The 56294-nt window shown below is 71.0% G+C and carries 50 protein-coding genes (2 of these 50 running past the window's edge); 21 read left to right on the top strand and 29 right to left on the bottom strand.

Annotation, left to right across the window (positions count from 1 at the left end; genetic code table 11):
• The 6 genes from mmsB to ACIQMX_RS34560 all read right to left on the bottom strand — a co-directional run.
• Positions 1 to 343: the beginning of a multiple monosaccharide ABC transporter permease gene (gene mmsB, locus ACIQMX_RS34535; protein ID WP_363070081.1), read on the bottom strand. Its footprint begins 893 nt before the window's first position; only the first 343 of its 1236 coding nucleotides appear in the window; the start codon lies at positions 341 to 343; its stop codon lies off the left edge, out of view.
• 5 nt (positions 344 to 348) lie between these two features.
• A complete protein-coding gene (gene mmsA, locus ACIQMX_RS34540; protein WP_363070083.1) occupies positions 349 to 1920 on the bottom strand; it encodes a multiple monosaccharide ABC transporter ATP-binding protein in 1572 nt (523 codons plus the stop codon).
• Positions 1917 to 3050: a multiple monosaccharide ABC transporter substrate-binding protein gene (chvE, locus tag ACIQMX_RS34545; RefSeq protein WP_363070085.1), complete on the bottom strand. Its 1134-nt coding sequence runs from the start codon at positions 3048 to 3050 to the stop codon at positions 1917 to 1919. Before chvE ends, mmsA begins: the two co-directional genes overlap by 4 nt.
• A gap of 380 nt (positions 3051 to 3430) precedes the next feature.
• Positions 3431 to 3700: a hypothetical protein gene (locus tag ACIQMX_RS34550; RefSeq protein WP_219568734.1), complete on the bottom strand. Its 270-nt coding sequence runs from the start codon at positions 3698 to 3700 to the stop codon at positions 3431 to 3433.
• A gap of 190 nt (positions 3701 to 3890) precedes the next feature.
• Complete coding sequence (locus ACIQMX_RS34555) at positions 3891 to 4289, bottom strand: MarR family transcriptional regulator (protein ID WP_363070261.1); 399 nt, start codon at positions 4287 to 4289, stop codon at positions 3891 to 3893.
• Between the two features lie 167 nt (positions 4290 to 4456).
• Positions 4457 to 5008 (bottom strand): GH25 family lysozyme, encoded by a 552-nt coding sequence (locus tag ACIQMX_RS34560; RefSeq protein WP_363070263.1) that lies wholly within the window; start codon positions 5006 to 5008, stop codon positions 4457 to 4459.
• 107 nt (positions 5009 to 5115) lie between these two features.
• On the opposite strand from ACIQMX_RS34560, the gene ACIQMX_RS34565 reads away from it, so the two are divergent.
• Positions 5116 to 5874, top strand: coding sequence for an NAD(P)-binding domain-containing protein (locus ACIQMX_RS34565; RefSeq protein ID WP_363070087.1), 759 nt, complete (start codon positions 5116 to 5118; stop codon positions 5872 to 5874).
• Between the two features lie 202 nt (positions 5875 to 6076).
• Here ACIQMX_RS34565 and ACIQMX_RS34570 read toward each other — a convergent pair whose 3' ends face one another.
• Positions 6077 to 6949 carry an oxidoreductase gene (locus ACIQMX_RS34570; RefSeq protein WP_363070089.1) on the bottom strand — a complete coding sequence of 291 codons (873 nt, stop codon included), beginning with the start codon at positions 6947 to 6949 and terminating at the stop codon, positions 6077 to 6079.
• 115 nt (positions 6950 to 7064) lie between these two features.
• Here ACIQMX_RS34570 and ACIQMX_RS34575 point away from each other — a divergent pair, with 115 nt between their 5' ends.
• A complete protein-coding gene (locus ACIQMX_RS34575) occupies positions 7065 to 7952 on the top strand; it encodes a LysR family transcriptional regulator (RefSeq protein ID WP_363070091.1) in 888 nt (295 codons plus the stop codon).
• A gap of 112 nt (positions 7953 to 8064) precedes the next feature.
• On the opposite strand, the gene ACIQMX_RS34580 is transcribed toward ACIQMX_RS34575, so the two are convergent.
• A complete protein-coding gene (locus ACIQMX_RS34580) occupies positions 8065 to 9435 on the bottom strand; it encodes a radical SAM protein (RefSeq protein WP_363070093.1) in 1371 nt (456 codons plus the stop codon).
• Positions 9436 to 9659: 224 nt separating this feature from the next.
• Here ACIQMX_RS34580 and ACIQMX_RS34585 point away from each other — a divergent pair, with 224 nt between their 5' ends.
• Positions 9660 to 10196, top strand: a complete 537-nt coding sequence (locus ACIQMX_RS34585) for an SRPBCC family protein (protein ID WP_402484070.1) — start codon at positions 9660 to 9662, stop codon at positions 10194 to 10196.
• Positions 10197 to 10211: 15 nt separating this feature from the next.
• On the opposite strand, the gene ACIQMX_RS34590 is transcribed toward ACIQMX_RS34585, so the two are convergent.
• Positions 10212 to 11057: a pentapeptide repeat-containing protein gene (locus ACIQMX_RS34590; protein WP_402484072.1), complete on the bottom strand. Its 846-nt coding sequence runs from the start codon at positions 11055 to 11057 to the stop codon at positions 10212 to 10214.
• A 173-nt stretch (positions 11058 to 11230) separates the two neighbouring features.
• Here ACIQMX_RS34590 and ACIQMX_RS34595 point away from each other — a divergent pair, with 173 nt between their 5' ends.
• The 6 genes from ACIQMX_RS34595 (at position 11231) to ACIQMX_RS34620 (ending at position 18619) form a co-directional block, all read left to right on the top strand.
• Positions 11231 to 12601 (top strand): FAD-linked oxidase C-terminal domain-containing protein, encoded by a 1371-nt coding sequence (locus ACIQMX_RS34595; RefSeq protein ID WP_363070265.1) that lies wholly within the window; start codon positions 11231 to 11233, stop codon positions 12599 to 12601.
• Positions 12602 to 12713: 112 nt separating this feature from the next.
• Entirely contained in the window at positions 12714 to 13211 is a 498-nt protein-coding gene (locus ACIQMX_RS34600; RefSeq protein ID WP_402484074.1) for a hypothetical protein, read from the top strand.
• A 97-nt stretch (positions 13212 to 13308) separates the two neighbouring features.
• Positions 13309 to 13536, top strand: a complete 228-nt coding sequence (locus tag ACIQMX_RS34605; protein WP_363070101.1) for a hypothetical protein — start codon at positions 13309 to 13311, stop codon at positions 13534 to 13536.
• Between the two features lie 261 nt (positions 13537 to 13797).
• Entirely contained in the window at positions 13798 to 14964 is a 1167-nt protein-coding gene (rhaI, locus tag ACIQMX_RS34610) for an L-rhamnose isomerase (protein ID WP_402484076.1), read from the top strand.
• 63 nt (positions 14965 to 15027) lie between these two features.
• Entirely contained in the window at positions 15028 to 17073 is a 2046-nt protein-coding gene (locus ACIQMX_RS34615) for a bifunctional aldolase/short-chain dehydrogenase (protein ID WP_363070105.1), read from the top strand.
• Positions 17074 to 17089: 16 nt separating this feature from the next.
• On the top strand, positions 17090 to 18619 hold the full coding sequence (locus ACIQMX_RS34620) for a rhamnulokinase family protein (protein ID WP_402484079.1): 1530 nt from the start codon (positions 17090 to 17092) through the stop codon (positions 18617 to 18619).
• A gap of 558 nt (positions 18620 to 19177) precedes the next feature.
• Here ACIQMX_RS34620 and ACIQMX_RS34625 read toward each other — a convergent pair.
• Positions 19178 to 20251, bottom strand: a complete 1074-nt coding sequence (locus ACIQMX_RS34625) for an enoyl-CoA hydratase/isomerase family protein (RefSeq protein WP_402484081.1) — start codon at positions 20249 to 20251, stop codon at positions 19178 to 19180.
• Between the two features lie 228 nt (positions 20252 to 20479).
• Here ACIQMX_RS34625 and ACIQMX_RS34630 point away from each other — a divergent pair, with 228 nt between their 5' ends.
• Positions 20480 to 22672: a SpoIIE family protein phosphatase gene (locus tag ACIQMX_RS34630; RefSeq protein WP_402484083.1), complete on the top strand. Its 2193-nt coding sequence runs from the start codon at positions 20480 to 20482 to the stop codon at positions 22670 to 22672.
• A 126-nt stretch (positions 22673 to 22798) separates the two neighbouring features.
• On the opposite strand, the gene ACIQMX_RS34635 is transcribed toward ACIQMX_RS34630, so the two are convergent.
• The 6 genes from ACIQMX_RS34635 to ACIQMX_RS34660 form a co-directional block, all read right to left on the bottom strand.
• Complete coding sequence (locus tag ACIQMX_RS34635; RefSeq protein ID WP_363070113.1) at positions 22799 to 23428, bottom strand: LAETG motif-containing sortase-dependent surface protein; 630 nt, start codon at positions 23426 to 23428, stop codon at positions 22799 to 22801.
• A gap of 246 nt (positions 23429 to 23674) precedes the next feature.
• Positions 23675 to 24163, bottom strand: a complete 489-nt coding sequence (locus ACIQMX_RS34640) for a GNAT family N-acetyltransferase (protein ID WP_402484085.1) — start codon at positions 24161 to 24163, stop codon at positions 23675 to 23677.
• Positions 24138 to 25406: a DUF6397 family protein gene (locus ACIQMX_RS34645; protein ID WP_402484087.1), complete on the bottom strand. Its 1269-nt coding sequence runs from the start codon at positions 25404 to 25406 to the stop codon at positions 24138 to 24140. The genes ACIQMX_RS34640 and ACIQMX_RS34645 overlap by 26 nt, the downstream gene beginning before the upstream one ends.
• 115 nt (positions 25407 to 25521) lie before the next feature.
• Positions 25522 to 25935, bottom strand: a complete 414-nt coding sequence (locus ACIQMX_RS34650; RefSeq protein WP_402484089.1) for a roadblock/LC7 domain-containing protein — start codon at positions 25933 to 25935, stop codon at positions 25522 to 25524.
• A gap of 119 nt (positions 25936 to 26054) precedes the next feature.
• Positions 26055 to 26678, bottom strand: coding sequence for a GTP-binding protein (locus tag ACIQMX_RS34655; protein WP_402484091.1), 624 nt, complete (start codon positions 26676 to 26678; stop codon positions 26055 to 26057).
• Between the two features lie 413 nt (positions 26679 to 27091).
• The gene (locus ACIQMX_RS34660) at positions 27092 to 28573 is read right to left on the bottom strand and encodes an LCP family protein (RefSeq protein ID WP_402484093.1); all 1482 of its coding nucleotides are present in this window, start codon (positions 28571 to 28573) and stop codon (positions 27092 to 27094) included.
• A gap of 397 nt (positions 28574 to 28970) precedes the next feature.
• Between ACIQMX_RS34660 and ACIQMX_RS34665 the strand changes: the two genes are divergently transcribed.
• The gene (locus ACIQMX_RS34665; protein ID WP_363070122.1) at positions 28971 to 29546 is read left to right on the top strand and encodes a TerD family protein; all 576 of its coding nucleotides are present in this window, start codon (positions 28971 to 28973) and stop codon (positions 29544 to 29546) included.
• A gap of 72 nt (positions 29547 to 29618) precedes the next feature.
• Here the strand turns inward: ACIQMX_RS34665 and ACIQMX_RS34670 are convergent, their stop codons facing one another.
• Positions 29619 to 31733, bottom strand: coding sequence for an MMPL family transporter (locus ACIQMX_RS34670; RefSeq protein WP_402484094.1), 2115 nt, complete (start codon positions 31731 to 31733; stop codon positions 29619 to 29621).
• A 79-nt stretch (positions 31734 to 31812) separates the two neighbouring features.
• Here ACIQMX_RS34670 and ACIQMX_RS34675 point away from each other — a divergent pair, with 79 nt between their 5' ends.
• Positions 31813 to 32322: a MarR family winged helix-turn-helix transcriptional regulator gene (locus ACIQMX_RS34675; protein WP_402484096.1), complete on the top strand. Its 510-nt coding sequence runs from the start codon at positions 31813 to 31815 to the stop codon at positions 32320 to 32322.
• 19 nt (positions 32323 to 32341) lie between these two features.
• Here the strand turns inward: ACIQMX_RS34675 and ACIQMX_RS34680 are convergent, their stop codons facing one another.
• The 4 genes from ACIQMX_RS34680 to ACIQMX_RS34695 are packed head-to-tail and all read right to left on the bottom strand — an operon-like array spanning position 32342 to position 36717.
• Complete coding sequence (locus ACIQMX_RS34680) at positions 32342 to 32764, bottom strand: DUF742 domain-containing protein (protein ID WP_363070128.1); 423 nt, start codon at positions 32762 to 32764, stop codon at positions 32342 to 32344.
• Positions 32765 to 32786: 22 nt separating this feature from the next.
• Positions 32787 to 33224 (bottom strand): roadblock/LC7 domain-containing protein, encoded by a 438-nt coding sequence (locus ACIQMX_RS34685; RefSeq protein WP_363070130.1) that lies wholly within the window; start codon positions 33222 to 33224, stop codon positions 32787 to 32789.
• On the bottom strand, positions 33221 to 35797 hold the full coding sequence (locus tag ACIQMX_RS34690; protein ID WP_402484098.1) for a nitrate- and nitrite sensing domain-containing protein: 2577 nt from the start codon (positions 35795 to 35797) through the stop codon (positions 33221 to 33223). Before ACIQMX_RS34690 ends, ACIQMX_RS34685 begins: the two co-directional genes overlap by 4 nt.
• A 59-nt stretch (positions 35798 to 35856) precedes the next feature.
• Positions 35857 to 36717 (bottom strand): MHYT domain-containing protein, encoded by an 861-nt coding sequence (locus tag ACIQMX_RS34695; protein ID WP_363070134.1) that lies wholly within the window; start codon positions 36715 to 36717, stop codon positions 35857 to 35859.
• Between the two features lie 159 nt (positions 36718 to 36876).
• On the opposite strand from ACIQMX_RS34695, the gene ACIQMX_RS34700 reads away from it, so the two are divergent.
• Complete coding sequence (locus ACIQMX_RS34700) at positions 36877 to 37476, top strand: methyltransferase domain-containing protein (RefSeq protein WP_363070136.1); 600 nt, start codon at positions 36877 to 36879, stop codon at positions 37474 to 37476.
• Between the two features lie 36 nt (positions 37477 to 37512).
• Here the strand turns inward: ACIQMX_RS34700 and ACIQMX_RS34705 are convergent, their stop codons facing one another.
• Positions 37513 to 38415 carry an oxygenase MpaB family protein gene (locus ACIQMX_RS34705; protein WP_363070138.1) on the bottom strand — a complete coding sequence of 301 codons (903 nt, stop codon included), beginning with the start codon at positions 38413 to 38415 and terminating at the stop codon, positions 37513 to 37515.
• A 90-nt stretch (positions 38416 to 38505) separates the two neighbouring features.
• Here ACIQMX_RS34705 and ACIQMX_RS34710 point away from each other — a divergent pair, with 90 nt between their 5' ends.
• A complete protein-coding gene (locus ACIQMX_RS34710) occupies positions 38506 to 38814 on the top strand; it encodes a hypothetical protein (protein WP_402484101.1) in 309 nt (102 codons plus the stop codon).
• 117 nt (positions 38815 to 38931) lie between these two features.
• Positions 38932 to 39921 carry a hypothetical protein gene (locus ACIQMX_RS34715; protein ID WP_363070267.1) on the top strand — a complete coding sequence of 330 codons (990 nt, stop codon included), beginning with the start codon at positions 38932 to 38934 and terminating at the stop codon, positions 39919 to 39921.
• Between the two features lie 77 nt (positions 39922 to 39998).
• Here the strand turns inward: ACIQMX_RS34715 and ACIQMX_RS34720 are convergent, their stop codons facing one another.
• The 3 genes from ACIQMX_RS34720 to ACIQMX_RS34730 all read right to left on the bottom strand — a co-directional run bounded on the left by ACIQMX_RS34720 (position 39999) and on the right by ACIQMX_RS34730 (position 41888).
• Positions 39999 to 40541 carry an MOSC domain-containing protein gene (locus ACIQMX_RS34720; RefSeq protein WP_363070142.1) on the bottom strand — a complete coding sequence of 181 codons (543 nt, stop codon included), beginning with the start codon at positions 40539 to 40541 and terminating at the stop codon, positions 39999 to 40001.
• 15 nt (positions 40542 to 40556) lie between these two features.
• Entirely contained in the window at positions 40557 to 40739 is a 183-nt protein-coding gene (locus ACIQMX_RS34725; protein ID WP_136325839.1) for a hypothetical protein, read from the bottom strand.
• A 96-nt stretch (positions 40740 to 40835) separates the two neighbouring features.
• Entirely contained in the window at positions 40836 to 41888 is a 1053-nt protein-coding gene (locus tag ACIQMX_RS34730) for a fatty acid desaturase family protein (RefSeq protein WP_402484104.1), read from the bottom strand.
• Between the two features lie 255 nt (positions 41889 to 42143).
• Here ACIQMX_RS34730 and ACIQMX_RS34735 point away from each other — a divergent pair, with 255 nt between their 5' ends.
• From ACIQMX_RS34735 to ACIQMX_RS34750, 4 genes are all read left to right on the top strand, one after another.
• Positions 42144 to 45050 carry an SNF2-related protein gene (locus ACIQMX_RS34735; RefSeq protein WP_402484106.1) on the top strand — a complete coding sequence of 969 codons (2907 nt, stop codon included), beginning with the start codon at positions 42144 to 42146 and terminating at the stop codon, positions 45048 to 45050.
• Positions 45047 to 46399, top strand: coding sequence for an SWF or SNF family helicase (locus ACIQMX_RS34740; RefSeq protein ID WP_402484108.1), 1353 nt, complete (start codon positions 45047 to 45049; stop codon positions 46397 to 46399). The genes ACIQMX_RS34735 and ACIQMX_RS34740 overlap by 4 nt, the downstream gene beginning before the upstream one ends.
• A 153-nt stretch (positions 46400 to 46552) precedes the next feature.
• Entirely contained in the window at positions 46553 to 47902 is a 1350-nt protein-coding gene (locus ACIQMX_RS34745) for an esterase-like activity of phytase family protein (protein ID WP_402484110.1), read from the top strand.
• A 287-nt stretch (positions 47903 to 48189) separates the two neighbouring features.
• Positions 48190 to 48780 (top strand): peptidoglycan recognition family protein, encoded by a 591-nt coding sequence (locus ACIQMX_RS34750; RefSeq protein ID WP_363070152.1) that lies wholly within the window; start codon positions 48190 to 48192, stop codon positions 48778 to 48780.
• Here ACIQMX_RS34750 and ACIQMX_RS34755 read toward each other — a convergent pair.
• On the bottom strand, positions 48758 to 49342 hold the full coding sequence (locus ACIQMX_RS34755; protein WP_402484113.1) for a helix-turn-helix domain-containing protein: 585 nt from the start codon (positions 49340 to 49342) through the stop codon (positions 48758 to 48760). The two genes, ACIQMX_RS34750 and ACIQMX_RS34755, sit on opposite strands and share 23 nt — an antisense overlap.
• A 112-nt stretch (positions 49343 to 49454) precedes the next feature.
• Here ACIQMX_RS34755 and ACIQMX_RS34760 point away from each other — a divergent pair, with 112 nt between their 5' ends.
• The gene (locus ACIQMX_RS34760; protein ID WP_402484115.1) at positions 49455 to 50684 is read left to right on the top strand and encodes a benzoate/H(+) symporter BenE family transporter; all 1230 of its coding nucleotides are present in this window, start codon (positions 49455 to 49457) and stop codon (positions 50682 to 50684) included.
• Between the two features lie 85 nt (positions 50685 to 50769).
• Positions 50770 to 52563, top strand: a complete 1794-nt coding sequence (locus ACIQMX_RS34765) for an ABC transporter ATP-binding protein (RefSeq protein WP_363070158.1) — start codon at positions 50770 to 50772, stop codon at positions 52561 to 52563.
• A gap of 30 nt (positions 52564 to 52593) precedes the next feature.
• Here the strand turns inward: ACIQMX_RS34765 and manD are convergent, their stop codons facing one another.
• The 3 genes from manD to ACIQMX_RS34780 form a co-directional block, all read right to left on the bottom strand.
• Positions 52594 to 53808, bottom strand: a complete 1215-nt coding sequence (manD, locus tag ACIQMX_RS34770; RefSeq protein WP_363070160.1) for a D-mannonate dehydratase ManD — start codon at positions 53806 to 53808, stop codon at positions 52594 to 52596.
• Entirely contained in the window at positions 53805 to 54548 is a 744-nt protein-coding gene (locus ACIQMX_RS34775) for a DUF2625 family protein (protein ID WP_402484117.1), read from the bottom strand. The genes manD and ACIQMX_RS34775 overlap by 4 nt, the downstream gene beginning before the upstream one ends.
• 344 nt (positions 54549 to 54892) lie before the next feature.
• Positions 54893 to 56294, bottom strand: partial view of a glycoside hydrolase family 9 protein gene (locus tag ACIQMX_RS34780; RefSeq protein WP_402484119.1) — the 3' portion only. The gene runs 1025 nt beyond the window's last position; only the last 1402 of its 2427 coding nucleotides appear in the window; its start codon lies off the right edge, out of view — the gene reads right to left on this strand; its stop codon occupies positions 54893 to 54895.

Consider the following 56294-nt stretch of genomic DNA (forward strand, 5'->3'; position numbering starts at 1 on the left):
CGTCGTGCTCGACCATCATGACCGCGGCGGCCGCGGAGACGAACGCGGCCAGCGAGCCGACGGAGAGGTCGATGTGCCCGGCGATGATGACGATCATCATGCCGATGGCCAGAACCAGGATGTAGCTGTTCTGGAGGACCAGGTTGGTGACGTTGTTCGGCTTGAGCAGGACTCCGTCGGTCCATATCTCGAAGAGGACGACGATCAGCCCGAGGGCGATGAGCATCCCGTACTGGCGCATGTTGCGACGGGCCGCGTCCAGGAGGAGGCTGCCGGTCGCCGGGGGCGCGGCCGGGGCTTCCTTGCCTGTGCGCGGCGGGGTGTCGGTGGGGGCCTGGGGCATTCCTGCTACCTCTTGTCGCTGGTCATGTGGCGCATGAGGACCTCCTGGGTGGCCTGCGCGCGCGGGACTTCGCCGGTGAGCCGGCCGGCGGCCATCGTGTAGATGCGGTCGCACATGCCGAGCAGCTCGGGCAGTTCGGAGGAGATGAGCACCACGGCCTTGCCCTGGGCGGCCAGCCGGTCGATGACGGAGTAGATCTCGTACTTCGCGCCGACGTCGATCCCGCGGGTGGGCTCGTCGAGGATGAGGACGTCGGGGCCGGCGAAGATCCATTTGCCGAGGACGACCTTCTGCTGGTTTCCGCCGGACAGGCGGCCCACCTGTTCGAAGACCGTGGGGGTCTTGATGTTCATGGAGGTGCGGTACGACTCGGCGACGCGGGTCTCCTCGTGCTCGTCGACGATCCCGCGCCGCGACACCTTGTCCAGGGCGCCGAGGCTGATGTTGCGGCCGATGGTGTCGATGAGGTTGAGGCCGTACTGCTTGCGGTCCTCGGTGACGTAGGCGATCTTGTGGCGGACCGCTTCGGAGACGGTGCGGGTGCGGATCTCCTTGCCGTCCTTGAGGACCGTGCCGCTGATGTTGCGGCCGTAGCTGCGGCCGAAGACGCTCATGGCGAGTTCGGTGCGGCCCGCGCCCATCAACCCGGCGATGCCGACGATCTCGCCGCGACGGGCCAGGACGGAGACGCGGTCGACGACTTTGCGGTGCTGGTCGATCGGGTGGTGGACCGTCCAGTCGCGGACCTCCAGAGCGGGATGCGCACCCGGATCGCCTTCGTAGGGGGTGCGTTCGGGGAAGCGGTGGTCGAGGTCGCGCCCGACCATGCCGCGGATGATGCGGTCCTCGGTGGTCGATCCGGAGAGCACGTCGAGTGTTTCCACCGTCCGGCCGTCGCGCAGGACGGTGACGGAGTCGGCTACCTCGGTGATCTCGCCGAGCTTGTGCGAGATGATGATCGACGAAATGCCCTGGCCCTTCAGCTCCTTGATGAGCGTGAGGAGTTTGGCGCTGTCCTCGTCGTTGAGGGCGGCGGTCGGCTCGTCGAGGATCAGCAGCTCGACCTTCTTGGAGAGCGCCTTGGCGATCTCGACGAGCTGCTGCTTGCCGACGCCGATGTCCGCGACCCTGGTCTGCGGGTGCTCCCGCAGACCGACCCGGTCCAGCAGGACGGCCGCGTGGCGCAGGGTCTCGTTCCAGCTGATGAAGCCGCGCGTGGCGTGTTCGTTGCCGAGGAAGATGTTCTCGGCGATGGAGAGGTACGGCACCAGGGCGAGCTCCTGGTGGATGATCACGATGCCGCGTGCCTCGCTGGCCCGGATGTCCTTGAAGGCGCAGCTCTCTCCCCGGAACCGGATCTCGCCCTCGTAACTGCCGTGCGGGTGGACTCCGCTGAGGACCTTCATCAGGGTCGACTTTCCGGCGCCGTTCTCCCCGCAGATGGCGTGGACCTCACCCTGGGCCACGGTCAGGGAGACGTCGGAGAGCGCTTTGACACCGGGGAACGTCTTGACGATGGACCGCATCTCAAGAACGGGTACGGCGGCGGCCGACGGGCCGGCCGTCGGGTTCTTCATCGGAGGTCGCTCTCCTTGATGTAGCCGGAATCGACCAGCTCGGCACGGTAGTTGGTCTTGTCGACGCTCACCGGGTCGAGCAGGAACGAGGGGACGACCTTCTTCTCGTTGTCGTACGTCGTGGTGTCGTTGACCTCGGGCTTCTTGTCGTTCAGTACGGCGTCGGCCATCTGGACGGCCTGCTTGGCGAGGGCCCTGGTGTCCTTGTAGACGGTCTGCGTCTGCTGCCCGGCGATGATCGACTTCACCGAGGCCACCTCGGCGTCCTGGCCGGTGACGACGGGGTAGGGCTTGGATCCGGTGCCGTACCCGTCCGATTTCAGGGCCGAGATGATGCCGATCGAGATGCCGTCGTACGGGGACAGCACCGCGTCGACCCGGTCCGAGGAGTAGGCACTGGTCAGAAGGTCGTCCATGCGCTTCTGGGCGGTGCCGCCGTCCCAGCGGAGCGTGGTGATCTGGTCCAGTTTCGTCTGCTTGCTGCGGACGACGAGCTGCTTCTTGTCGATGTACGGCTTGAGCGCCTTCCAGGCGCCCTGGAAGAAGTAGCGCGTGTTGTTGTCGTCGGGGGATCCGGCGAACAGCTCGATGTTGAACGGCCCCTTCTCGGTGCCGGACTTGAGCCCGAGCTTGTCGAGGACGTAGCCGGCCTGGAGCTCGCCGACCTTCTCGTTGTCGAAGGAGGCGTAGTAGTCGACGTCGGGGCTGCCGAGGATGAGCCGGTCGTACGAGATGACCCTGATGCCCTGCTCCCCCGCCTGATGCAGCACATCGCTGAGGGCACGGCCGTCGATGGCGGCGATCACGAGGACGTCCACGCCTTTGGTGATCATGTTCTCGACCTGGGAGACCTGCTGGTCGACGTCGTCCTCGCCGTACTGCAGATCGGTCTTGTAGCCGAGCTTCTTGAACTCGGCGGCCATGTTCCTGCCGTCGGCTATCCAGCGTTCCGACGACTTGGTCGGCATCGCGATCCCGATCGTCGAGCCCTTGCCGCCGGTCTTCTTGTCCTTGCTTCCGCCTTCGCTGCTCTGTCCGCAGGCGGCGAGGGTCACGGAGAGGGCCAGGGCGGTGAGGACCGTTGCGGTCCGGGCGACGCGCGGGGCGGACGCGGTACGTGAGGTGCGCATGGTCGGTCCTCCGGGGGTGCGAGGGGGCGGCTGGGCGGGCCGCGCCAACCTCATCGACGGTTCGATATTTCGGACATGGTTCGGCGTGCGCGACGGCCGGAGGCACTCGAAGACCCGCCATCCGGGGCACACCCCGTGCAGGGCAGGGCAGGGCAGTTGAGCTGACCGTCGTTCGAAATCTCGTCATGCGTTCGAAATGTGGGCGTGACGGTAGTGAGGGAGCGGGGAAACTGTCAATGGGTCACACACGCACCGTCGCGGCAACCGGCGCCGGTAGCAGGCAGTTTCGGCCGCGAGCGCCGCGAGAGCCGCGACCGCCGCGTTCCGCGGAGACGGGGCTCCCCGGCACGACCCGGTCGACCCGTCGCGCGCAGCTCCTCTCAGCCGGCCTGACCGATGGCACTGCGGAGCATCGCCACGGTGGTCGCCGCCGCGGCGCGCTCCGCCTCGTCGCCCGTGGCCCGCACCCGCTCCTCCAGCAGTACGACGGCGGCCTGGAGTACACCCACCCGTACCGGAACGCTCTGCATGGCCGTGAGCACGGCCGCCGCCTGCTCGGCAGGTGTCGCGGTCGCGGCCTGCGGAATGAGAGTGGAGATTCCGCGCCCGAGTGCACGGTCACGAGGCGGCTGAGCCGCGGCAGTGGTCACCGAGGAAGTCTGCCGTACCCGGGGCGCGGAATGGGTCAGCGACGTGAGCGCTGTGTCCCGGCGCCATCCCGGAGGCGCCCATGAGCAAGGGTCGGGCGCCACCCCGAAGATGACCGTGCGCCCGTGAGCACGTGAGCACGCGTCAGGCGTTCAGGCGTTCAGGCGTTCAGGCGTTCAGGCGTTCAGGCGTTCAGGCGCCACCCTGGAGATGTCCGTGGACGCGCGTCAACAGGGCCGTCAGCCGGGCGCGTTCACGCGCGTTCAACGGTGCCAGGACGTCGTCCTGCACAGCCGTCGCGTCAGCCTGCAGGCGGTCGTACAGCGCACGGCCCGCCGGGCTGACGGTGACGGTCACGCGCCGCCGGTCGGTCATGTCGCGCGACCGGTCCAGCAGCCCCGCCCCGCCCAGCTCGTCGATGATCTTCACCATGTCGCCGCGGTCGATCGCCAGCCGCACCGCCAGTTCCCGTTGCACATGAGGGCCGAAATCAACCAGCGCGGCGAGGACCGCCATGTGCCGGAGCCGCAGACCTCGGTCGGCCAGCCGCTCGGCGAGGCGGTTCCGCGCGGTCTTGCCCGTCCTGGACATGAGGTAGGTCGTGAGTCCCAGGAGACTGGGCGGGGTCTCGTTCTCGTTCACCCGCATATCGTAGGTGCATACCCATAGCGGGTATGCACCTACGACGGCGTCCGGGCAGCACCGCTCCGACGAGCGCACCTCGGCGCCTCCCGCTCCCCCGCCCCACGGTCCGGTCGCTACCCCCGGGCCCAGCTGCGCATGGCCGCCTTGGAGGAGAAGTCGGCCACGTCCTTGTCGAGCGGCTCATCGGTGTACTGGTGGATGCGCCAGGACGCCTTGATGCGTGGCTTGCCGGCGGTCACGTAGTCGGCGACCCAGAGACCGTCCCCGGCGTACGACGTCGTGTCGTGATTCAGCCAGAAGTAGCGGTTGCAATAGAGCAGGACCCTGTGATCCGGACGCCTCCGTTTGACCTCGCGGATGAAGCGGTCCTTCTCGGCGTTGCTCGCGTGGGTGCCCTCGCCGTTCTGCTCCCAGTCGACGGCCAGGAGCTCGCCCGCCTTTTCCGGTGCCTTGCTCAGGAAATATTCCGCCTGAGCCGTGATATTCCCCGGCCACAGGAAGTGGTAGAACCCGACCACGCATTCCGCGTCCCGGGCTCGCTTGGCCTGTGCCGCCAGACGCGGATTTATGTACGAACGACCCTCGGTGGCCTTGATGAAGACAAAGTCCAGCCCGTCCGTTTCGAACGACGGCTGATAGGCACTGACGTCGACACCGTGCAGCATGGGTACCGCCTCACACATGGTCCGGTCATTCCGTTTCCCTCTCTGATACGTGCCCGCAGCAGACGGCTCCCATCCGTCCGAAGGGCCGGAAGAATCAGTGCGCCGGCGTGTGGAATAGCTCCGGACCGACCGGGGTTGGTGAACCGGCGAGAGCTGTTTCACGTCACGCACGCACCCACGCACACACCAGCGGAAGGTCGGATCCCATGAAGATCGGCATTATTGGCGCAGGGAATATCGGCGGCAACCTCACCCGGCGCCTCACCGCGCTCGGCCATGACGTGTCCGTCGCCAACTCACGCGGCCCGCAGACACTGGCCGCCCTGGCCGAGGAGACCGGTGCGACCGCCGTCACCGCCGCCGAGGCGGCGAAGGACGCCCAGGTCGTGGTCGTCACCGTTCCGCTCAAGGCCGTCCCGGCCCTGCCCGCGGGTTTCCTCGACGGCGCTGCGGAGGGCGTCGTGGTCATCGACACGGGTAATTACTACCCGCGCGAGCGCGACGGCCGGATCGCGGCGATCGAGGACGGCCTGCCGGAGAGCCGGTGGACGCAGGAACGGATCGGCCACCCCGTCGTCAAGGCCTTCAACGGGACCTACGCGCAGGACATCCTCTCGAACGGCCGCCCCGGCGGCAGCGCCGGCCGTCAGGCGCTGCCCGTGGCCGGGGACGACGCCGCGGCGAAGCGGACCGTCCGCGACCTGATCGACGAGCTGGGTTTCGACACGGTGGACGCGGGCGGCATCGACGAGTCATGGCGCCAGCAGCCGGGCACGCCGGTGTACGGCCACCGGGGTGATGTCGCCGCGATCGAGAGGGCCCTGGCTTCGGCAACCGCCGAGCGGACCGCCGAGTGGCGGGCCTGAGGTCCCGTCCGGCCGGGACGGCCGGGGGTGCGTGCCCGGGGTCCCGGACTCGCACTCGCACCCCTCGCACAGCAACGGTCCGTACGGGGCGCGCATCCTCCCGGCAGCAGTCCGTACAGGGCGCGCATCCCCCCGGCAGCAGTCCGTGCGGGGCGCGCACGTGCCGGCAGCAGTCCGTACGGGGCGCGCATGTGCCGGGGCCTCAGTCGTCGTAGCCGGTACTGCGGCTGACCTTCTCCCAGGCCAGCACTTCGGTACGGGAGGCGTCGAGGCTCGCGAGCACCGCGTCGGTCGCGTCGTTGCCGAGCGGCAGCCTGAGCGGGGTGTCTGGGGACGCCAGCGCCGTCAGGATGGCGTCCGCGGCCTTGTCCGGGTCGCCCTCCTGCTTGCCGTCGGAATCAGGGAGGTCGTTGCGGACCGGGCCCACCGTCTCCTCGTACGCGGCGAGCGCAGCGGACTGGCGCAGCGCGCCGCCCCCGGCGAAGCCCGTGCGGAACGATCCGGGCTCGACGATCAGCACCTTGATGCCGTGCGGTGCCACCTCCGCAGCCAGCGCCTCGGACAGGCCTTCCAGTGCGAACTTGGTCGCCGAGTAGGCGCCGACGCCGGGGAAGGTGAACCGGCCGCCCATACTGCTCATCTGGACGACGGCGCCGGATCCATGGCGCCGCATGTGCGGGAGCACGGCACGCACCAGCGCGGCCGGTCCGAAGAAGTGCAGGTCCATGAGATCGCGCAGTTCGCGGTCGCTCGTCTCCTCCACGGCGCCGACGAGCCCCATGCCCGCATTGTTGACCACCACATCGATCCGGCCGTACCAGAGCACCGTGTCCGCAACCACGGCCGCGATGCGCGCCGTGTCGGTGACGTCCAGTTGCACCGCCACCGCCCGGTCGGGGTGGGCGGCCACCAGATCTTCGAGAGCCTCCGGCCTGCGGGCCGTGGCGACGACGGTGTCCCCGGCGGCGAGGGCGGCCGTGGCGATGGCGCGGCCGAAACCGGACGAGGCCCCGGTGATGAGCCAGACCCTGCCGGGGGCGTTGCTGCGGGCCGTTGCTGAGTGTTCGGCGTTCATGTCCAACTCCGTTTTTCCCTAGTGGTGTTGCGTTGATTCAGTTATGCCAGCTCGCTTCCCGGGCGGTCCAGGACAAAGATCCACCGGACCGATAAACGGGCCTTATGATCGCTGGATGGAGCTCCGTCAGCTGCACTACCTCACCGTGATCGCCGAGGAGGAGAACCTCGGGCGGGCGGCCAGGCGGCTGTTCGTCAGCCAGCCGGCCCTCTCGTACGCGCTCAAGGGCCTCGAGTCAGAACTCGGGGTGCGACTCTTCGACCGTCACTCCGGTGGCGTCTCGGCAACCGCCGCGGGGCGTGACGTGATCGCCGAGGCCCTGCTCACGGTGCGCCAGTCGGAACGGGTGACGGCGGCGGCGCAGCGGCACGCGCGGGGCGAGACGGGGGTGCTGCGCGTGGGCTTCGAGGCGAGCGGCGCCGGCGAACTGACCACGCGGGCACGGGCGGAGTTCTCCCGGCGGCACCCGGGCGTGCGGGTGGCGCCGAAGCGCTACGACTGGGGGCAGGAGGCCGACGCGCTGCGGGACGGCCTGACGGATGTGGCCTTCGTCTGGCTGCCCAACGATCTCACCGGGCTGCACAGCGAGTTGGTGCACACGGAGCCGCGCGTGGTGGGACTGCCCTCGGGACACGCGCTGGCGTCCCGGTCCGGTGTGTCGGTCCTGGAGGTCGGGGAGGAGCCGCTGCTGTGGACGGAGCGGGCGCCGCGGGAGTGGGTGGACTGGTGGGCCGTCAACCCGCGCCCGGACGGATCGAGTCCACGCTGGGGGCCGACGAACGACAACGTCGAGGAGATGCTGGAGCAGGTGGCGGAGGGCGCCGCCATCTGTTTCGCTCCACTGAGCATGGCGCGTTACTACGCGCGGCCGGACCTCGTCTGGGTCCCGTTGACGGATGTGGAGCCGCTGCGCGTCGTGCTGGCCTGGGCGAAGGAGACCGACAACGCGCTGGTCCGGGGGTTCGCCGGCGTGGTGCGGGAGCTCTCCGCGTCGCAGCCGTAGCACCGTACGAGGAGCGACCGGCGTGCCGTGCCCCGGACGGACATCCTGCCGAGAGCAGGATGTCCGTCGCTACTGACTTCCGGTCAGTGCGGCAGCGACGGGAGCGGGGCCGCTACGAGGCGGCATCCGCGCCGCTACGGTCCCCCTCCTCGCGGGCCGGCAGGCTGTCCATGAAGGAACTGACGGAGAACACCGCGCGCCCGGGGCCGGGCGGCCCGTAGCCGGGAGGCGAGCTGAGTCCGTACTCCTCCATCGTCGCCCGGTAGGCCTCCAGCAACCGGATGTGGTACTCCAGCGGCGCGCCGTCCGGGTTCGTCCTGCCGAGCGGTGTCGTCGGTTCGGGGCACCAGGTGGTGAAGCGCGGGGTGATGCCGTGCGACATGAAGAACCGCAGTCCCTCGGTGGTGGAGTCGATCGCCTCCTTCACCGTGGTGAATCCGAACGGCTCGGCCATCTCCACGCCTGCGACGAAGTTGGGGATGACATTGCGGGCACCGAAGACGTCGGCGGAGTCCAGGATGCGGCGGTGCCACTCGTCGCGGCCGACGTAGCGCTCCTTGCCTGGGCAGTGGAGCTCGAACAGCCTGCGGTCCCACACCTCGTAGTTGGGGTGGTAGATCTGCACGCCGTAGTCGCGGAAGCGCTGGACGTCGGCCTTGGGCAGGGCCTGGGCGACGACCTTGCCGATCCAGCGGCCGGGGAACCGTTCCTCGATGGCCTTGGCGTACTGGCCGTAGAAGTCGGCCTCGTCCCGTCCGCCGATGTGGGTGGTGATGGCGCCGCCGGTGAGGGTGTAGGCGGTGGAGGTCTTCGCCGTGTCGTACCGGTCGATGATGGCCAACGCCTCCAGGACCTCCTCGACGGGCTTCACTCCGGTGTAGGGGCGGCCCGCGGCCTTGTGCTGGCGCCAGTTGTGGTTGATGTCGCAGTACTGGCACTCCTCCTTCGCGCCGAAGTACTGGCAGACGCGGAAGACCGTGAGGTAGACCAGGTAGCCCCACTGGATGGTGGGCGCGACCTCCATGACCGACTTTCCGTTGCCGAGGGCGTGTCGGTAGTAGTCCGGCATGGGAGGCAGACCCACGTCGGAGATCCGCCGGCCGTCGAGGTACAGCCCGAGCACTCCGTCGGCGTCGGAGGCCACCCGGTACGGGGACGCGGGATTGACGCGCACGGAGACGACCGTACGCCGCAGCTCGTACGGACCGCCGGTGAGCACGATCTCCTCGGGCGGGCGGCGCAGCGCGGCGGCGCCGAGTTCGGGAAGGGTGCCGTGATCGAACGAGAAGATGAAGTACGACTTCGGCTTGATGTCACCGCCCTCGTTGTCACTGAGCGCGGACTCGTCGAAGGCCACACCGCCGCGCAGCAGATCCTCCTTGATGACGGCCTCCCGCGGCACGTGCGGGAACTGCTCCATCAGCCGCTCGATCAGGCGGGTGCGGCTCGTGTCGGTACTGCCGGGGTCGGTTCGGCTGGGCATGTGCGGGCTCCTGGGTCCGGTCGTGGAGGGTGTTCCGGTTACGCCGTCCTGTCCAACGAACCAGGGACGCGAAGCGTTCGCGCTCCCGGCCGCCGGAACGGCCCGAACCCGGCACCCGCCCCTATGTGACCGGTGAGTAGGGTGTGGTGCCCGGGAGCCCGTCGGCCGTGCGGCCGTTCCGACGCCCCGGGGTTGCCGCAGTCGGCCGCGGATCGGAAGTGCTCATGCCCCGCACCATGTCCGTGTCGGACAGCATCGTGGTTCTCGCCGAACCCTCGCTCGTGTACGCGCATGTGAGCGACCCCACGGAGATGGGGCGCTGGAGTCCGGAGAACCGGGGCGCGAGGGTGCTCGGACAGCCTCGGGGCGCGTACGTCGGAATGGTCTTCGAGGGTCGCAACAAGCGCGGGGCCATGCGCTGGACGACCAGGTGCACGGTGACGGCGGCCGACCCGGGTGAACGGTTCGCCTTCCGTGTCCACGCCCTCGGGGCGAAGCGGCCCCGGCTGCCGGCGGCGATCGCCACCTGGGAGTACCGCTTCGAGGCCGTGGACGGCGGCACCAGGGTCACCGAGACCTGGACGGACGACCGGCGCTCCTGGCCGGACTTCGTGGCCAACGCCTTCGACCGGGCGGCCACCCGGGGGCACGCGTTCGCCGAGTTCCAGCGCGGAAACATCCGGACCACGCTCCAGCGCCTCAAGGCGGTGCTCGAGTCGTCACCGGAGTCCTCACCGGCCGACGAGGCCCCACAGGTATGACGAGGTGGCGTGCCGTCACCTGTCCCAGTGAGCCGGGCGGCTGAGCGAGAGGGGCAGCCGGGTGGCGCCGTTGCCCTTGGCCGCGTTGAGCTGGGACTGCGTGAGGAAGAGCGCCCCGGTCAGGTCGGCGCCGGACAGGTCCGCGTCCCGGAAGTCCGCGCCGATCAGATCGGCCAGCCGCAGGTCGGCGCCGGTGAGGTCCGCCGCGATGAGGTAGGCACCGCGGAGGTCGGCGCCCCGCAGATCCGCCCCCCGGAGGCGGGCCGCGATCAGGTCCGCACCCCGGTGGCTGCGCTTCTTCTTCCGGGGGGCGGTGGCGCGCACGAGTTCGCTGGTGCGGCCGAGCAGGGCGGCGACACCGTCGCGGTGCGCGGCCACGTCCAGGTCCGTGAGGGCATCCGCGTCGAGGCGGGTGAGGCGCTCGGTCCTCTCCAGGCTGCGCCGGATCTCGCCGTGCAGTGAGCGGGCCGGCGCGAGGGCAGCAGCCTCCGTGAGGTACCAGAGGAGCTCGTGGAGCTGCCGTACGACCGGGAAGACCTGGAACATCTGCTGGGCGCTCTCCGGGGCCGTGCGCCAGTCCCGCCCGCCGAAGGTCTCTCCCGACACCTTCTGGCCCGCGCCGAAGCAGTCGTACACCGTGCAGCCGGCGAAGCCCTCGGTCCGCAGCCGGGTGTGGATGCCGCAGCGGAAGTCTTCCTGGAGGTTGCGGCAGGGCTTGCCCGCGTCCTTGTTGACGGCGAAGTCCGCGGACCGGGTGAGGGTCAGCGCGACGCAGCACAGTCCGAAGCAGTTCGCGCAGTCGGCGCGAAGAGCGGCGCGGTCACCGCCGTCGTTGGCGACGGCTCGGTCGTTGTCGGGCACGGTACGTGGGCCCTTCTGGTGTACGTGGTCATGGCCGTCCGAGCCTACCGAGCTTCGCCGTCGTGCCTTGTGACAAGGTGCCCGGGCGGACGGCGGCCCGGGGCCGCCCGTGGTCCTTCGTCACCGGTGACCATAATGATGGGTCATACATCTTTTGGGAGGTGGCCACCATCGTGGCGAACGCACCGGTCGACAGCATTCCGGCCAAGCGGGTCCTGACCGATCCCGCGGGTCTGACCCGGTACCAGCACGACGAGGCCGAATGGGCCCCGTACGGGACGCCCGTGGCCGTGGTACGCCCGCAGAGCACCGAGGAGGTGCGGGACGTGGTGCGCCATTGCGTCACCCACCGCATCCCGTTGGTTGCGCGCGGCGCGGGTACCGGCCTGTCCGGAGGCGCGAACGCCGTCGACGGGGCGATCGTCCTGTCCTTCGAGGACATGAACCGCATCGTCGACATCGACCGTGCCGAGCGGCTGGCCGTCGTCCAGCCCGGTGTGGTCAACGACGATCTGCGCGCGGCGAGCGCGGAGCACGGGCTGTGGTACCCGCCGGATCCGGCCAGTTCGCCCTGGTCGACCATCGGCGGGAACGTCGCGACCAACGCCGGGGGCATGTGCTGCGTCAAGTACGGCGTGACGCGCGACTACGTGCTGGGGTTGGAGGTCGTCAACGGACTCGGCGAAGTCGTCTCGCTCGGCCGCCGGACCGCCAAGGGTGTGGCGGGGTACGACCTGGCCGGGCTGATGGTGGGTTCCGAGGGCACGCTCGGCGTGATCACGGAGATCACGGTGCGCCTGCGGCCCGCGAGGCTCCAGGAACGGACGGTGGCCGGATACTTCTCGTCCGTCGTCGCCGCCGGTGAGGCCGTGAGTGCCGTGACCGCGTCCGGCGTCATTCCCTCCGCGCTCGAACTCGTCGACCGCCACTGCCTGGCCGCGGTCGACGCCTGGAAGAAGATGGGCCTCTCCGCGGACGCCGACGTGGTGCTGCTCGGCCGCGTCGACACCCCCGGCGCCGAGGGTGACGCCGAGGCCGAACTGGTCCGTGACTGCTTCGAGCGCGCCGGGGCGACCTGGGCCGCGGTCTCCACGGACCAGCAGGAGGCGGACGCGCTCTTCCAGGCCAGGCGACTGGCCTATCCGGCATTGGAGCGGCTGGGTCCGGTGCTGACCGAGGACGTCTGCGTACCCCGGACCGCCGTGCCGGAGATGCTGGCCCGGATCGAACGGACGGCCGCCCGGCACGACGTCCTCATCGCCAACATCGCGCACGCGGGCGACGGCAACCTCCATCCGCTGATCATCACGCCGCCCGGGGACGAAGCCGCGCGGGCCCGCGCCCAGAAGGCCTTCGAGGACATCCTGGACGATGCGATCGCGCTCGGCGGCACGGTGACCGGCGAGCACGGGGTGGGGCTGCTGAAGATGCGCGGCATGAACAAGGAACTGGGCCCGGCGGTGCTCGGCATGCACCACGCGGTCAAGGCGGCACTCGATCCGCACGGCATCCTCAACCCGGGCAAGGTGCTCGGGAGCGTCTGACCCGAGCGCGGTCCTCCGGAGCGTCCCGGGCAAGACGCACGGGAGCATCCGACCCGGTTGTCAGTGGGCCGGCGCACACTGGCACCAGTGCAGCACGGCGAAGGGAAACCGGATGAGCGCCGGGGACGAAGAGACCGGTTTCGAACCGGCCACCGGGGAGGGCCCCTTGCCTCCGGGCCCGGCCGGACGACGGGCCGCTTCGGTGCGGACCGCGTTCGCCGGGATGCTGCAGATCCGGCGCCTGACGAACACCGGCTCCGCCGCCCCGGAGACGGTTCCGGCCGCATGGGAACTGCACCGGACGGTACGGGCCGTTGCGCTGGCCCTGGAGGCATCGGCGCTGGCCGCGTCCGCGGTTGACGCCTCGGGCCGGCGCACGGCGACGGGGTACCGAGTGGCCGCGGGCACCTTGCCCGGCACCGCACGGGTGGAGTGGCTGGGCCCTCCGGGCAGCGGCGCGGCGCACGAGGAGGAGCGCGAGCTGACCCGTTGCGCCACGGCGCTGCGGGAGTTGGGCTGGACAGCCCTGCTCTACCGCGGACCGCGCAACCGCCGGTTCCTGGAGGTCGAACCGCCGACGGGTGCGGCTCGGCCGGACAGCCGGCGGTAACCGCCGGCCGCATGCGCCTCAGCTCTCGCAGAGAGTCGTTGTCAGACCCATGAGAGATGCTTGTGGGTCCGACACCTCTGACCCTGGAGATGCTGAGATGCGCAAGGACGAACTCGCCGCGGCGCAGGCGTATGTCCGTTTACTGGCAGCGACACGGGCGGCGCTCGAAGATCCGGACGACGCCCCGCTGTACATGCCGTCGCTCGCCGCACCGATCGCCGAGGCGGACGGCGCGCTGCGCCGCGCCGGGCTCTCGGGCAACGAGTCGCGGTTCTTCGACCTCGTCCGCTCGCTCCGGCCCAGCACGGCGGGCAGCGGGCACTGACCCTCGGCCCTCACCGCACGGCCCGCACACCACGCACGCCGGCCGGCCAGGCCCGCCCCGGAGATCCGGGGCGGGCCTGGCCCGTCTTCGGCGGGGTCGCCCCGATCCGTGGTGAATTGATTCAATCCCGTTCTACGTTCAAACGAAGACCGCCGGGTCGCTTGACTAGTGACCGGCGCCCTACCTAGCGTACGTTCGGATGAAACGATTCACACGTTCCGGCGATCATGCTCGCCGGGTGACTCTGCTTACGAGGTGTTCATGTCCGATGTGTCGGCCGTCAAGGCAGCCCTGAAGTCCCAGGTGATCGAGACCCCGTCGTGGGGCTACGGCAACTCCGGGACCCGGTTCAAGGTCTTCGCGCAGCCGGGGGTGCCACGGGATCCGTTCGAGAAGATGGAGGACGCGGCGCAGGTCCACGCGTTCACGGGCGTCGCACCGAAGGTGTCGCTGCACATCCCGTGGGACAAGGTGGCCGACTACGCCGCGCTGACCCGCCACGCCGAGGGCCTCGGGCTGCGGATCGGAGCGATCAACTCCAACGTCTTCCAGGACGACGACTTCAAGCTGGGTTCGGTCACCCACCCCGACGCGGCAGTGCGCCGCAAGGCGACCGCACATCTGCTGGAGTGCGTCGACGTCATGGACGAGACCGGCTCCCCCGATCTCAAGCTGTGGTTCTCCGACGGTACGAACTACCCGGGGCAGGATGACATCGTTGCCCGTCAGGACCGGCTGGCCGAGGCACTGACCGCGGTCTACGAGCGGCTCGGCGACGACCAGCGGATGCTGCTCGAGTACAAGCTCTTCGAGCCCGCGTTCTACACGACGGACGTACCCGACTGGGGCACGGCGTACGCGCACTGCCTCAAGCTCGGCCCGAAGGCACAGGTGGTCGTGGACACCGGGCACCACGCCCCGGGCACGAACATCGAGTTCATCGTGGCTCTGCTCCTGCGGGAAGGACGGCTCGGCGCCTTCGACTTCAACTCCCGCTTCTACGCGGACGACGACCTGATGGTCGGGGCGGCCGACCCCTTCCAGCTCTTCCGGATCATGCACGAGGTCGTGAAGAACGGCGGTCTGCGCTCCGAGACCAACGTCAACTTCATGCTCGACCAGTGCCACAACATCGAGGCGAAGATCCCCGCGGTCATCCGGTCGGTCGCCAATGTGCAGGAGGCGACGGCCAAGGCGCTGCTGGTCGACCTGGACGCGCTCGTCGCCGCCCAGACGTCGGGCGACGTACTCGCCTCGAACGCCGTCCTGATGGACGCCTACAACACCGACGTGCGACCGCTGCTGGCCGAGGTCCGGGAGGAACAGGGCCTGGCCGGGGACCCGTTCGCCGCGTACCTCGCCTCCGGCAACCAGGAGCGCATCGCCGCCGCCCGGGTGGGCGGCACCCAGGCCGGCTGGGGCGCCTGACCCCGGCTGCACCGCTGCCCGCTGCCCATCGCCCCTGCTCCGTCCCGTCCCGAAGGAATGCCCATGACGTCCCCGACCCACGCCGAAGTCGCCGCGCTCCTGGAGCGCGCGCACCGGATCGGATCCGACCCACGCAACACCAACTACGCAGGCGGCAACACCTCCGTCAAGGCGGCCGGCGCCGACCCGGTCACCGGAGGTGAGACCGAACTCCTCTGGGTCAAGGGCTCCGGAGGTGACCTCGGCACCCTGAAGGAGGATGGGCTCGCCGTGCTCCGTCTGGACCGGGTCCGCGCCCTCAAGGAGGTGTACCCGGGTGTGGAACGCGAGGACGAGATGGTGGCGGCGTTCGACTACTGCCTGCACGGCAAGGGGGGTGCGGCGCCGTCGATCGACACCGCCATGCACGCCCTGGTCGAGGCCGCGCACGTCGACCATCTGCACCCGGACTCGGGGATCGCCCTGGCGTGCGCGGCCGACGGGGAGAAGCTGACCGCCGAGTGCTTCGGCGACAAGGTCGCCTGGGTGGGCTGGCGGCGGCCGGGCTTCCAGCTCGGGCTGGACATCGCCGCCGTGAAGGAGGCCCATCCGCAGGCGGTCGGAGTCGTCCTGGGCGGTCACGGAATCACCGCCTGGGGCGAGACGTCGGACGCGTGCGAGCAGAACGCCCTGTGGATGATCCGTACGGCGGAGACCTTCCTGGCTGAGCGCGGCCGGCCGGAACCGTTCGGGCCCGTTCTCCCCGGCCGCGAAGCCCTGTCCGCGGACGAGCGCCGGGAGCGGGCGGCAGCACTCGCTCCGGTGATCCGCGGTCTGGCGTCCACCGACCGGCCCCAAGTCGGTCACTTCACGGACGCCGAGCCGGTACTGGACTTCCTGTCCCGCAGCGAGCACCCGCGGCTCGCCGCCCTCGGCACCTCGTGCCCGGACCACTTCCTCCGTACGAAGATCAGCCCTCTGGTGCTCGACCTTCCGGCCGACGCGCCGGTCTCCGAGGCGGTGGAAAGGCTGAAGACGCTGCACGGCGAGTACCGCGAGACGTACCGGGCGTACTACGCGCGGCATGCCGTTCCCGGCTCTCCGGCCATGCGCGGCGCAGATCCCGCGATCGTTCTGGTGCCCGGCGTCGGGATGTTCTCGTTCGGCAAGGACAAGCAGACCGCCCGCGTCGCCGGGGAGTTCTACCTCAACGCCATCAACGTGATGCGTGGCGCGGAGGCGGTCTCCACGTACGCGCCGATCAAGGAGTCCGAGAAGTTCCGGATCGAGTACTGGGAGCTGGAGGAGGCCAAGCTGCGGCGGATGCCGAAGGCGAAGCCGCTGGCCACCCGGGTCGCCCTGGTGACCGGGGCCGGTTCGGGGATCGGGCGCGCCATCGCGCACCGGCTGGTGGCCGAGGGCGCCTGTGTGGTCGTGGCGGACCTGAACGCCGAGAACGCGGCCGCGGTCGCGCAGGACCTGGGCGGCCCTGACCGGGCCGTGGCCGTCACGGTCGATGTCACGAGCGAGGATCAGATCGCGGAGGCGTTCAAGGCCGCGGTGCTCGCGTTCGGCGGTGTGGACCTCGTCGTGAACAACGCGGGGATCTCGATCTCGAAGCCGCTGCTGGAGACGACGGCGCGCGACTGGGACCTGCAGCACGACATCATGGCGCGCGGCTCGTTCCTCGTCGCGCGCGAGGCCGCCCGGGTCATGCAGGCGCAGGGTCTCGGCGGCGACGTCATCTACATCGCTTCCAAGAACGCCGTCTTCGCCGGCCCGAACAACATCGCGTACTCGGCGACCAAGGCCGACCAGGCACATCAGGTACGGCTGCTGGCGGCGGAGCTCGGAGAGCACGGGATCCGCGTCAACGGCATCAACCCGGACGGGGTGGTGCGGGGGTCGGGCATCTTCGCCGCGGGCTGGGGTGCCCAGCGCGCGGCGACGTACGGCATCGAGGAGGAGAAGCTCGGCGAGTTCTACGCACAGCGGACCCTGCTCAAGCGCGAGGTGCTGCCCGAGCACGTCGCCAACGCCGTGTTCGCGCTGACCGGCGGCGACCTCACGCACACCACCGGGCTGCACATTCCGGTGGATGCCGGTGTGGCTGCCGCCTTCCTGCGATGACCTGGACACGATCTCCATGGCTGTGAATTCCATCGACTCCTCGGCGGGTGACGCCGTCTTCGCCGCCGTGGACCTCGGCGCGACCAGTGGCCGGGTGATCACCGGCAGGGTCGGGCCCGGGAGGCTCGAACTGGCCGAGGCGCACCGGTTCGCCAATACGCCGGTACGCCTGCCGGACGGTCTGCGCTGGGACGTACTGGCCCTGTACCAGGGGATGCTGGACGGGCTGCGGGCAGCCGGGCGCTCGGGTCCCGTCGCCTCCATCGGTGTCGATACGTGGGCGGTGGACTACGGGCTGCTGGATGGCGACGGGGCTCTGCTGGGGTTGCCGTTCCACTACCGGGACACACGCAACATCGGCGCTGCGAAGCGGCTGCCGGAGGGCTGCGGTGTGCGGGAGCTGTACGCGGTCGGCGGACTGCAGCACCTGCCGTTCAACACGGTCTTCCAGCTGCTCGCCCACCGGGCGACCGCCCAGTGGGGGGCCGCGCGGACGATGCTGCTGATGCCCGATCTGCTGGTGCACTGGCTGACCGGGTCGGTGGGCGCGGAGATCACGAACGCGTCGACGACCGGGCTGTTCGACGCACGGAGCGGTGGCTGGTCCGACGCGCTGATCGGGCGGCTGGGGCTGGAGCGTGCGCTGTTCCCGCCGCTGCGCGAGCCGGGCGCTCCGGCGGGGACGCTGTTGCCGCACGTCGCCGAGTGCACCGGCCTGCCGGGCGGGACCCCGGTGACAACCGTCGCCTCGCACGACACGGCGTCGGCGGTCGTGGCGGTTCCGGCCGTGGAGGCGGACTTCGCGTACATCTCGTGCGGCACCTGGTCACTGGCCGGACTGGAACTGGACGCCCCGGTGCTGTCCGAGGAATCCCGGGCGGCCAACTTCACCAATGAGCGCGGGGTGGACGGCACGGTCCGCTATCTCCGCAACATCATGGGCATGTGGCTGCTTGAGGAGTGCCGCAGGATGTGGGACCGCGCGGGCGTTCCGCTCGGCCTGGCCGGTCTGCTCGCCGACGCCTCGGCGTCGGAACCGTTCGCCGCGGTGATCGACCCGGACGACGCCTCGTTCCTCATGCCGGGGGACATGCCTGCCCGCATCGACGCGTACCTGCTGCGGACGGGGCAGGAGCCGCCGCGGTCGCCCGGCGGTTACGTGCGCTGTGTGCTGGAGAGTCTGGCGCTGGCGCATCGCCGGACGTTGCGCGCGGCCGCCGAGCTCGCCGTGCGTGCGCCGGCACGGATCCACCTGGTCGGGGGCGGCTCGCGCAACGAGCTGCTGTGCCAGTGGACGGCCGACGCGAGCGGACTGCCCGTCACGGCGGGCCCCGCGGAGGCGACGGCGCTCGGCAACATCCTGATCCAGGCCCGTGCCCACGGCCTGGTGGATGACCTCACGGGTGTGCGGCGGCTGGTCGCCCGCACTCAGGAACTCCGGCACTACGAGCCGCGGGGGAACGGTCGTGACTGGGACCGGGCAGAGGCCCGGCTCGGCCTTCGGCACAATCACGTGGCCGCCGGGACGGAGGGCCGAGGGGCCTGAACCGCCGGCGTGGCGTCGGCCCGGTGCTCGCTCGCGTGGCCACGGGAACGGAGGACGGAAGAGCCCGACCCACTGCTGTGGCGACGGCCCGATGCACGATCGCGTGGCCACCGGAACGGCGGGCGGCGGCAGTTCGTGGGGGGCGCACGATTCCCGGCCTGCCGGACGAGTCCCCGGCGCCCGTCCTGCGCGTGGGCCCAGGAGTGCCTGGGCGTGGGCCAAGAAAAGCCCGCAAGGCCGGCACCGGCGCCGGCCTTGCGGGCACGTGCGCGGTCGGTCCTGCGACGCTGCACCGCCGCTTCCGGGCGCGACCGGCAGCCAAACCGTTGGCCTGGCTCGCCGGGGCACGGCTCGCCCCGGCGCGCCGGCTGATCGAACGGGGTGAGTCCCGCTTCGGGGTGGCCGCGCGGCGCAGCGGCCTGGGCACCGCCGCACGCCCGGCGATGCGACGGGCGAGCGGGCTCAGCTCGTCCGAGTACCGGGGCGGTTCGGAGGGGGGTGAGGGTGAGCGGGACAGGACGGGGGTGAGGGTGAGCGGACAGGCCGGGGGTGTTCGCCTCAGCCGGTCGCTTCTGCCGCGGGACCGAGGCCGAGCTCGCCCTCGCCCAGCGGTGCGAAGTGGCGGGCCACGTCCTCGTCGGTGACTTCGGCGAGCTCCGCCGGGCTCCACCGGGGGTTGCGGTCCTTGTCGACGATCTGGGCACGTACGCCCTCGACCAGATCGGGCCCGGAGAAGGCGATGGACGAGACGCGGTATTCCTGGTCGAGGGCCGCTTCCAGGCTTTTCAGACGACGGGCCCGCCGGACGGCCGCGAGCGTCACCTTCAGCGCTGTGGGGGACTTGGCCATGATGGTCGTCGCTGCCTGCTTCGCTGCGGGCACCCCGCAGTCGTCGAGCCGCTCGACGATCTCCTCGACGGTGTCAGCGGCGTAGCAGGCGTCGATCCAGTCGCGGTGCCCGGCCAGCTCTCCGGCCGGGGCGGTGCCGCCGTATCGCGCGGCAGCGGCGACGACGGCCTCCGGTGTGGCACACGTGTCCAGTGCGGTGAGCAGGGCGGGCAGGTCCCCCGACGGCACGAAGTGGTCGGCGAGGCCGCACAGCAGCGCGTCGGCCGCACCGACCACGTCGCCGGTGAGGGCCAGATGCAGACCGAGTTCGCCGGGGGCCGCACCGAGCAGATACGTACCGCCGACGTCCGGTACGAATCCGATGCCGGTCTCGGGCATGGCGATCCGGGAGCGCTCCGTGACGATGCGGAGGGAGCCGTGGGCGGAGACGCCGACCCCGCCGCCCATCACGATGCCGTCCATGAGGGCGACGTAGGGCTTGGGGAACCGGGCGATGCGGGCGTTGAGCCGGTACTCGTCGCGCCAGAAGTCCAGGGACGTCCGGCCGCCGGCCAGCGCATCGTCACGGATGGACCGGATGTCTCCGCCCGCGCACAGACCGCGCTCCCCCGCACCGCTGAGCAGCACCGCGACGACCGAGGGGTCCTGTTCCGCCGCGTCCAGCGCCTCGCCGATGCGCAGCACCATGGCGTGGTTCAGGGCGTTCAGGGCCCGGGGCCGGTTCAGCGTCACATGGCGGACGCGCCCCTCGGTGTGCAGCAGGACGGAATCCTCGTGGTTCATGTGCGCTCCGGTCAGCCCCAGTGCCGTACCGTCCGCCGGTCACGGACGATCTTTCCCTGCCATTGTGCGCGGCGGGGTGGGGCGCCCGGCAGGGAGGGGGGTCGGCCATGTCGCGGAGCCCGGGCGGAGCGCCGCCCGGCTCTTTCCCGCTGTGGCAGCCCTGCCGAACCGGCCAGACAATTGAGTCACGCCGTACGGCAGCCCCGCCGGACGATCTTCGGAGCACGAATGACCGATCACGACCGGCCACCGTTCATCCCCGTCCCGCCCCGCCTGCTGGTCGAGAAGACCCACAGCGGCGAGACGGCGACGGCGGAGCGGCTTGCCATGAACCGCACCGGCAGCTTCGAGTGGGATCTCGACGCCCGGACGCTGGACATCGACGAGGCCGGGCTGCTGGTGTTCGGCCTGGATCCGGCCGTTTTCGATTCCCGGCCCGAGTCTCTGGTGGAACTCCTCGACCCGGCGGAACGGATCCGTCTGGATGTGGCGATCGACGAGGCCATCAAGGGCGGGAGCAGCTCGTACAGCGTGCACTTCCGGGTTCCCATGGGCGACGGCGATGATCAGTGGACCCATGTCCAGGCGCGCATCCTGCGTGGCACCGACGGGCGGGCGCACCGGGTGATCGGTCTGGTGCGGGACGCGACCGCGGAAGTCACCCATTCGGCCTTCGTGCTGGATCTGGAGAAGCGGCGGCAGCGGCAGACGGACATAGTTGAGCGAACAACCAGTGCATTGTCACGAGCCGTGACCGTCGATGATGTCACCGCCGCGCTGACCGGACCGGGCGGACTGGCACGGCTCGGCGCCGACGGGCTCGCGCTCGGCCTGCTGGACAACGCCACGCTCAATGTCATCGCTCTGAGCGGCGAATCGCTGGAGGTCGGCGACGAGCTGGGCTCGGGCCGGCTCGACCCGAAGTTCCCGCTGGCCGACACCGTCCTGAGCGGGCGGCCACGCTTCGTGAGCTCACTCGATTCGCTCACCCGGCGCTATCCGGTGCTGAAGCCGTTGGTGGGCACGCTCAAGTTCCAGGCGGCGGCCTATCTACCGCTCGTCGCCCAGGCCCGGACCCTGGGCGGGCTGGCACTCTTCTACCGCGAACGCACCGCCTTCACCGCCGACGAACGCAACCTCTGCCTGGGGCTCGCCGCGATCGTCGCCCAGTCCCTTCAGCGGGCCACGCTCTTCGACGAGGAACGCGAGTTCGCCACGGGCCTCCAGTCCGCCATGCTGCCCCGCCGGATCCAGGAGATCGAGGGCGGTGAGATCGCCGTCCGCTACCACGCCGCATGGAGCGGCCGTCAGGTGGGCGGCGACTGGTACGACGTGATCGCACTGCCCAAGAACCGCTTCGGCATCGTGGTCGGCGACGTGCAGGGCCACGACACGCACGCGGCGGCGATCATGGGCCAGCTGCGCATCGCGCTGCGTGCGTACGCCGCCGAGGGGCATCCGCCGTCGACGGTGCTGGCCCGGGCCTCCCGGTTCCTCGCCGAGCTGGACACGGACCGTTTCGCCACCTGTACGTACGCCCAGGTCGATCTGGCGACCGGAACGGTGCGGGTCGTACGCGCCGGCCACTTCGGCCCGCTGATCCGGCACACGGACGGCCGGGTCGGCACCCCGCAGGTGCGTGGCGGTGTCCCGCTGGGCATCGCCACCGACTTCGGCGACGAGGAGTTCCCCGAGACACGGCTGGACCTGGTCCCGGGCGAGACGCTGGTCCTGTACACCGATGGCCTGGTGGAGGAACCGGGCGCCGACATCGACGCGGGGGTGCGCACGCTCATCAACGAGGTCAGCGCCGGCCCGGCAGGCGCCGAGGCGCTGGCCGACCATCTGTCGGACCGGCTGTGGGAGCGCTGGGGCTCGGGCGACGACGTCGCCCTGCTGGTACTGCGACGCAGCCCCGACCCGGGGTCCCCACGGGCACCGAGGCTCCATCAGTACATCCACCAGGCCGATCCGGAGGGGCTCTCCGACGCCCGGACCATGGTGCGTCAGGCACTGGCCGACTGGAACATGGCCGAACTCGCGGACGACGCCGAGCTGGTGACCGGTGAACTGCTGGTGAATGTGCTACTGCACACGGAAGGCGGCGCCGTCCTCACCCTTGAGGTGCTGCCGGAACCGGTGCGGCGCGTCCGGCTGTCGGTGCAGGACCGCTCCAGTGCCTGGCCCCGGCGGCGCACACCCGGCGAGACCGCGACTTCGGGCCGGGGGCTGCTGCTCCTGGACGCCGTCGCCACCCGCTGGGGCATCGAGCCCCGCGGCGAGGGCAAGGCGGTCTGGTGCGAGATCGGGCCGGCCGCGCCGCCCGTGTCCGCACCGGTCCGCAGGACGGCCACCGCACCGGTGGACCTCCGCGGCAAGGACGGCTCGGAGCATCCCGGTTCCGTCGGCGGACGGAACTGACAGCAAGAACGCCGAGAGGACACCTCCGGGAGACAGCGCCGAGGGGCGCGCCTCGTCCCACAGGACACGGCACGCCCCTCGGCCGGTGACCCGGGCGCGATCGCCGCGCCCGGGTCCCGGGATACGTCAGTGCTGCGCGGTACGGCGCTTGCGCACGGACCACATGATGCCGCCACCGGCCAGGAGCACGGCGACAGCCGCGCCACCGATGACCGGCGTGGCGGACGACGAACCGGTCTCGGCCAGATCCGGCGAGCTGGGGCTCGGCGTGGCTGCGGCAGGCGCAGACGACGAAGCGGTCTCGCTGGGAGTGGCGGTAGGCGTCGGCTTCGCCGTGGTGGGCGTGTCGGACGGCTTCGTCTCGGACGGCGTCGGCGTGGGCTCCTTCGGCGGAGTCCCCTCGCACACCGGCGCCTGCTTGGACTCGTCGCGCGAGTACTGGTCGCCGTCACCGGCCTTGACGACCAGACGGACCGTCAGCTCCTTGTCGTGCTCGGGCAGCGCGATCGTCTTGTCGAGCCCCTTGCCGAAGGTCTCGGTCGGCAGGAGGTCCTTACCGTCGACGGTGACGGTCACCTGGTTGGTGACGCCACCGTTGTACGCGGTCAGGTGCAGGCTCACTTCGGTACAGGTCACGGCCCAGGTGGGGGTGTGAGCTGCGGCCGGACCGGCGGTGAGAACCGCACCGGTCAGGCCGACAACCGCAGCGGCGGCGAGGGTTCCCGCAGCACGCCACGATCTCCTGGGTATGGTCATGGATTCTTCCTCCGCAAATGTTTCATCGCCCGAATGGGCGGTGGGGCGCACAGTACTGCCCCCTTCCCTCCTGTGTGCACCCACCCCACAGACCATTCGGTGTCACAACTGATCGCAGACCAACTCTGGTTGGGGCAACCCGGGCACGGCGACGGACTGGGTCCGACCGACGCCGTGGCGTGAAGTGAACGCCCGGCGCCGGAGCGTGCCCGCAGGCGGTCCGCAGCCACGTCCACCCGCCGGCCGTCAGAGCGGCCGGTACATGATGTGAAGTCCCACGAACCCCTTCTTCGGATGGTTGAACCCCTCCGGCAGAGTTCCCAGCACCTCGAAACCGAGGGAACGATAGAGCCCGACCGCGGCGGCGTTGCCCTCCACGACCGCGTTGAACTGCATGGCACGGAACCCGGCCGAACGAGCCCAGTCGATCGTGTACGTGCACAGGGCCCGTCCCACACCCTTTCCGGAGTGCCGGGGGTCGACCATGTAGCTGGCGCTGGCGATGTGTGAGCCGTTGCCCATGTGGTTGTTGTTCATCTTCGCCGTGCCAAGGACGCCGCCGCCCTCGTCCACCGCCACCACCGTGCGGTTCGGGGGCCTCAAGAGCCACCAGTCGAGGGCATCGGCCTCCGCGAGATCGAGCGGGTAGGTGAATGTCTCGCCTGCGGCGACGATTTCATGGAAGAAGGGCCAGATGGCGGGCCAGTCCTCAGCGGTGGCTTCCCTGATCAACATGGTGAACAGAATGCCTGGTCCGCGTCTCGGTGGCGAGCGGCCTCCCTCTGACGCCGGCTGTCCCGCGCGGGCTCCGGTGCTCACGTGTCCGGCGGATCCGGAATCGGGCCAGCAGCCCTGCCGCGCCGTCACCGCCGCCCCGGCCGGCCCGCCCGCGGCCTGGCTGCCCGTCGCCTTCCTGCCTCCGACCTGCGCCCGTATGCCCTGCCCGCGTACCACGCTCCCGGGTGCCGTCTTCGTGCTCTCCGCCTTCCAGTTCGCCGTCTTCCCGTGCGCCGTCTTCCCGTGCGCCGTCTTCGCGCGTGCCGTCCTGCCTTGTGCCGTCCCCCCGTGTGACGGGCCCCTGATGGCCGGACGACGTCGCCGCCGACCCCGACGCCCGCACCGGACCGGCCGACCCCACCTGCACGGCGGGTTCGACCGAGGTTCCCGAGTCGTCCGCCGCTCCGGAACACCGCCCCTCCCCGGGCCGCGGCGCGGCGCGCAGCTCGCGTGCCCGGTCCAGCTCCATCCCGAGGGTGACCCTCCGCCAGAGGATCTCGTCCGGTTCGTCGGCGAGCATCAGCTGCACCATGGCCGCACGCCCGGCCGCCGAGCCGCCCTGGCCGAAGACCGGCACGGGCCGGACCCTGCCGAGGTAGGCACGCTCGTACGGATCCTCGACCACCTCGGCCAGCTGGACCTGGTCCAGCGCTTCCCCGACGACGGCGGCACGGGCCCAGGGGTCCTCGGTGAGGGCCAGCAGCCGCTCGGTCCGGCGGGAACGCCAGTTACGGGCCCGGCAGTCCGTTCCCGCGTCCAGGCGACTGCGCATCCAGGGCGGGCTGTTACCCACCATCAGTTCGGGCGACCGAGCGGCCAGCCCGCCCAGTTCCTGCGCGAGATAGAGCCACACCACCGCTCGGTAGCGATTGAGGTAGAACGCGACCGGCGTGACACAGCCCGCTCGCGCCAGCCGGCTGAAGCGGACCGGACTGATCCCGAGCAGCCGGGCCCCCTCCGCGGTCCCCACGGTCCGCACCCGCTCCTGCAGCGTCTCAGGGAATCCGTCCTCCGACCTGAGCCGGTCGATCTCCTCCCTGCGGACTCCGGTCCGCCCTCCGCGCAGCCTCGTGTCCAGCCGCACCATGCCCAGATGTACGGCCAGGGCGAACTCCCCGCGCCGCAGCCTCAGTTCCGCAGCGGCCCTGCTCGCCGTGACCATGTGAACGCCGTCGTCCCGCACCGTTTCCGTCATCGGCATGACGATTCTCCCCCGTGAGACACGAATACTCTCCATGATCACGGTAGTACGGAAATGGCAACCGCCGCCCTGCCTGTGGATAACCCTCGGGCAAGGCGGCGGCACGGCCGAGACGTCAGACCCTGTTGACCCCTATGCTCCCGTCCTGCCGCGCAGCCACACCGAGGTGCTCCCCGACCCTGTTGACCAGCAGCGTCATCTCGTACGCCACCTGCCCCACATCGGCCTCCGCCTCACTCAGCACACACAGACAACTGCCGTCTCCGGCGGCCGTCACGAAGAGCAACGCCTCGTCGAACTCCACCATCGTCTGCCGGGCCTTTCCGGCACGGAAGTGCCGGCCCGATCCGCGGGCGAGACTGTGCAACCCGGACGAGACGGCGGCCAGATGCTCCGCGTCCTCACGTGCCAGCCCGGTGCTCGCGCCCGTGACCAGACCGTCGTTCGACAGCACCAGAGCGTGGCGTATGTGCTCCACCCGGCTGGTGAGATCGTCAAGCAGCCAGTCGAGTCCCCTGTCCAGCGCCATTCTGTTCCTCCCCGCTCATACGTTCCCCGTGCCCCACGTGTGCGCAAGCCTTACGCACCGGTCACGTACGGGCAAGCGTCCCGCTGCGCTTCGGCGGGACGGAATCTGGCCAAGGCGGCTCAGCCGACCGAGTCCAGAAGCCGTGCAGTGTGCATCCGGCCCGCGTATTCGACCATCCGGATCAGGACTTCCTTGCCCGAATCCCGGTCCCTGGCGTCACACAGCACCACCGGAGTCCCGGGATCGAGATCGAGGGCGCGCGAGACATCCTGTTCGCCGTACGAACGGGCCCCCGCGAAGCAGTTGACGGCGACGACGAAGGGAATCCGGCGGTGTTCGAAGTAGTCGACCGCCGGGAAGCAGTCCTCCAGCCGCCGGGTGTCCGCCAGAACCACCGCGCCCAGGGCGCCTTGGGAGAGTTCGTCCCAGAGGAACCAGAACCTGTCCTGGCCCGGGGTTCCGAACAGATACAGGGAGAGTCCGGACCTGATGGTGATGCGTCCGAAGTCCATGGCGACGGTGGTGGTGGTCTTCTGGGCCACGCCGTCGGTGTCGTCCACCGACTGTCCGGCCTCGCTGAGGAGTTCCTCCGTGCGCAGGGGCCTGATCTCGCTCACCGCGCCGACGAGGGTCGTCTTGCCGACCCCGAACCCGCCGGCGACCAGGATCTTCAGGGCCAAGGCGTCGCTCGGAGGGACCTCGGCGGACTCGTCCCGGGGGCTGTCAGCGTGCTCGGTCGACATGGATCACTTCTCTCACCAGTGAGCCCCCGGACGGCGAATGCGCAGGTCGGAGTCGTCACAAGGGCTCGGATTCAGTGCATCATCGGCAGGCGTACGGCGACAGCATGGCAAACCGGTACCCAGCCTGCGAGGCGCGATCACATTTTTGAGGATGTGACTGTTTCGGGTCGTCCAGTGCCCTGAACCGCACGAATTCCGGTGTGGATGTCAGCCATCCGATTGTTCTTGGCCGATAACCGCGCACAGCCCGTACCCAGCTCCGCGTTCCTGCTCCTGCTCCTGCTCCTGCTCCTGCTCCTGCTCCTGCCAAAGCCTCTCCTCACCCCGCAGGGAGCGCAGCTGATCCCGTCGCCGGGAACGGCGCTGCGCCACCGCGGCCGGGACCGGACCTCCAGCGGCAGCGCGCTGCGGCTTCAGCCGTACGAGAGGTCGCTGCACGGGTCGTCGGCGGCGGAACGGGACCTGTCCGCGACGTCGGACGGCAGGGAGTCGGGTGTCGGTGACGCGGGTGCCGGCGAGGGGTTGTCGGCGTAGTCGCGTCCGACGATCACCTGGATTCCCGCCTCACCGGATTCCATGGTCCGGGCTCCGCCGAAGAGCCGGGCCGCGGTCTCGGCTCCGGCCTTCTCACCGGGCCCGTAGGTGACGACGGTCCGCGCCTGGTCCTGCGAGTTCGCCGTGGCGGTGCCGGTGACGGTGAAGCCGTGGGTGCGCAGGAGCCCGGCCGCCCGGGCCGCGAGGCCGGTCACCGTGGTGCCGTTGTACACGGCCACCTCGACACCCGTGCCGGAGACGGGCGCGGCGGAGGAGGCGGCCGGGGCGGGCGTGGCCCCCGTGCCCCGGCTCGTGCCCGCCGCGTCCTGACCGTCGATCGTGCGGTCGGCCTTGAGCATCGCCCAGAGCGCGTCGGCCTCCGCCTCCACGATGGCGACGCGCTCCCCCTCGTAACGCCAGGGAACCGTGAGGAACTTGGTGTTGCGCAGGTCGATGTTCTTCATCGAGAGGGCGAACCTCAGCAGCTTGTCGGCCGAGCCCAGGCCCGGGTCGACGGTCATCGCGTCGGTCGCGGCGTTGGCCAGGGGCAGCAGGGTGGTCGGGTTCAGGCCACGGGACTTGACCTGCTTGATGAGGGAGCCGACGAACGCCTGCTGCCGCTGGATCCTGCCTATGTCGGAGCCGTCGCCGATGCCGTGCCGGATCCGTACGTAGTCGAGCGCGCGCTGTCCGGAGACCTCTTGGGGGCCCTTGGCGAAGACCCGCTCGCCCCGTGTGGGGCGCTTGGGGTTGAGGTCCCTCTGGTAGATGTCCTGCGGAAGGCAGACGGGTACTCCGCCGACGGCCGAGGTCAGCGCGGAGAAGCCGGCGAAGTCGACGACGACGGTGTGGTCGACGCGCAGACCGGTGAGGTGTTCCACCGTGTTCTGGGTGCAGGCCGGATTGCCCTCGGCGGTCTCCCCCACCGAGAAGGCCGCGTTGAACATGACGTGCTGCTGCGGAGCCGTCCACTCGCCGCCGGGCTTCTTGCAGGCCGGGATGTCGACCAGAGAGTCACGGGGGATGGAGACGGCGACGGCGTGCTCGTGGTCGGCGTAGACGTGCAGCAGGAACGCGGTGTCGGAGCGGCCGACCTCACCCGTGCCGCCGCCCAGTCCGCTGTTGTCACCCGCTCGGGTGTCCGATCCGATGACGAGGACGTTCTGTCCCGCGGACGTGTCGGGCGGCCGGTCACCGGAAATGCCGTCGGCACTGAACGTGTCGATGCTGCCGGTCAGTTTGAGGTAGCCCCAGCCGACGCCGGCGACCAGCAGGACGAGGAAGGACAGCCCGATGACCGCCGTCCGCCGCAGCCTGCTGCCCCTCCCCCGGCCCGCGGCCCCGTTGTGACTGCCTGTCATCGTTCACCCCGTTCGTCCGGCCTCCCTGCGAAAGACCGGTACCGGCCTCGCACGGTTGCACGGTTGCGCTGTTCGTCAGGTTGCGGTGGCCTCGTGGATCACCGGCCCCGTACATCCTCGGTCCGATCCCCTGTCCACAACGCGCTGCTGGAAACATTGACCGGAAGACACCCGGTACCGGCCGCGCCCTGGGCAAATCCCCGCGGATCCTGAAGAGTGGCTCCATGGTCGTGAAGGCAGGGCACGCCGCCGCGGATCCGCCGACGGAGCCCGCAGGGCCACCCCGCCCCTTCACGGCCCGCGCGTCCAGGGAACCATAGGGGAAGGGCCGTCGTCCTCTTCGGTGGCGGCCGAAGGAACTCTGATCAACGGATCACCGGATCATTGGAGGAAGTTCATGGGTGTGACCCTGGCCAAGGGCGGCAACGTCTCCTTGTCGAAGGAGGCGCCCGGCCTGACCGCGGTGACGGTGGGCCTGGGCTGGGACGTACGGACGACGACGGGCGCCGATCACGACCTCGACGCCAGCGCGCTGCTGTGCTCGGACTCCGGCAAGGTCCTCTCGGATCAGCACTTCGTCTTCTACAACAACCTCAACAGCCCGGACGGATCCGTCCAGCACACCGGTGACAACCTCACGGGTGAGGGCGAGGGCGACGACGAGTCCATCAACGTGGACCTGGCCGGCGTCCCGGCGAATGTCGCGAAGATAGTCTTTCCGGTCTCCATCCACGACGCGCAGAGCCGGGGGCAGAGTTTCGGCCAGGTGCGCAACGCGTTCATCCGCGTGGTGAACCGGGCCAACGGGGTGGAGCTCGCCCGCTACGACCTCAGCGAGGACGCCTCGACCGAGACGGCGATGGTGTTCGGCGAGCTGTACCGGCACGGCGCCGAGTGGAAGTTCCGTGCGGTGGGCCAGGGTTACGCGTCCGGGCTGGCCGGCATCGCGACCGACTACGGCGTCAACGTCTGACCGCCGGCACGTCGTGCGCCCGGGCCCTGTGCCCGCCCCGGACATCCGGGGCGGGCACAGGGCCCGGTTGCGTCACCCTTCCTCGCCCACCCGCCCCGATGCGGCCGGGATCCGGCTGATCCTGCTCGGCCACCAGGCCCTGGGGCCGATGTCCACGACCAGGGCGGGGGCCAGCAGCGAACGCACCACCAGGGTGTCCAGCAGCACGCCGAAGGCCACGATGAACGCGATCTGGGCGAGGAACGCCAGCGGGATCACGATGAGCGCCGCGAAGGTGGCGGCCAGCACCACCCCGGCGGAGGTGATGACTCCGCCCGTGCTCACCAGACCCCGCAGCACGCCCTGCCGGGCGCCGTGTTCCAGGGCCTCCTCCCGGACCCGTGACATCAGGAAGATGTTGTAGTCGACGCCGAGGGCCACCAGGAAGACGAATCCGTACAGCGGCACGGACGCGTCGGTGCCGCTGAAACCCAGGACGTGCTTGAAGACGAGCGACGAAACCCCGAGGGTCGCGAGGAAGTTGAGCCCCACGGTTGCCACGAGCAGGACAGGGACGAGTACCGAGCGCAGGAGCCCCATCAGGATCAGCAGAATGATCACGAGCACCACCGGCACGATGATCCCGCGGTCGCGCTCGGCCGTCTGCTGGGTGTCGTACTGCTGCGCGGTGTAGCCGCCGACGAGCGCCTCGGCTCCCGTGACGCCGTGCACGGCCTCGCGCAGACGCTGGACCGTGGCCTTGGCCGCGTCGCTGTCCGCCGCATCGTCCAGGGTTGCGTCGATGCGTACCCGGCCGTCGACCACGAGCGGCTGCCCGCCGCCCGGACGTCCGGACTCGGTGACGGGGGCCGCGGAGGCGACGCCCGGCGTTCCGCCGGCGGCGCGGACCACCTCGTCGGCCCGGCCGGCCTCCGCGACGATCACGGCGGGGTTGCCAGAGCCTCCCGGGAAGTGCTTGCCCAGCGTGGCCTGTGCCGAGACGGACGGGGCGTCGTTCACGAAGATCTCGTCCAGGGGCACGCCCTGCGACTTGAGCGTGGGTGCGAACGCCGCGCAGGCGACGAGGATCAGGGTGGTGGAGACCCACACCTTGCGCGGGGACCGGTCGACGCGTTCGGCGATCCGGCGCCAGATGCCGTGTCCGCCCGATTCCTGGCCGGCCGGACGGGGCTTGGCGGGCCAGTAGGCGGCCTTGCCGCAGAGCACCAGCACGGCCGGAAGGAAGGTCAGTGTGCTCAGCACCGCGCAGACGATGCCGATGGCCCCCACCGGCCCGAGCGCGCGGTTGTTCGTCAGATCACTGAGCAGCAGCGCGAGAAGCCCCAGTGCCACCGTGGCGGCGCTGGCGGTGATCGCTCCGAAGGACCGTCGGAGCGCGGCGAACGCCGCGGCCGTCCGGTCGCCGTGCCGGGCGAGTTCCTCCCGGAAGCGTGCGGTCAGAAGCAGGGCGTAGTCGGTGGCCGCCCCGATCACCAGGATGGACAGGATGCCCTGGACCTGACCGTCCACGCGGACGACACCATGGTCCGCGAGGGCGTACACGACCGCGCAGGCGAGACCGAGGGCGAGGACGGCGCTGAGGATGATCAGGAACGGCAGCAGCACGCTGCGGTAGACGAGCAGGAGGATCACCAGCACGGCGGCCAGTGCCACGCCCAGGAGCAGTCCGTCGATCCCCGCGAACGCGTCCTTGAGGTCGGCCTGGCTCGCGGCCGGCCCGGCGATCTCCGCCGTCGTGCCCGGCACGGATCCGACTGCGTCGCGCACCCGGTCGAGGGTGTCGGGCAGCTCGTCACCCAGGTCCGAGCGCAGCTGGACGACGCCGGAGAGCGCCTCGCCGTCCTGTGAGAGCTTCGCTCCGGAGGGCGGGCCCACCACACCGGGCTGACCCGTCAGCGAGGCGAGCGACCGGGTGGCTCTCTCCTCCGCGCCGGCCGGGAGCTCGCCCGTCCGGCCGGTCCACACGACGATCGCCGGTACGGTCCCGGACTTCTGGAACGCCTTCTGCGCCTCGGCCACCTTGGTCGACTCGGCGCTGCGCGGCAGGAAGGCGGCCTGGTCGTTCGTCGCGACCTCGCCGAGCTTCCCGGCGTAGGGGCCGAGCGTCCCTCCGATGCCGAGCCAGACGACGAGCAGGGCTACGGGCACCAGCCATCGGACGATGCGGTGCCGCGGTGCGGGCTTCATTGCTCCCCCATGGGTCGACGCACGCCATATCTCTCGGCGATTCATTATCTCAATCAGTGAGAGATATTACTATGGGGGCATGCGCACAGCAGACGGAGGCCCGGACAGAGGCACGAGCGACGGCCCCACGGGGCTCCAGTCGTTCGCTGTACTGCTGCGCCGCATGACGAGCGAGCTCAACCGCATCACCCATGAGTTCGCCCAGGCCCAGGGTCTCCATCCGACGGATGTGCAGGCTCTGATCGCCATCCTCGACGCCGAGCACGGTGAGGACGAGTCGGCCATGACCCCGGGAAGACTGCGCGAGCAGCTGGACCTCACCTCGGGAGCGGTGACGGCGTGCCTGGACCGGCTGGAGCGTGCGGGTCACGTCCACCGCGTCCGTGACGGCGGCGACCGGCGGGTGGTCCGTCTGCATTACGCGCCGGCGGCGAAATCGGTCGCCCGCGATTTCTTCAGACCGCTGGCGACCGCCACCGAAGCAGCCCGGCGCCAGTTCGACGAGGACGAACTCCACGTCGTCGTGCGCTTCCTGGAGGCCCAGAACGACCAGCTGACACAGTTGAGGGACCGCGAGAGAACGACGTAGCGGGCCGGGCATCCGGCTCTCAGAGTGCGCGCAGGCCGTTGATCACCTCGCGGATGATCCGTTCATCGGGCAGCTGCGCGGGTGGCACCGGGCGGCTGACCGTGACGTACCCCGATTCGAGCAGGTCGCCGAGCAGCACGCGCACCACACCGACGGGCAGGTCGGCGTCGGCGGAGAGTTCGGCGACCGACTGCGTCTCGGTCCGGCACAGGGCCAGCAGCGTCCGGTGCTCCGGACCGAGCAACGCGTCCTCGGAGCTCCCGGTCACGGTGTCGTCCAGGGTGACGAGCGCGATCAGGTCGAAGCGCGCGGCGCCCGGGCCCGGTTCGGTCCGTCCACCGGTCATGGCGTACGGACGGACGAGAGGCCCCGCGTCGGCGTCGTACCACTGGCTGCCCGGCAGTTCGTACGGGTCGGGGGCCTCCGGGCCTCCGTAGGTCATGGACACTGCTGTCCCCGCCCTCTCAGCCGGCTGCCGACGGATGCCCGGCGAAGCGTGCCGGGGTCCGCAGGTGCTCGCCGACCCGCTTGACGAGGCGGGCCATCTCGTAGGCGACCAGACCGATGTCGGCGAACGCCGTACTCAGCACGGCGAGGCACGACCCCTCCCCCGCGGCCGCGACGAAGAGGAATCCCTCGTCCATCTCGACCATCGTCTGGCGCACCTCTCCCGCCCGGAAGTGCCTGCCCGCGCCCTTGGCGAGGCTGTGGAATCCGGAGGCGACCGCTGCCAGGTGCTCGGCGTCCTCGCGGCTGAGCGCGCTCGACGCCCCGACCGCGAGCCCGTCCCCCGAGAGCACGACCGCGTGCCGGACCTCGCCGACGCGGGTCACCAGATCGTCCAGCAGCCAGTCGAGTTCACCGGACCGGCGGGGCACCCCGGTCCTCTCGTTCGCGATCATGCGGGGTCTCCTTCGCTGAGCGGGCGGGGTTCGGGAGTGCCGGGGGCTGCCGCCGCAGATCCCGGGGCTGCGCCGCCCCCGCGTACCCACCCGGCCCGGTAGGCGGTCATACGGTCCCTGGCCTGTTCGGGGGTGCGACGCGCGGGCGGTTCATCGGCCGGTCCGCCGGAGCGCGGCGGTTCGGGCCGCGGTTCCTCGCGCAGCTGGGGTACGAGGCTTGCCTGCCGCACCCGTCGGGGCAGGGTCTCGTCGCCGGCCTCGTCCCCGGCAGAAGTCCGTGGCGCAGGCCCGGTCCCGTCCTCGGCCTCCGGCCGGCGAGGACGGAGCGAGGTCACCCGGGCCGTGGGCCCGGTGCGGGACTCCAGCGCCGGGACCGGGACGGGTGCGGGGAAGGCGGTGCCCGGAGGCCGCACGGCGCGGGGGCCGGGCCCGAAGGCAGTGCGTTCGTGAGCGTCGCACTCGACGGAGGCCTTCCGCGGCGCCGCCGGCTCCTCGGCCGGCGGCAGTGCGGTCTGCAGCAGAGCCGTCGGCAGCAGCACGACCGCCGTGGTACCGCCGTACGGGGAGGTGCGCAGCTGGACCTTGATGCGGTGCCGTACGGCGAGGCGGCTGACGACGAACAGGCCGAGCCGGTCGCTGTCGAACAGATCGAGGGCTTCCGCCTGCTCGATGCGGCGGTTGGCGTCGCCGAGCAGTTCGGCTCCCATGCCGAGGCCGCGGTCCTCGATCTCCAGGGCGTAGCCGTTGCCCACGGGTTCGCCGGTGATGCGCACCTTTGTGTGCGGCGGTGAGAACTGGGCCGCGTTCTCGACCAGTTCGGCCAGGAGATGGGTGAGGTCGGCGACCGCCGCGCCCTTCACCGCGGCGTCGGGCAGCCGGCTGACCTCCACCCGGGCGTAGTCCTCGATCTCGGAGACGGCCGCGCGTACGACGTTCGTCAGGGACACCGGCATGCGCCAGGCCCGGCCGGGCGCGGCGCCGGAAAGGATGATCAGGCTCTCGGCGTGCCGGCGCATCCGGGTGGTGAGGTGGTCGAGACGGAAGAGGTCGCTCAGCTCGTCGGGGTCGTCGGCCCGGCGCTCCATGCTGTCCAGGAGGTTGAGCTGGCGGTGGACCAGCACCTGGCTGCGCCGGGCGAGGTTGACGAAGACCCCGGAGATCCCGTCCGCGAGTTCGGCGCGCTCGACGGCCGCGCTGAGGGCGGCCCGGTGGACCGTCCCGAGGGCCTCGCCGACCTGGCCGATCTCGTCCTGGGAGGCGAGGCCCGGCGGTGCCTCCGCCCGGATGTCGAGCTCTTCGCCCGCGCGCAGCCGCTGCATGGCCAGGGGCAGTTTGCGCCGGGCGATCTCCAGGGCGCTGTTGCGCAGGCTGACCAGCTCCACGACGAGCCCGCGCCCGATGCGCACGGAGATCACCAGGGAGGCCGCGACGGCGACGCAGCCGAAGATCACAGCGGCGCCGGACGGGCTGAGCAGTCCGTGGGCGAGGGGGTCCACGCGGTCGGCGGCGCGTTCTCCGGCGCCGGTGGTGATGCTGTGCAGTTCGCCGCGTACGGCGTCGGCGGCGCGCTGCCAGTCGGCGGCGGGCACGGCCCGCGCGGCCTCGCGGCCGGGCGCCGCCGTGAGCACCTTGTCCTCGGCTGTCCCGATGGAGCGGTAGGCGGGCAGCGCGGTGAACTCCCGCCAGGCGGTGCGTTCGGTGGCGGGCAGGTCGGCGCCGGCGGTCTCGGTGAGACTGCGCCGGGTGTCGACAGCGCCGGTGAACAGACGCAGCGGGCGGTCCTTCAGGGTGCCCACGCGTGCGGCGGTGGCCAGCAGGGCGTCCTCGCGGGCCAGCATCTCGTCGGCGCGGGCGAGTTCGAGAAGGACGCGGGCGTCGGAGCCGAGGGCGTCGTCCTGGATACCCGTGAGGGCTCCGGAGACGGCGAGGGCCGCGCTGACCGCCGCCGTGTAGCGGTCGTACACGGTGTCTGCGCCGCCTCCGGAGCTGCCGGGGTTCTCCTTGTCCGGCCGCAGGTCCTGGGCGAGGCCGAGGAAGTGGTCGAGCCGGCCGGCCACGCCCGCGGGGAGGTTGCCGGTGTCGGCGACCGTGTGGCCGTCGCCGAGCCGCAGGGCGTCGAGAGCGGTGCCGGTGCGCCCGGTGCTCGCTCTCAGGGCGGCGGCGTGTGCGGTGCCGGGATCGGCGGACTGGAGCATGGCCGCCTTGCGTTCGCTCTGGAGAGCCGAGACCGCCGCCGCGACGGGCGCCCTCACTTCCTCGTCGACGCGCTGCAACTGGCGCAGCCGTGCCACGTCCTGGGCGGTGGACACGGTGGCGAAGCCCCAGAGGGCCAGCAGGGAGACGACGGGCAGCATCAGCAGCGAGATGATCTTCGCTCGCACGGTCCGGGGACGCAGCACCCGCCGTCCGCGCGGGGCGGATATGCCGTACTCGTCCGGCGGACTGTCGAGCTCGGCGCTCTCGTCGGCCGGCGGTCCCGCGTGCGCGCGGCGGCCTCGGGCCGGAGGCGGCGGCGTGGTGGCGGTCCGGGCGTCGGAGGCACCGGGGTCAGGGGTCGCGCGGGGTGGGCGCATGGCCTCCTCGTTCCGGGTCGGTTCTGGGCGGATGGTGGTGGGCCGGGCCGTGCCGTGCGTCAACGGATGCCGACGGGTGGCGCCTCGGGCCTGCGGGCCGCGCGCCGGGACCGGAGGTCGGGTCCGCGGGCACCCGGCGTTGTGGCGGCCACCTCGGAGGAGGTCTGTGCGTGCTCCGCGTGGGCGTAAGCGGCGCGTTCCGGCGCGGTCGGGGACAGGGCCACGAATGCCGAGGTGAGAAAGAGGTAGGAGCCCAGTCCGACGGCGAGAGGGAAGATGAACTGCATCGCGGTGGCCCCGTGCAGGGCGGCTCCCGAGGGCGTCACCTGCACGGTCACGGCCAGCATTCCGGTGTAGTGCATGCTGCTGACGGCCGCGCCCATGACGAGGGAGGCGAGGGCCACGGCACGCGTCGACCTGATGTTGAGCGCGGCCCACAGCGCTGCCGTCGCGGCGATGACCGCGATCACGACGGAGAGGACGACCCTGAGCGGGTCGTAGTGGATGGTGCCGTGCAGCCGGAGTGCCGCCATGCCGAGGTAGTGCATGCTGGCGACTCCGAGCCCGGTGGCGAACCCGCCGAGCAGCAGCGCCCTGGTCCGGTCGCGGCTGTAGCCGACGGCGAAGACCCCGCCCCCGACCACCACCATGGCGCCGAGCAGGCTGAGGAAGGTCAGCGGCACGTCGTAGCGGATGTCGGTGCCGTACACGCCGAAGCCGAGCATCGCGACGAAGTGCATGGTCCAGATACCCGAGCCGATGGCCGAGGCGGCCGTGATCAGCCAGTTCCGCCGCGAGCGCCCGGTCGTGTCGAGGGCGCGCACGGTGCAGCTGAGGCCGAGGGCGGCGCCGATGCAGGCCATCGCGTACGACAGCAGAGGTGTCAGCCAGCCGAAGGTGGCGTGGTCCAGGTGTCCCATGACTCGGGGACGCTAGTCGCGCCAGGGCGCGCGCCCCGGGCGCATTCGAAAGCTGCCGAAATATGACAGAGAGATGTTTCCCAACGATCGCAGCATGCTCGAACATGCGCATCGATTCACGACGTTTCGTTCGGGCGGTGACTGCGCGATCATGGCCTGATGGCCGATGACCACACACACGTCCAGGAGTTCTTCACTGCTCGCGCCGCGGACTGGGACACGCGTTTCCCTGACGACGGCCCCGCCTTCGCCACCGCGGTCACCGCACTGGGGCTTCGCCCCGGCGACGCCGTCCTCGACGCGGGGTGCGGAACGGGGCGGGCGATGCCGGCTCTGCGGGCGGCGGTCGGTCCCGGGGGCACCGTCCTGGGTGCCGATCTCACCGCGGCGATGCTGGGGGCGGCGGTGCGCGCGGGGCGCGGTGCCGGCGGGCTGCTGATCCAGGCCGACGCCGCGCGCCTGCCGCTGCGGCCGCGGGTCCTGGACGCGGTGTTCGCGGCCGGGCTGGTCTCGCACCTGTCCCGGCCGGGTCCCGACCTGGCCGAGTTGGCCCGGGTGGTCAGGCCGGGCGGGCTGCTGGCGCTGTTCCACCCCATCGGGCGGGCGGCGCTGGCCGCGCGGCACGGCCGGCAGCTCACGGACGGCGATCTGCGTGCCGAGCCGAACCTGGGCCCCCTGCTGGCCCGTTCGGGCTGGCGCCTGACGTCGTACGTCGACGAGGAGAGCCGGTTCCTCGCTCTGGCCGAACGGGCCGGTTGACGCACCGCGCGATGACTCAGGGGACGGGTCCGGGGATCATCCGGCCTCGGAGTCCGGACGGGGAAGGTGCGCGACCGGGCAGCCGCCCACGCCCGGTGTGGGGAACGTGCCGAGCGCGGCGACCTCGTACCCGTCCGGGTAGCCCTTGATCTCCGGGTTCTGCCGGGCGTAGTGCGGCTTGGTGCGCGGCGGCAGCAGACGGACCGCGCGGGCTCTCAGCCGCAGGGCACCGCGGGTGAGTGAGCGGGCCGCGGCCCCCGGCCGTCGGTAGCGGAAGGCCCGCAGCAGCGAGTCGTCCAGAAGCGCGAGGCTCGCACCGCGCACGAGCGGCGCCAGGGGGCGCGGATACCAGGAGGCCATCAGCTCCAGCGTCGCGTCCGAGACCGAGCGCGCCCCTTCGTCCCAGCCGAAGTACTCCTCCTCGTAGGCGTCGAGGGTTCGCTCGAAGTCCTCGTAGGTCTGCGGCAGGTCCCTGATCCCCATATGGGCACCCAGGGTCCGGTAGTAGGCCGCACACGCCCGTAGTTCGTGGTCGGACAGACGGCGCCAGCCGTACGCGTCGAGCCACCGCTTCGGGGTGACGACGAAGGTGCACAGCACATAGCGCATGTCGTCGTTGGCGATGTCGAAGCTGTGGTGCATCCGGTTGATCCGGCGGATGGCCGTACGTCCCGGATCGCTGTCGAAACCGTGCTCCATGACCGTGTCCAGGAGCAGCGCGGTGTCGTCGTAGCGCTTCTGCGAACGGTCCGTCAGTTCCGCTGTCTCCGCGAGAAGCCGCCCGATGCTGGGGACCGCATACGTGCGGTACAGCGCCAGTTCGAGGGCGCGGGTGATGTCCCAGGGGAACTCGTACGTCGCCGTGATCCGGTAGATCTCCAGGAAGTCCTTTTCAGGATCAAGGCGTTGAATATCCTTCAGCCGGTCGTAACGCTTCACCACACCGTCCCTCTCGTCCGGGTCGAGTGTTCCAGCGTATGTGCGGGGGCAGGACGGTGAGTACGCACACGTCGACGAAAGGCGGTCCCCATGACCGGCATGTTCGGAATATTGCGCAGAGCCGTGACCTCGGCGCGCAAGGAGACCGTCTCCGCCGCGCGCACGCGGGCGCCGGAGCGCCGGCAGCACAACCTCTTCGAGGCGGCCGCCACGTTCGTCGCGGCATCGGTGGAGGAGGACCAGGACCGGATGGACGAGGCGAGCGGCTGGGTGTCGCCGGAGGCGCTCTCGTTCGGCGTCGGTGAGCTGGCCTGCCGCGCCGTCATCGCACTCGCCCGTGAGCGGAACGAGTCGCCGGAGGCGGTGGCGCGTACGCTGCTCGGCCTGGCGGACGGCTGAGGAGGACCGTCCGGTCCGCCGCCGGGACCTGTGTCCTGCCTTGTCAGGGCCTCGACGAGCGGGTTACCCACTGGTTAAGGTGCGCCGACGACAACCATGACGGAAGAGGAGGGTGCAGTGGCCGGGACGGACGACACAGTCGCCGACGACGACGCACTGTATGTGCTGACCGCGGTCCTGCTGACCCCTGCCCAGTTCCCGAGTGTTCTCGGCGACGACTACCCCGCGGCCTGCGCGGCGCTGCGCCTGGAGCCCTATGCCGAGGGCTACGGCCTCGTCCTGGGCCAGGACGGCGACGGGGCCCGGTGGACCGTGGTCGTCGACGACGTGTCCCTGGTGGCCGTGGCGATAGCGTCCTGGGACTGCGGGATGGAGTACGACCTGTCGCCCGATGACCGCTCGGTGGTCTGCGCGCTCCCCGGCTGGCCGCTCGCCGTGGCGGTCGCCGCTCCCGGAGTGAGCGCTCCGCACGATCCGGAACCGGATCCGGAGGCGGACGGGGAGGACCTCGCGCCGCTGTGTCCTCCCGACACGGAGGTGTGGGGCCCCGCCCAGCGCCGGCTGGGCGCGGACGCGATAGCGCTCCAGTGGTCCGTCTGGCGGGAGCAGATCGACGACGAGACGGCCTTCGCGCCGGCGGGTGACGGAAGCGACGACGGTTCGCGGACGGGCGGTCCGGACGATTCGCACACGGGCGGGCCGGGCGAAGACCGGGCCGGGACGCAGGCGGGCGGCTCGGACGAGGACGCTGCGCCCAGGAACGGCTCGGACGAGGACGGCCGCCCGGAGGCCGGAGCAGAGGACGTACCGCCTGCGTCCGACGCCCCCCTCTCCGGAACCCATCCCGGTGTCCGGCGCGCCCTGGCCGAGGCACACGCCTATGTCGACGCCCCGCCGCCCCCCGGCCGCGTCCGCTCCTCCTTCGCCCCGGGCGACGCCCGGATGATCAGGGCCGACGGTCCCGGCTGGTCCATGGTGGCCAGGACCGACGACATCGCCTTCCTGCTCCTCGACGAGTTGCCGGGGGAGATCCTGACCGTGGGGCGTGGGACAAAACTCCCCGGACTGCTCCGGGCCCTGGACGCGATGGCCGTGCGGCCGTCCTGACCCGGGGCGGCCGGACGATCGCATACGGGAGCCCCCGGGCCCTTCGGTCCCGGGGGCTCCCGTATGTGCGCCGGCTGTCAGACCCGTTCCAGCGCCCGGTGCGGGCCTGCGGGCAGCTCGATCCGGACCTGGTCGCCGGGCGTGACGGTGCCGCCCGTGGCGACCACGCTCATGATTCCGGCCCTGCGGACGATGTTTCCCGCCTCGTCGCGGCCGACGACCTGCTTGAGCAGTCCGTCCTGGAAGTTGTCGATCTGGAGGCACGGGTTGCGCAGCCCCGTGACCTCCACGACGGCCTCGTCGCCGAGATGCAGTCTGGTGCCGACGGGGAGCGCCAGCAGATCGATGCCACGGGTGGTGACGTTCTCCCCGAGGTCGCCGGGGGCGACCTCGAAGCCCGCCTCGCGCAGCTCGTCGAAGAGTTCTTCCTGTATGAGGTGGACCTGGCGCAGATTGGGCTGGGTGGGGTCCTGCGCGACCCTGGAACGGTGTTTGACCGTCACGCCCGCGTGTACGTCGCCCTCCACTCCGAGCCCGGTCAGCAGGGTGACGCTTTTCCGGTTCGGCTTGGTGAAGCTGTACGACTCATTGCTGCTCACCACGGTGACTGTCCCGCTCACTGCGCAGGTCCCCTCTCAGCGGCCTATTTCCTTACGCGTGATCCTACGGAGCCTGCGCCGCTGGCTCGGGTCCAAGGCCAGGTAGGCGATCGCTGGGACTCCGATGAGCACCAGCAGTGACAGCCAGAACCCGATGAACGGCATCAGGACGACTGCGACGACAACTCCCCCGATGGCGATCTTTGCGCTGTTCGACATCGTCCACGCCTCCTTCGCGGCCCGTGGCCGCTCCTGCTGTGAGAACGCCTGTGGGTGCCCATCGGTTCCTGGTGGCGGCGGGCGCGTACGCACCGGTCACCGCAGAGGAGCTCCGACCTCGTGCATGTGCTCCAGCGCCTGCCGGTAGGACTCGATGAGTCCGGTCTCGGCGTACGGCATGCCGAGCGCCTCGCAGTGGGCCCTGACCAAGGGCTGGGCGAGCCGCAGATGCGGGCGCGGCATGCTCGGGAAGAGGTGGTGCTCGATCTGGTAGTTGAGTCCGCCGAGGAACCAGTCGGTGAGGGCGGCGCCCCGTACGTTGCGCGAGGTGAGGACCTGCCGCTGCAGGTGTCCCCAGCGCTCCCCGTCGGGATCGGGCATCTCCATGCCCTTGTGGTTCGGGGCGAAGGCCATTCCGAGGTGGAGGCCGAAGAGCGCATGGTGCACGAGCGCGAAGACCACGGCCTTCCCCGGCGACATGACGGTGAGGAGCAGCGTGGCGTAGAGGCCGAGGTGGGCCACCAGGAGCGCGCCCGACAGGGCCCGCTCCCTGACGGGCTGCTGCCGCAGGTACTGGAAGCCGGAGATCTTCAGGGCGATGCCTTCGAGGAGCAGCATCGGGAAGAACAGCCGGGCCTGATTGCGGGTGAGCCAGCGGGCGAAGCCCTCGCGCTGAGCCGCCTGCTTCTGGGTCCAGACCAGGGCGCCGACCCCGACGTCCGGGTCCTTGTCGATGTGGTTCGGGTTGGCGTGGTGGCGTACGTGCTTGTCGTTCCACCACGCTTCGTTCATGCCGAGCAGCAGGTTGGCGTGGAACAGGCCGATGGTCCGGCTCACCCGCCGGTCGCCGGTTATCTGCGCGTGGCCGGCGTCGTGGCCGACGAAGGCGGTGCGGGACCAGAAGACGGCCAGCGGCAGTGCGAGGAGCAGGGTCCACCAGGTGTTGCCGAGGAGGACCACCGCGGTCAGCAGGGCACCCAGCGCGACGAGATTGGCGGCGATGCCTGCCGTGTACCAGCCGGTGCGCCGTTCGAGGAGCCCTTGCCCCTTGACGGCCCGCAGCAGTGGCGCGAAGTCACTTCCCGCACTTCCGGCGCTTCTGTCACTGTCGCGAGCCGGTTCCGCGACAATGGTTGCGGCCTGAGGCATGATGTCTCCGGTCTTATAGGTGCGCTGACCTGATGAAACGTACGGGCGGCAGTCATGGGGCAGCCATGGAGCCACCACCCGGGGTTTCCTGGTGCCACCCCCCTCGTTCCGATGGGGGGCTGGCACCACCTGCGGGACATGACGGACACGTACACGTGATGCGGATCACGCACCAATGCCTCCCGCCGGCGGGTTCGACGGGGTACCCTCGGCGACCTCAACCAACTAGTCAAGTTTGAGGACTCTGACATCGCTGTGCACCGTCTCCCCGCGGCAACGCTCTCCGAGATCTCCGCACTCGCCGGCTGTTGCGTGGTCTTCCTGCCCGCGGATCCCGCCAGGACCGGTCGGGTCGCCTTCTGGTATCCGGACGGCAGCAGCCCGCCCGACGCCCCCGGAACCGTGGAGGAACTCACCGTCGCCGGTGCCGATGTCCAGCCGTACGCGGTGCCCGCGCGCATCCTCACGGTGCGGGAGGCGCTCCCCGTGCTCACGCGTGCCCGGACCGCCGCACACGCCTCCGCGGCAGCCTCGTTCTGGGGGGCCGCGGGGCTGCTGGCCCTGCAGTTCGCCGCCCGGGGGCTGTTGCTGCCGGGACTGAGCGCCACAGATCACGACGCGTGGCGGGCCGGGCCGCTCACCGCGGACGACCGGACGCGCATCCGGACCCTCGCCGCGTCCATGCCGCCGACCGCCCACGCGGTGCCCGTCGACGCGCTGACCCAGCCCCTCCTGCTGCCCGAACCCGAGTGGCTGGTGCGGGAGTTCCTGGACGCGGTCGCGGACGGGCTGCCGCGCACACCGGGTGCCACGTTCGCCGCGGGCGGTCCCGCGTTCGCCGCGGACGCGCCGCAGCACCTGCCCGGCCGGCGGGCCTGGGTCAACGACGTCGCGGCCGGCCACGGCGCGGGCGTCCGGCTCTCCCTGCGCGTGGAGGTGCGGGGCCTCGACCGGAGCGGCGAGGTACCCCCGGGGCAGCCCTCCGGCCCTTCTTTCCGGGTCGTGCCGCAGATCCACGGCGTGAGCGATCCGACACTGGTCGCCGACGCCGCCGAGATCTGGACCGGCTCGGGCCCTGCCGCCGCGGCGTTCGGACCGAGGGCCCGGATGGACGCCCTGCTGATGCTGCGCCGGGCCGCCCGCGCCTGGCCGCCCCTGGCCCCCCTGCTGTCGGCCGCCGTGCCGGACGCCGTGGAGCCGGCCGACGACGAGATCGCCGATCTCCTGGGTCCCGCCTCCCGGGCCCTCGCCGCCACCGGTGTCCAGGTGCACTGGCCCCGGGAACTGGCCCGCTCGCTGACGGCGCGCGCGGTGATCGGTCCCCCGGACGGGCCGGGCGACGAGGGCGGGCCGGACGGGGGCCGGGAGCCGGCACGCAACGCGTCGGACACGCCGGCTCTCCTGGCCACGGACTCCCTGCTGACGTTCAACTGGTGGTTCGCCCTCGGTGACCAGAAGCTCAGCCGTGCCGAACTCGACCGGCTCGCCGAGGCGGGACGGCCGCTGGTGCGGCTGCGCGACCAGTGGGTACTGATCGACCCGGAGGAGGCGCGGCGCGCCCGGGAGACGCAGGACCGCAAGGTCACCCCCATCGACGCGCTCGGCGCCGTGCTGACCGGCTCCACCGAGGTCGACGGGCACCGCGTCGAGGTGCGGGCGACGGGCTGGCTGGAGCGGCTGCGTCAGCGGGTCGCCGACCCGGAGTCACGGCAGGCCGGCGAAGCGGCGATCGGTCAGCCGGCCGCGCTCACCGCGACGTTGCGGGACTATCAGCTGCGCGGCCTGAACTGGCTGCACACGATGACGTCGCTCGGGCTCGGCGGCTGTCTCGCCGACGACATGGGGCTCGGCAAGACCATCACACTGATCGCCCTGCATCTGCACCGCCAGACCCTCGACGGGGCCGCCGGACCCACGCTGGTGGTCTGCCCGACCTCGCTGATGGGCAACTGGCAGCGGGAGATCGAGAAGTTCGCCCCGGGCACCCCGGTCCGCCGCTTCCATGGAGCGTCGCGCAGCCTGGAGGGCCTGGTGGACGGCGAGTTCGTCCTGACCACGTACGGCACGATGCGGCTGGACGCTTCCCGGCTCGCGGCCGTGCGCTGGGGCATGGCCGTCGCCGACGAGGCGCAGCACGTGAAGAACCCGCACTCGGCGACGGCCCGGCAGCTGCGCACGATCGGCGCGCAGGCGCGGGTCGCGCTCACCGGAACTCCCGTGGAGAACAACCTCTCCGAGCTGTGGGCCATCCTCGACTGGACCACACCCGGCCTGCTCGGCAGGCTCGGTACGTTCCGCACCCGGTACGCGCGCGCGGTGGAGGGCGGGAGCGACCCGGCGGCGGCCGAGCGCCTCGGCGCTCTGGTGCGTCCGTTCCTGCTGCGCCGGCGCAAGTCGGATCCGGGCATCGCCCCGGAGCTTCCGCCGAAGACGGAGACGGACCGTGCGGTGTCGCTGACGGCGGAACAGGCGGGTCTGTACGAAGCGGTGGTACGGGAGACGCTGGCCGCGATCTCCGAAGCCGACGGGATGGCCAGGCGCGGCCTGGTGGTGAAACTGCTCACCGCGCTCAAGCAGATCTGCAACCATCCCGCGCAGTACCTCAAGGAGGAGGAGCCGCAGGTCGCGGACCGTTCGGGCAAGGTGGAACTGCTCGACGAGCTGCTGGACACCATCCTCGCCGAGGGGGCGGGTGTCCTCGTCTTCACCCAGTACGTGCAGATGGCCCGGCTCCTGGAACGCCATCTGGCGGCGCGTGGAATCGGCACCCAGTTCCTGCACGGCGGAACGCCGGTGGCCCAGCGTGAGGCGATGGTCGGCCGCTTCCAGTCGGGCGGGGCGCCGGTGTTCCTGCTGTCGCTCAAGGCGGCGGGGACCGGACTCAACCTCACCCGCGCGGGACATGTGGTGCACTTCGACCGCTGGTGGAATCCGGCGGTGGAGGCGCAGGCCACGGACCGCGCGTACCGCATCGGGCAGACCCAGCCGGTGCAGGTCCACCGGCTGATCGCCGAGGGCACGATCGAGGACCGGATCGCGGAGATGCTGGCCCGCAAACAAGGGCTCGCGGACGCGGTGCTCGGTTCGGGCGAGAGCGCTCTGACCGAGCTCAGCGATGCGGAACTGGCCGATCTGGTGGAGCTGCGAGGGGGCGCACGATGAGCGAGGAATACGAGTCGGACGTGTTCGGCGACGGGGACGGACAGGACGACGCGGCGCCCGGGCAGGAGCGCACGTTCGCCGCGCTGCCTCCCGCGCAGGGCCGCGGCTTCGCGGAGTCCTGGTGGGGCCGGGCGTGGCTGAAGGCCCTGGAGGACACCGCGCTGGACGGACAGCAGCTCAAGAAGGGCCGCCGGTTCGCGCGTGAGGGCCGGGTCGGCGCCGTGTCGGTGCGGCCGGGCCGGATCACCGCGGTGGTCCGTGACCGGGACGAGAGCGGCTACCGCAGCGACGTACTGCTCCAGGAGCTGACGGAAGGAGAGTGGGACCGCTTTCTGGACATGGCCGTCGACCGGGCCGGGCACATCGCAGCGCTGCTCGACCGGGAGATGCCGCCGCATCTGGTCGAGGACGCGGCGGCGGCCGGTGTGGACCTCCTGCCGGGGATCGGCGACCTCGACCCGGAGTGCAGCTGCGAGGCCTGGGACCACTGCCCGCACACGGCCGCGCTCTGCTACCAGGTGGCGCGGCTGCTGGATCAGGATCCGTTCGTCGTGCTGCTGATGCGGGGCCGCGGTGAACGGCGGCTGCTGGACGAGCTCCAGGTGCGGATCGCCGCCAGGGCGGCGGGCCACACGCCGTCGGCCACCGATGACGGGCCCGCCGAGGAGACCGAGGACCGGGCCGTGCGCGGGGTCCCGGCGGCGGAGGCCTTCGCGGCGGCGGACATCCTCCCGCCGCTGCCCCCGCCCCCCGCGCTTCCCGGCGAGCCGGGGCAGGCACCCTCGCTGGACACGGAGACCGATCCCGAACCGGGGGTGGACCCGACGGCGCTGGAGATGCTGGCCACGGACGGCGCGATGCGGGCGCACCGGATGCTGGCGGAGGCGCTGGCGCCCGGTCATGGACAACAGCCTGTCCCCGCAGGCCTGACGCCCCAGCAGGACGCGGTGAGGCTGGCGGCCGAGGCACACCCCGAGCCGTGGATCGTGAACCGGCTGGCGGCCGGCTCGGGCCGGCAGCGCGCCGGTCTGCCGTCCGCGGTGCGCGCCTGGCGCTACGGCGGCGCCGCCGCGCTCGCCGTGCTCGACGAGGAATGGGCGCCGGACGCCACCGCCCTTGCCCGGGCCAGGACGAGGCTGGCCGGAGCCTGGGAGGAGGACGAGGCCCCCGGGCTGCGCGCCGAGCGCAATCGCTGGACATCGGCGGACGGCACGGTCCAGCTGCGGTACGGCCGGGACGGGCGCTGGTATCCGTACCGCAAGGAGAGCGGCCGCTGGACTCCGGCGGGGCCCTGCGACGAGGATCCCGCGTCGGCCTGGGCGGACGCGACGGCCCCGGCCGACGGCTGACAACGGCTCATCGGGCAGATCCCGGCGGCGGGCCGGCGAAAGTCCCCTGCCCGCCGCCGGGTTCTGCCCGGGAGTTCAGCTCGATGTCACCGTTCGTTGACGCGCACGGCGGAACGTGGCGGCCGTCGGATCCACTGCTCCACAGGCGGCCCCATGTCCGCGCGTGTCGTCCGTCGATCCCTTGCCGCCGGGCTGCCGCTCGCTCTGCTCGCCGCGGTGGGTGTCGCAGGCACCGCAACCGGCGCGCAGGACCGGAACCACCGTCCCGAGGCCACCGCGCGGGTCACCGCGAGCGCCCTGCTCGGGGACGTTCCGCTGGGCGGGTTCAGCAACAGCATGCTGCCCGGGTCCGTCGGGGACGACCGCGGCGTGATGCTCGGCGGCATCGGCAGCGACATCTACCCGGCCGGTCGCCGGGGCGAGTTCTGGACCGTCACGGACCGCGGCCCGAACGGCCAGATCAAGGTCGACGGCACCAAGCGGCGGACCTTCCCCGTCCCCGGCTTCGACCCGGCGATCGTCAAGGTGCGGGTGAGCGGCGAGCGCGTCGAGGTGCTGCGTTCCCTCCCGCTGACCACACGTTCCGGCGCCCCCGTCACGGGGCTCCCGAACCAGGTGGGCCGGGACGAGGTCCCGTACTCCCACGACGCGAGGACACCTCTCGCGTACGACCCGAACGGTCTGGACACGGAAGGCATCGTCCGTGGCGCGGACGGTTCGTTCTGGCTGGTCGACGAGTACGGTCCGTCGCTGGTCCACGTCTCCGGAAGCGGCCGGGTGCTGGCCCGCTACGTCCCCGGGGGTCTGCATCTCCAGGGCGCGGACTACCCCGTCGTGGAGGCGCTGCCCGGCGTCCTGCTGCACCGGAAGACCAACCGCGGATTCGAGGGTCTGGCACTGCTGCCGAACGGCGATCTGGTGCTCGCCGTCCAGAGCCCGCTCTCGCTGCCCGACGAGGACGCGGGCGAGGCCTCGCGCAATGTGCGGCTGCTGCGCTTCTCCCCGGAGAAGCGCGCGGTGACGGGCGAGTACGCGTACCGCTTCGACGCGGTGGGTGTCGTGGACCCGGGTGAGGACGACACGTCGGAGCTGAAGATCTCCTCGGTCGTCGCGATCGGGGGCAACGGCCTCCTGGTCGAGGAGCGCACCGACCGGGCGGCCCGTCTGCACCGGGTCACGCTCCCCCACGGGGCCGGCATCCTGGACTCGCGCTGGGACCGGCCGTCCGCTTCGCCCTCGTACGAGGAACTGGCGGACCCGGCCGCCTCCGGTGTCCCGGTCCTGCGCAAGAGTCTCGTCGTCGACCTGGGGAAGGTGGCCGGAGTGCCCGGGAAGATCGAGGGCGTGGCAGTGACGGGCCGTGACACGCTCGCCCTCGTCAACGACAACGACTTCGGCATGACCGACGGCGCGGGCGCGTTCGACGCGGACGGCCGGCTGGTCGACTCCGGGATCGAGACGTCCGTGACCCTGCTGAAGCTGCCGCGGCCACTCACCCGCTGACCCTCCTCGCCTTCCCGCGCCGCCCGGACCTCTCCTGCCGGGCGGCCCAACTCCCCGCCGCGTGGGCCGCTTTCGGATTCCTGCCGTCTTCCGTCACCGGCGCGGCGCCCGTACGGTGGGGCGCGCACACTGCTCGGCCGCACAACGGACATCGGCTTCCGGTCAGCGGACGGGAGGAAGCCGCGGGATGTCGGGAGGGGGAACGGGGTACCGGGCTCCCGCGCGATGTCGTCGGGACGTGCGCCTTCCCTCCGTGCGTTGCCCCTCCCCCACACCCAGGAGTGCACATGGACCGCAGAAGGATCCTTCAGGGCGCGGCGGTGACGGCCGCCGCGGCGCTGCTTCCCGCCTCCGTCCGCGCCACCGCTGCGACGGCCGGCGACACCGACTACCCGCAGGCCCACTGGGTTCCGGCCTCGGCCTCCAACTACACGGTCTCGACGCGCCCTTCGGCGTATCCGGTGCAGTACGTCATCATCCATGTCACCCAGGAGACGTTCTCGGACGCGGTGGCGATCTTCCAGAATCCGGCGAAACAGGTGTCCGCGCACTATGTGGTGCGCTCGGCGGACGGCTACATCGACCAGTGCGTGCGGGAGAAGAACGTCGCCTGGCACGCGGGCAACTGGGACTACAACACCCGCAGCATCGGCATCGAGCACGAGGGCTATGTGGACCAGCCGGCCTATTTCACCGACGCCCTGTACGAGAAGTCGGCGTTGCTGACCGCGTCGGTGTGCGACCGCTACGGCATTCCCAAGGACCGCGCGCACATCCTCGGCCATGCGCAGGTCCCGGGCGCCGACCACACGGACCCGGGCCCCCACTGGGACTGGGTCCGCTACATCCGTCTGGTCAATCTCCTGGGCGCGTCGTGACCGGCTGACCGCCCTGCGGCTCCTTCGCGACCGGGCTGCGGACGAAGAGGACGCCCTCCACATCGCCGTCGGGCGCGCCGTAGACATGCGGTGCGTCGGCCCGCCAGTGGGCGCAGGCCCCGGGTCCGGCCGTCGTCGTGCCGTCCGGCGGGCCGACGACGGCAGTGCCGGTCAGCACCATCAGGCTCTCCCGCGTGCCCGGGACATGCGCCTCGGACTCCTGGACCGCACCCGCGCGGATGCTGATGCGGAACACGTCGGTGACGGCGGCCCCGTCCTCGTGGCGTTCCAGCAGGACGGCGGTGACGGCGCTCCCGGAGACACCCGCGGGGGCCGGGGCCCGGCCCGTCGGGAGCGGGTCGCTCAGTACTGCGCTCAGCGGCAGGCCGAGCGCGGTGGTGAGGGCGTACAACGTCTCCAGGGTGGGATTGCGTGTCCCGCTCTCCAGCTCCGAGAGTGTGCCCTTGCCGACGCGGGAGCGCCGGGAGAGCTCCGACAGGGACAGGTCCCGCTCGCGCCGCAACGTGCGCAGTCTGCGACCCACGTCCTCGTTCAGCCCCATCGGCCGTGCACCCGCTCCACTTCCTGGTTGACGGGCGTCGGCCCGCCTCTCTAGTGTTCCACATACAGAACGTTCCGTATACAGAACGCATCGCGCAGGAAGTGGCTTGCTCATGTTCGCGATCACCCGCATACGCTCGATCGCGCCGCCCTCGGCCGTGGTCGCCGGCCTGATCGCCGTCATGGTCGGCGTGACCAGTTCGGCGGCGCTCGTCTTCACGGCCGCCCGGGCGGCGGGGGCGGACGCGCGCGAGATCTCCTCCTGGATGCTCGCGCTCGGTGTCGGGCTCGCCTGCACCTGCATCGGACTGTCGCTGCGCTACCGGGCCCCCGTCGTCACCGCCTGGTCGACACCCGGAGCCGCACTGCTCACGACAGGCCTGAGCGGCGTGTCGATGGCGCAGGCAGTCGGGGCGTTCATCTTCTCCGCGCTGCTCATCCTCGTGAGCGGGGTGACGGGCTGGTTCAGCCGGCTCATGGGCCGGATCCCGGTTCCGCTGGCGGCCGCACTCCTGGCCGGGGTACTTCTGCGGTTCGGGACAGGGCTGTTCAGCACGATGCACGGCGGATTCGCCGTCGCGTTCCCGATGTTCGTGCTCTACCTGCTGGGCCGGCGCCTGCTGCCCCGCTACGCGGTTCTGCTGGCGCTCGCCGCGGGCGTGGTGGCCACCGCGTTCACCGGCGGCTGGCAGCTGGGCGAGGTCCGGCTCGCTCTGGCCACCCCGGTGTTCACCACTCCGGAGTTCGACTGGAAGGTCCTCGTCAGCGTCGGCGCACCGCTGTTCGTCGTCACGATGGCCTCGCAGAACCTGCCCGGCGTCGCCGTGATCCGCGGCGCCGGCTACGACGTGCCCGTCTCGCCCCTGATGACGTGGACCGGAGCGGCCAACGCGGTCCTGGCGCCCTTCGGGGCCTTCGGCCTCAACCTGGCCGCGATCACGGCCGCCATCTGTACCGGCGAGGAGGCGCATCCCGACCGGGACAAGCGCTATCTGGCCGCCGTGTGGGCGGGTGTGTTCTACCTCTGCGTCGGACTGCTCGGCGCGACCGTCGCCTCGCTCCTGACCGCGATGCCTCAGCAACTCGTCCTGGCGATCGCCGGGATCGGCCTGCTCGCCACGATCGAGGCCTCGCTGTCGGCGGCGCTGGCCGACAAGGCGTCCAGGGAAGCGGCTGTGGTGACCTTCCTCGCCACCGCTTCCGGCGTGACGCTGCTGGGAATCGGCTCCGCCTTCTGGGGCCTGCTGGCCGGGCTGGTCACCGGCGCGATCGCCTCGGTGGGCCGACCGCGCCGCAAGGACCCCGCCCCCGCACCGCATCCGGACGAAGTCAGCGTCCACTGACGCCTGCCGGGCCCCGGCACCCTCCGCTGTCCCGTCCGTGGAACGGAGTTGCCCCGGACGGCCGGAGCGGGGTGGGATGGACCTCATGCAGAAAGCGGTTTCCCCATCCTCCGCCGAACCCCTGGCGCCCTTCGACCATCTCGACCACCGCTACCGCGGCGAGAACCCGATCCGGACCCTCGGCCACCTCTTCCGGCCCGATCGCGGGCGGCTGGCACTCGCGGCCGCCATCTTCGTCGTGAAGCACAGCCCCATCTGGCTGCTTCCCCTGATCACCGCCACGGTCCTGGACGTCGTCGTCCAGCACGGTCCGGAATCGGGCCTCTGGAAGTCCACCGGCATCCTGCTGTTCATCCTGGTGATCAACTACCCGCTCCACCAGTGGTACGTACGCTGTCTCGGCGGCAGCATCCGGCGGATGGGCACGACCCTGCGCTCGGCGCTGTGCCGCCGTATGCAGCAGCTGTCCATCGGCTACCACGCACGGGTCAGTTCGAGCGTCCTGCAGGCCAAGGTGGTCCGCGACGTGGAGTCGGTGGAGCAGATGGCGCAGCAGAGCGCCGACATGGGGCTCGGGGCCGTCGTGACGCTGGTCGGCGGTCTTGTCGTCATCGGCGTGCGCGTGCCCGCGTTCCTGCCGGTCTTCCTGATCGTCGTGCCCGCGGCCGGCTTCCTCGTGATGAAACTGCGCGCCCGGCTGCGCAGCCACAACGAATCCTTCCGGCGCGAGGTCGAGCAGCTCTCCTCCCGGGTCGGCGAGATGACCACCCTCATCCCCATCACCCGCGCACACGGACTGGAGCGCACCGCGCTCGGCCGGGTCGACGGCTCGCTGCGCCAGGTCTTCGCGGCCGGTCTGCGCCTGGACGTGGTCAACGGCCGCTTCGGTTCCCTGGCCTGGGTCATCCTCAACACGCTCGGCGTGCTGTGCCTGACGGGGTCCGCGCTGGTCGCCTACCACGGCTGGATGCCCATCACCCCGGGCGACGTCGTGATGCTCAGCGCCTTCTTCACCGTCCTGACCGGCTCGGTGACCACGCTCCTGGGCCTGGCCCCCATCCTCACCAAGGGGCTGGAGTCGGTACGTTCGGCGGGAGAGGTGCTCCAGGCACCCGACCTCGAACACAACGCGGGCAAGGCGCAGGTCGACCGCGTCGCCGGACGGATCGACTTCGAGGACGTCGGCTTCGCCTACGAGGACGCCGCACCCGCCGTCGACGGCTTCACCCTCTCCGCACGGCCGGGCGAGACCATCGCGCTGGTCGGCGCGTCCGGCGCGGGCAAGTCGACCGTCCTGAACCTCCTCATCGGCTTCATCCGGCCCACCTCGGGCCGCATCATGCTCGACGGCACCGACATGGCGGGGCTCGATCTGCGCAGCTACCGGCGCTTCCTGTCCGTGGTACCGCAGGAGTCGATCCTCTTCGAGGGCAGCATCCGCGAGAACGTCACGTACGGGATGGGTGACACGGACGAGGCCACCCTCATACGCGCGCTGGCGGACGCCAACGCGCTGGAGTTCGTCAACGACCTGCCGCTCGGCCTCGACACGGTCGTCGGCGAGCGCGGCGCACGGCTTTCGGGCGGCCAGAAGCAGCGCCTCGCCATCGCCCGGGCACTGATCCGCGACCCCAGGGTGCTGGTGCTCGACGAGGCCACGTCCGCGCTGGACAACCGCTCCGAGGCCCTCGTACAGGAAGCCCTCTCCCGGCTCGTGCACGGCCGTACGGTCTTCGTGGTCGCCCACCGGCTCTCCACGATCCAGGGCGCCGACCGCATCGTGGCGATGGAGGGCGGCAGGATCGCGGAGGTGGGGACACACGAGGAACTGATCGGCCGGGAAGGGGTGTACGCGGGCCTCCAGCCCGCCTACCCGTAGTGGCCCCGGCGGCCGGCGGCGCTCCGCGGCTCACCAGTCGTGGACGCTGCCGTCCCGGAGCCGGTTCACCGGAAGGTAGGCCCGCTCGTACGGATGCGCGGCCGCCGCCTCCTCGTCCAGTTCCACACCGATGCCCGGCTCCTCGCCGGGATGCAGATACCCGTCGGTGAAGGTGTACGCGTGCCGGAAGACCGCCTCGGTCAGCGGATTGTGGCCCGCGTACTCCTGGATGCCGAAGTTGTGGACGGCGAGGTCGAGGTGGACGGCCGCGGCCATCCCGACCGGTGAGATGTCCTCCGGTCCGTGGACGGCGCTCTTCACCTGGTACTGGGCGGCGAAGTCGAAGAGCTTGCGCAGCGGGGTGACGCCGCCGAAGTGGGTGACCGCGGACCGGGCGTAGTCGATCAGCTGCTCGCTGATCAGCGCCTGGTAGTCGTACACGGTGTTGAACACCTCGCCGACGGCAAGGGGCGTGGTGGTGTGGCGGCGGACCAGGCGCAGCGCCTCCTGGTTCTCGGCGGGAGTGCAGTCCTCCAGCCAGAACGGGCGGTACGGCTCCAGGTCCTTGCCCAGCCGCGCGGCCTGGATCGGGGTGAGGCGGTGGTGGGCGTCGTGGAGCAGCGGGAGCGCGGCCCCGAACTCCGCGCGGACCGCCTCGAAGACGGCCGGCGTGTGACGCAGGTACGCGTCCGTGTCCCAGTCCTCCACCAGGGGGCGGGTCTGCTGATGGGCGACCGTCGTGCCGTCGTCGTCCTGGTTGTACACGCCGTACACGGCCTTGAGCCCCGGGATTCCCGTCTGGATGCGGACGGCGGGGTAGCCCTCGGCCAGCCTGGCCCGTACGGAGTCGAGGAGCTCGGGGATGTCACGGCCGTTGGCATGCCCGTAGGTGCCGATACGGTCCCTGCTCGCACCGCCCAGCAACTGGTAGAGCGGCAGGCCTGCGGCCTTCGCCTTGATGTCCCACAGCGCCACGTCCACGGCGGCGATCGCCGCCATGGTCACCGGGCCGCGACGCCAGTACGCGCCGCGGTAGAGGTATTGCCAGGTGTCCTCGATCCTGTGCGGATCGAGGCCGGTCAGCAGGGGCGCCACATGGTCGCGGAGATAGCCGACGACGGCCAGTTCCCGGCCGTTGAGGGTGGCGTCACCGAGTCCGGTGATGCCTTCGTCGGTCGTCAGTTTCAGGGTGACGAAGTTGCGTCCCGGGCTGGTGACGACGACTTTCGCGTCGACGATCTTCATGCGCGCCCCTCCGGGGAAAGTGAACCGAGGAATCCGGGGTCGCCCAGCCCCGCCTGCCGACAGAAATCAACGCTCAGGCCGAGCAGTTCGGGCATGGGAACGGGCTCCCTCGTGGTCGAGGCCAGATCCGCGTGTGCTTCCTGCGACCACAGGAAGGGGTACACGGCGATTCCCCGGGACAGGTCGAGCGCCTGTGACTCGCTCTGCCAGCCGGGCCACCTGAGCCCGTCGTAGAACTTCTCCAGCCGTCCCGAGAGCAGCCAGGTCAGCCACGTTCCGTAGCCGATCTCCATTGCCTCCCACCGCAGGGAGTCCGGCGCGAAGTAGAGCATCTGCCCCGGCGCACCGGGGCGGCCGCACGCCGCGGGATCGTGCCCGTTGAGAGCGAACACCCCGCCCAGGACGTCGTGGCCGACGACCAGCGCGTCCGTCGGGCGCCAGGCGGCATCGAAGGCGTCCGGGAAGCGATTGACGCGGGCCAGCCCCGGAAGACCGGCCCCGTCGCTCGCGGCGCCTCCCAGAACACGCAGCCATCCGTGATCCACGATCAGGCCGCCGGAGTGCAGGGCCATGGCCCCGAGAGCCGATCCCGCGCCGACCTGCAGCTGCAGCAGACTGGCGCGGCCCTGCCCGGGATCACCGGGCAGCATCTCCACCGCCACCGGACTGCCGGCGAACTCCGCCTGCAGGATCGGCCACGCCGGTTCGTCCACGTCCGTCAGTTCGCTCAGCTGTCGCATGCACGCATCGTTCCATCACTCCCCCACGGGGCCACCGGCAGGGGGATCACCGGTGAAGGCCCGCGCTGCCTCCGTGGTCCGGCAGAAGCCCGTCGGGCCTGCGGCGTCCGCCTCCGGTCCGACTGCCTCGGCGTCGGCGGACAGGAGTCCGGGACTCATCTCGCCTGCGTTCTCGCGCCGTCCTCGTCCGAACGGCATGAACGTCACCGCGCTCTTCGTGATGGCGCTGCCCCGCACCCGGGGCAGCGACGGGCGCACCTCACCGGAGGAGCGCCCGCTGCCGTCCTGCCCGTGCGGGCGAGGGGTGCCGCCCCGGCCACGCCCGGGCGGCACCCTTTCGTCGCTCAGCCGCACTCCGTCCCGTTGAGGGTGAAGGAGGACGGCGCCTGTGCCGGAGCGCCGGTGGCCTGGAATCCGAAGGAGACGGTGCCGCCTGCCGGAATCCGGGCGTTGTGGGTCGCGTTCTTCACCGTGACGCGGGAGCCGGTCTGAGTGGCCGTCGCGTTCCAGGCGTTCGTGACCGTCTCGGCCCCGCCGAAGGCGAAGCCCAGCTGCCAGCCGTCGACCGGCTCCGTCCCGGAGTTCCGGACGGAGACGTCGGCCGTGAAGCCGCTGCCCCAGGACTGGCTGACCCGGTACGTGACCGCGCAGGAGCCGGCCGGGCCGGGTGTGTCCGTCGGGTCGGGCGTCGGGGTCGGGTCCGGCGTTTCGGTCGGGTCGGGCGTCCCGGTCGGATCGGGGGTGGCGGTCGGGTCGGGGGTCGGTTCCGGGTCCGTGCCGTCCGGCGCGCTCCCCCACTGCGGCGCCGCGCCTTCCAGCAGCATCATGTGCGGTGCGTCCACCGGTGTGGTGCCGGGGGTCGTGGCCGATGACGGGTAGGACCAGTCGTTCGCCGGGTTCCAGGCCCCGGCCGAGGTGATCCGGAACTGCACCTCCTTGCGGTACGCGGACTGGCCGGCCGGGGCGATGTCCGTACCGGAGCAGTCCACGGTCACGTAGTAGACGTCGCCGGCCTCGTGCGTGGGCCCGGTCACCTCACCGCACTGGTTGTAATTGGTGGTGAAGCTGATCTGCCCGGGCGTGACACCGGGCTCCAGCGTGAAGTAGTAGCGCATGGAGGCGTCGGTGAGGGCGCGCGCCGGCCATGCGGAGCGGTTGACCAGATACGCCTTGATCTCGGTGAAGTTGCTGCCCGCCGCGTTGACCGAGGCCTGGACGGACATCTCCGGCCCGTCCGGCGTCTCCTGCTTCGGGAAGTCCGCGAGCGGAGCTCCGCCGTACTCGCCGTAGAGCCGGGCCAGTGCGCCGGTGAACGCCGCGTTGTAGTCGGTGGCGACCTCGTTGTTCACGTAGTTGGAGCGGTCGTCGGTGTACGTGTCGTCCGCCGCGCTGGGGCCGCCGACCAGGGCTCCGTACAACGTGTGCCGGCTCTCCACCGGGTTGTTCATCTGATCGGTCCACGAACCGTGGGCGGTGCGGTGGTGCGGCTTGGTCGGCGGGTTGCTGCCGAAGCCGACCATGTAGCTCGACTTGCGCGGGTTGTCGCCGAGCGCGTAGTCGATCTGGCGGACCGCGAAGTCGTGGTAGCGGGCCTTGCGCGTGGCGTCGGTCAGCCAGTCCGAGTAACTCAGTGCGACGAAGGCGGTGTTGGCCGCGTACCGCAACGATCCCCAGCTGTCCAGGACGGCCTGCCCGCCAGGCGAGTAGGCCACTCGCTGCCCGTTGACACCGACCGTCCACCAGTCG

Origin of the sequence: Streptomyces sp. NPDC091416 (genome assembly GCF_044756845.1) — a bacterium.
In the GTDB taxonomy this organism is placed as follows: Bacteria; Actinomycetota; Actinomycetes; order Streptomycetales; family Streptomycetaceae; genus Streptomyces.

Bases quoted from the DNA above. Each gene is read 5' to 3' on its own strand.
- ACIQMX_RS34580 (WP_363070093.1), bottom strand. From the start codon at position 9,435: ATGCCCAGCCGAACCGACCCCGGCAGTACCGACACGAGCCGCACCCGC.
- ACIQMX_RS34615 (WP_363070105.1), top strand. From the start codon at position 15,028: ATGACGTCCCCGACCCACGCCGAAGTCGCCGCGCTCCTGGAGCGCGCG.
- ACIQMX_RS34630 (WP_402484083.1), top strand. From the start codon at position 20,480: ATGACCGATCACGACCGGCCACCGTTCATCCCCGTCCCGCCCCGCCTG.
- ACIQMX_RS34740 (WP_402484108.1), top strand. From the start codon at position 45,047: ATGAGCGAGGAATACGAGTCGGACGTGTTCGGCGACGGGGACGGACAG.
- ACIQMX_RS34575 (WP_363070091.1), top strand. From the start codon at position 7,065: ATGGAGCTCCGTCAGCTGCACTACCTCACCGTGATCGCCGAGGAGGAG.
- manD (WP_363070160.1), bottom strand. From the start codon at position 53,808: ATGAAGATCGTCGACGCGAAAGTCGTCGTCACCAGCCCGGGACGCAAC.
- ACIQMX_RS34645 (WP_402484087.1), bottom strand. From the start codon at position 25,406: ATGCCGATGACGGAAACGGTGCGGGACGACGGCGTTCACATGGTCACG.
- ACIQMX_RS34675 (WP_402484096.1), top strand. From the start codon at position 31,813: ATGCGCACAGCAGACGGAGGCCCGGACAGAGGCACGAGCGACGGCCCC.
- ACIQMX_RS34655 (WP_402484091.1), bottom strand. From the start codon at position 26,678: ATGTCGACCGAGCACGCTGACAGCCCCCGGGACGAGTCCGCCGAGGTC.
- ACIQMX_RS34765 (WP_363070158.1), top strand. From the start codon at position 50,770: ATGCAGAAAGCGGTTTCCCCATCCTCCGCCGAACCCCTGGCGCCCTTC.
- ACIQMX_RS34760 (WP_402484115.1), top strand. From the start codon at position 49,455: ATGTTCGCGATCACCCGCATACGCTCGATCGCGCCGCCCTCGGCCGTG.
- ACIQMX_RS34690 (WP_402484098.1), bottom strand. From the start codon at position 35,797: ATGCGCCCACCCCGCGCGACCCCTGACCCCGGTGCCTCCGACGCCCGG.
- ACIQMX_RS34635 (WP_363070113.1), bottom strand. From the start codon at position 23,428: ATGACCATACCCAGGAGATCGTGGCGTGCTGCGGGAACCCTCGCCGCC.
- ACIQMX_RS34660 (WP_402484093.1), bottom strand. From the start codon at position 28,573: ATGACAGGCAGTCACAACGGGGCCGCGGGCCGGGGGAGGGGCAGCAGG.
- mmsA (WP_363070083.1), bottom strand. From the start codon at position 1,920: ATGAAGAACCCGACGGCCGGCCCGTCGGCCGCCGCCGTACCCGTTCTT.
- ACIQMX_RS34665 (WP_363070122.1), top strand. From the start codon at position 28,971: ATGGGTGTGACCCTGGCCAAGGGCGGCAACGTCTCCTTGTCGAAGGAG.
- ACIQMX_RS34670 (WP_402484094.1), bottom strand. From the start codon at position 31,733: ATGAAGCCCGCACCGCGGCACCGCATCGTCCGATGGCTGGTGCCCGTA.
- ACIQMX_RS34725 (WP_136325839.1), bottom strand. From the start codon at position 40,739: ATGTCGAACAGCGCAAAGATCGCCATCGGGGGAGTTGTCGTCGCAGTC.
- ACIQMX_RS34680 (WP_363070128.1), bottom strand. From the start codon at position 32,764: ATGACCTACGGAGGCCCGGAGGCCCCCGACCCGTACGAACTGCCGGGC.
- ACIQMX_RS34755 (WP_402484113.1), bottom strand. From the start codon at position 49,342: ATGGGGCTGAACGAGGACGTGGGTCGCAGACTGCGCACGTTGCGGCGC.
- ACIQMX_RS34560 (WP_363070263.1), bottom strand. From the start codon at position 5,008: ATGCTGCACGGTGTCGACGTCAGTGCCTATCAGCCGTCGTTCGAAACG.
- ACIQMX_RS34775 (WP_402484117.1), bottom strand. From the start codon at position 54,548: ATGCGACAGCTGAGCGAACTGACGGACGTGGACGAACCGGCGTGGCCG.
- ACIQMX_RS34605 (WP_363070101.1), top strand. From the start codon at position 13,309: ATGCGCAAGGACGAACTCGCCGCGGCGCAGGCGTATGTCCGTTTACTG.
- ACIQMX_RS34695 (WP_363070134.1), bottom strand. From the start codon at position 36,717: ATGGGACACCTGGACCACGCCACCTTCGGCTGGCTGACACCTCTGCTG.
- ACIQMX_RS34555 (WP_363070261.1), bottom strand. From the start codon at position 4,289: ATGTCCAGGACGGGCAAGACCGCGCGGAACCGCCTCGCCGAGCGGCTG.
- ACIQMX_RS34570 (WP_363070089.1), bottom strand. From the start codon at position 6,949: ATGAACGCCGAACACTCAGCAACGGCCCGCAGCAACGCCCCCGGCAGG.
- ACIQMX_RS34730 (WP_402484104.1), bottom strand. From the start codon at position 41,888: ATGCCTCAGGCCGCAACCATTGTCGCGGAACCGGCTCGCGACAGTGAC.
- ACIQMX_RS34745 (WP_402484110.1), top strand. From the start codon at position 46,553: ATGTCCGCGCGTGTCGTCCGTCGATCCCTTGCCGCCGGGCTGCCGCTC.
- ACIQMX_RS34685 (WP_363070130.1), bottom strand. From the start codon at position 33,224: ATGATCGCGAACGAGAGGACCGGGGTGCCCCGCCGGTCCGGTGAACTC.
- rhaI (WP_402484076.1), top strand. From the start codon at position 13,798: ATGTCCGATGTGTCGGCCGTCAAGGCAGCCCTGAAGTCCCAGGTGATC.
- ACIQMX_RS34620 (WP_402484079.1), top strand. From the start codon at position 17,090: ATGGCTGTGAATTCCATCGACTCCTCGGCGGGTGACGCCGTCTTCGCC.
- ACIQMX_RS34700 (WP_363070136.1), top strand. From the start codon at position 36,877: ATGGCCGATGACCACACACACGTCCAGGAGTTCTTCACTGCTCGCGCC.
- chvE (WP_363070085.1), bottom strand. From the start codon at position 3,050: ATGCGCACCTCACGTACCGCGTCCGCCCCGCGCGTCGCCCGGACCGCA.
- ACIQMX_RS34600 (WP_402484074.1), top strand. From the start codon at position 12,714: ATGAGCGCCGGGGACGAAGAGACCGGTTTCGAACCGGCCACCGGGGAG.
- ACIQMX_RS34650 (WP_402484089.1), bottom strand. From the start codon at position 25,935: ATGGCGCTGGACAGGGGACTCGACTGGCTGCTTGACGATCTCACCAGC.
- ACIQMX_RS34640 (WP_402484085.1), bottom strand. From the start codon at position 24,163: ATGTTGATCAGGGAAGCCACCGCTGAGGACTGGCCCGCCATCTGGCCC.
- ACIQMX_RS34585 (WP_402484070.1), top strand. From the start codon at position 9,660: ATGCCCCGCACCATGTCCGTGTCGGACAGCATCGTGGTTCTCGCCGAA.
- ACIQMX_RS34625 (WP_402484081.1), bottom strand. From the start codon at position 20,251: ATGAACCACGAGGATTCCGTCCTGCTGCACACCGAGGGGCGCGTCCGC.
- ACIQMX_RS34750 (WP_363070152.1), top strand. From the start codon at position 48,190: ATGGACCGCAGAAGGATCCTTCAGGGCGCGGCGGTGACGGCCGCCGCG.
- ACIQMX_RS34710 (WP_402484101.1), top strand. From the start codon at position 38,506: ATGACCGGCATGTTCGGAATATTGCGCAGAGCCGTGACCTCGGCGCGC.